The 57,671-nt window shown below is 55.0% G+C and carries 51 protein-coding genes (1 of these 51 running past the window's edge); 40 read left to right on the top strand and 11 right to left on the bottom strand.

Annotated elements, in window-relative coordinates; all coding sequences use genetic code 11:
* A protein-coding gene (locus AC3WQH_RS08995) for a polymorphic toxin-type HINT domain-containing protein (protein ID WP_197187252.1) crosses the window boundary here: on the top strand, positions 1 to 715 show its 3' end. 1,400 nt of this gene lie to the left of the window's left edge; 715 of the gene's 2,115 nt are visible here — the last part of the coding sequence; its start codon lies beyond the left edge, outside the window; it ends in the stop codon at positions 713 to 715.
* A 17-nt stretch (positions 716 to 732) separates the two neighbouring features.
* Positions 733 to 1,119 (top strand): Imm8 family immunity protein, encoded by a 387-nt coding sequence (locus AC3WQH_RS08990; protein WP_007782801.1) that lies wholly within the window; start codon positions 733 to 735, stop codon positions 1,117 to 1,119.
* A 530-nt stretch (positions 1,120 to 1,649) separates the two neighbouring features.
* Here the strand turns inward: AC3WQH_RS08990 and AC3WQH_RS08985 are convergent.
* A complete protein-coding gene (locus AC3WQH_RS08985; protein WP_005828095.1) occupies positions 1,650 to 2,246 on the bottom strand; it encodes a MerR family transcriptional regulator in 597 nt (198 codons plus the stop codon).
* A gap of 286 nt (positions 2,247 to 2,532) precedes the next feature.
* Here AC3WQH_RS08985 and AC3WQH_RS08980 point away from each other — a divergent pair, with 286 nt between their 5' ends.
* The 3 genes from AC3WQH_RS08980 (at position 2,533) to AC3WQH_RS08970 (ending at position 4,316) form a co-directional block, all read left to right on the top strand.
* On the top strand, positions 2,533 to 2,727 hold the full coding sequence (locus tag AC3WQH_RS08980) for a hypothetical protein (protein ID WP_005828092.1): 195 nt from the start codon (positions 2,533 to 2,535) through the stop codon (positions 2,725 to 2,727).
* 169 nt (positions 2,728 to 2,896) lie between these two features.
* Positions 2,897 to 3,592 carry a metal-dependent hydrolase gene (locus AC3WQH_RS08975; protein ID WP_005828090.1) on the top strand — a complete coding sequence of 232 codons (696 nt, stop codon included), beginning with the start codon at positions 2,897 to 2,899 and terminating at the stop codon, positions 3,590 to 3,592.
* A gap of 265 nt (positions 3,593 to 3,857) precedes the next feature.
* Positions 3,858 to 4,316, top strand: a complete 459-nt coding sequence (locus tag AC3WQH_RS08970; RefSeq protein ID WP_026557921.1) for a TspO/MBR family protein — start codon at positions 3,858 to 3,860, stop codon at positions 4,314 to 4,316.
* Positions 4,317 to 4,335: 19 nt separating this feature from the next.
* Here the strand turns inward: AC3WQH_RS08970 and AC3WQH_RS08965 are convergent, their stop codons facing one another.
* Positions 4,336 to 5,628: an amidohydrolase gene (locus AC3WQH_RS08965; RefSeq protein WP_238503933.1), complete on the bottom strand. Its 1,293-nt coding sequence runs from the start codon at positions 5,626 to 5,628 to the stop codon at positions 4,336 to 4,338.
* Positions 5,629 to 5,837: 209 nt separating this feature from the next.
* Between AC3WQH_RS08965 and AC3WQH_RS08960 the strand changes: the two genes are divergently transcribed.
* The 10 genes from AC3WQH_RS08960 (at position 5,838) to AC3WQH_RS08915 (ending at position 16,071) form a co-directional block, all read left to right on the top strand.
* On the top strand, positions 5,838 to 6,695 hold the full coding sequence (locus tag AC3WQH_RS08960) for a MurR/RpiR family transcriptional regulator (RefSeq protein WP_035423134.1): 858 nt from the start codon (positions 5,838 to 5,840) through the stop codon (positions 6,693 to 6,695).
* A gap of 21 nt (positions 6,696 to 6,716) precedes the next feature.
* Complete coding sequence (locus tag AC3WQH_RS08955; RefSeq protein WP_007782783.1) at positions 6,717 to 7,754, top strand: serine hydrolase domain-containing protein; 1,038 nt, start codon at positions 6,717 to 6,719, stop codon at positions 7,752 to 7,754.
* 57 nt (positions 7,755 to 7,811) lie between these two features.
* Entirely contained in the window at positions 7,812 to 9,110 is a 1,299-nt protein-coding gene (locus AC3WQH_RS08950; RefSeq protein ID WP_007782780.1) for an ABC transporter substrate-binding protein, read from the top strand.
* A gap of 26 nt (positions 9,111 to 9,136) precedes the next feature.
* Positions 9,137 to 10,126: a carbohydrate ABC transporter permease gene (locus AC3WQH_RS08945; RefSeq protein WP_492331991.1), complete on the top strand. Its 990-nt coding sequence runs from the start codon at positions 9,137 to 9,139 to the stop codon at positions 10,124 to 10,126.
* Positions 10,127 to 10,186: 60 nt separating this feature from the next.
* Complete coding sequence (locus AC3WQH_RS08940; RefSeq protein WP_025846788.1) at positions 10,187 to 11,011, top strand: carbohydrate ABC transporter permease; 825 nt, start codon at positions 10,187 to 10,189, stop codon at positions 11,009 to 11,011.
* Positions 10,998 to 11,972 carry an N-acetylglucosamine kinase gene (locus tag AC3WQH_RS08935; RefSeq protein WP_005828072.1) on the top strand — a complete coding sequence of 325 codons (975 nt, stop codon included), beginning with the start codon at positions 10,998 to 11,000 and terminating at the stop codon, positions 11,970 to 11,972. The genes AC3WQH_RS08940 and AC3WQH_RS08935 overlap by 14 nt, the downstream gene beginning before the upstream one ends.
* 8 nt (positions 11,973 to 11,980) lie before the next feature.
* Entirely contained in the window at positions 11,981 to 12,883 is a 903-nt protein-coding gene (gene murQ, locus AC3WQH_RS08930) for an N-acetylmuramic acid 6-phosphate etherase (protein ID WP_005828070.1), read from the top strand.
* A gap of 173 nt (positions 12,884 to 13,056) precedes the next feature.
* Positions 13,057 to 14,469 carry a PAS domain-containing sensor histidine kinase gene (locus AC3WQH_RS08925; protein ID WP_122952882.1) on the top strand — a complete coding sequence of 471 codons (1,413 nt, stop codon included), beginning with the start codon at positions 13,057 to 13,059 and terminating at the stop codon, positions 14,467 to 14,469.
* Between the two features lie 33 nt (positions 14,470 to 14,502).
* Positions 14,503 to 14,829: a DUF3870 domain-containing protein gene (locus tag AC3WQH_RS08920; protein WP_005831450.1), complete on the top strand. Its 327-nt coding sequence runs from the start codon at positions 14,503 to 14,505 to the stop codon at positions 14,827 to 14,829.
* Between the two features lie 27 nt (positions 14,830 to 14,856).
* Positions 14,857 to 16,071, top strand: a complete 1,215-nt coding sequence (locus AC3WQH_RS08915; protein ID WP_327991055.1) for a sensor domain-containing diguanylate cyclase — start codon at positions 14,857 to 14,859, stop codon at positions 16,069 to 16,071.
* On the opposite strand, the gene nhaC is transcribed toward AC3WQH_RS08915, so the two are convergent.
* On the bottom strand, positions 16,068 to 17,438 hold the full coding sequence (nhaC, locus tag AC3WQH_RS08910) for a Na+/H+ antiporter NhaC (protein ID WP_492331990.1): 1,371 nt from the start codon (positions 17,436 to 17,438) through the stop codon (positions 16,068 to 16,070). The two genes, AC3WQH_RS08915 and nhaC, sit on opposite strands and share 4 nt — an antisense overlap.
* A gap of 365 nt (positions 17,439 to 17,803) precedes the next feature.
* Here nhaC and AC3WQH_RS08905 point away from each other — a divergent pair, with 365 nt between their 5' ends.
* From AC3WQH_RS08905 to AC3WQH_RS08840, 14 genes are all read left to right on the top strand, one after another.
* Positions 17,804 to 18,727 (top strand): NAD(P)/FAD-dependent oxidoreductase, encoded by a 924-nt coding sequence (locus AC3WQH_RS08905; protein WP_005831444.1) that lies wholly within the window; start codon positions 17,804 to 17,806, stop codon positions 18,725 to 18,727.
* 30 nt (positions 18,728 to 18,757) lie between these two features.
* Complete coding sequence (locus tag AC3WQH_RS08900) at positions 18,758 to 19,006, top strand: glutaredoxin family protein (protein WP_005831442.1); 249 nt, start codon at positions 18,758 to 18,760, stop codon at positions 19,004 to 19,006.
* Positions 19,007 to 19,076: 70 nt separating this feature from the next.
* Complete coding sequence (locus AC3WQH_RS08895) at positions 19,077 to 19,634, top strand: peroxiredoxin (protein WP_005831441.1); 558 nt, start codon at positions 19,077 to 19,079, stop codon at positions 19,632 to 19,634.
* A gap of 754 nt (positions 19,635 to 20,388) precedes the next feature.
* On the top strand, positions 20,389 to 22,629 hold the full coding sequence (locus tag AC3WQH_RS08890) for a hypothetical protein (RefSeq protein WP_492331989.1): 2,241 nt from the start codon (positions 20,389 to 20,391) through the stop codon (positions 22,627 to 22,629).
* 25 nt (positions 22,630 to 22,654) lie between these two features.
* The gene (locus AC3WQH_RS08885) at positions 22,655 to 23,842 is read left to right on the top strand and encodes a HEAT repeat domain-containing protein (protein WP_005831439.1); all 1,188 of its coding nucleotides are present in this window, start codon (positions 22,655 to 22,657) and stop codon (positions 23,840 to 23,842) included.
* 16 nt (positions 23,843 to 23,858) lie between these two features.
* Positions 23,859 to 25,295: a glycosyltransferase family 2 protein gene (locus tag AC3WQH_RS08880; RefSeq protein ID WP_026557914.1), complete on the top strand. Its 1,437-nt coding sequence runs from the start codon at positions 23,859 to 23,861 to the stop codon at positions 25,293 to 25,295.
* A 2-nt stretch (positions 25,296 to 25,297) separates the two neighbouring features.
* Positions 25,298 to 26,089: a response regulator transcription factor gene (locus AC3WQH_RS08875; RefSeq protein WP_007782738.1), complete on the top strand. Its 792-nt coding sequence runs from the start codon at positions 25,298 to 25,300 to the stop codon at positions 26,087 to 26,089.
* Positions 26,090 to 26,121: 32 nt separating this feature from the next.
* On the top strand, positions 26,122 to 27,483 hold the full coding sequence (locus AC3WQH_RS08870; RefSeq protein ID WP_005831430.1) for a nucleotide sugar dehydrogenase: 1,362 nt from the start codon (positions 26,122 to 26,124) through the stop codon (positions 27,481 to 27,483).
* 54 nt (positions 27,484 to 27,537) lie between these two features.
* Positions 27,538 to 29,370, top strand: a complete 1,833-nt coding sequence (gene glmS, locus AC3WQH_RS08865) for a glutamine--fructose-6-phosphate transaminase (isomerizing) (protein ID WP_005831428.1) — start codon at positions 27,538 to 27,540, stop codon at positions 29,368 to 29,370.
* Positions 29,371 to 29,426: 56 nt separating this feature from the next.
* A complete protein-coding gene (locus AC3WQH_RS08860; RefSeq protein ID WP_005831426.1) occupies positions 29,427 to 29,633 on the top strand; it encodes a hypothetical protein in 207 nt (68 codons plus the stop codon).
* Positions 29,630 to 30,652 carry a bifunctional UDP-N-acetylglucosamine diphosphorylase/glucosamine-1-phosphate N-acetyltransferase GlmU gene (gene glmU / locus AC3WQH_RS08855; RefSeq protein WP_327991052.1) on the top strand — a complete coding sequence of 341 codons (1,023 nt, stop codon included), beginning with the start codon at positions 29,630 to 29,632 and terminating at the stop codon, positions 30,650 to 30,652. The genes AC3WQH_RS08860 and glmU overlap by 4 nt, the downstream gene beginning before the upstream one ends.
* Entirely contained in the window at positions 30,652 to 31,572 is a 921-nt protein-coding gene (locus AC3WQH_RS08850; RefSeq protein WP_122952877.1) for a hypothetical protein, read from the top strand. The genes glmU and AC3WQH_RS08850 overlap by 1 nt, the downstream gene beginning before the upstream one ends.
* A gap of 5 nt (positions 31,573 to 31,577) precedes the next feature.
* A complete protein-coding gene (locus AC3WQH_RS08845; protein WP_492331988.1) occupies positions 31,578 to 33,257 on the top strand; it encodes a hypothetical protein in 1,680 nt (559 codons plus the stop codon).
* 93 nt (positions 33,258 to 33,350) lie between these two features.
* Positions 33,351 to 33,893, top strand: a complete 543-nt coding sequence (locus AC3WQH_RS08840) for a hypothetical protein (protein WP_026557909.1) — start codon at positions 33,351 to 33,353, stop codon at positions 33,891 to 33,893.
* Positions 33,894 to 33,971: 78 nt separating this feature from the next.
* Here AC3WQH_RS08840 and AC3WQH_RS08835 read toward each other — a convergent pair whose 3' ends face one another.
* The 6 genes from AC3WQH_RS08835 to AC3WQH_RS08810 all read right to left on the bottom strand — a co-directional run bounded on the left by AC3WQH_RS08835 (position 33,972) and on the right by AC3WQH_RS08810 (position 40,727).
* Positions 33,972 to 34,850 (bottom strand): hypothetical protein, encoded by an 879-nt coding sequence (locus AC3WQH_RS08835; protein WP_025846807.1) that lies wholly within the window; start codon positions 34,848 to 34,850, stop codon positions 33,972 to 33,974.
* Between the two features lie 125 nt (positions 34,851 to 34,975).
* Positions 34,976 to 35,458, bottom strand: a complete 483-nt coding sequence (locus tag AC3WQH_RS08830; RefSeq protein ID WP_005831415.1) for a GNAT family N-acetyltransferase — start codon at positions 35,456 to 35,458, stop codon at positions 34,976 to 34,978.
* A gap of 5 nt (positions 35,459 to 35,463) precedes the next feature.
* Entirely contained in the window at positions 35,464 to 36,774 is a 1,311-nt protein-coding gene (locus AC3WQH_RS08825) for a YheC/YheD family endospore coat-associated protein (RefSeq protein ID WP_429779099.1), read from the bottom strand.
* A 43-nt stretch (positions 36,775 to 36,817) separates the two neighbouring features.
* Entirely contained in the window at positions 36,818 to 38,194 is a 1,377-nt protein-coding gene (locus tag AC3WQH_RS08820) for a YheC/YheD family endospore coat-associated protein (protein WP_005831411.1), read from the bottom strand.
* Positions 38,195 to 38,196: 2 nt separating this feature from the next.
* Positions 38,197 to 39,288, bottom strand: coding sequence for a YheC/YheD family endospore coat-associated protein (locus AC3WQH_RS08815; RefSeq protein WP_007782712.1), 1,092 nt, complete (start codon positions 39,286 to 39,288; stop codon positions 38,197 to 38,199).
* A gap of 5 nt (positions 39,289 to 39,293) precedes the next feature.
* Positions 39,294 to 40,727 (bottom strand): YheC/YheD family endospore coat-associated protein, encoded by a 1,434-nt coding sequence (locus AC3WQH_RS08810; protein ID WP_005831408.1) that lies wholly within the window; start codon positions 40,725 to 40,727, stop codon positions 39,294 to 39,296.
* A 93-nt stretch (positions 40,728 to 40,820) separates the two neighbouring features.
* Here AC3WQH_RS08810 and AC3WQH_RS08805 point away from each other — a divergent pair, with 93 nt between their 5' ends.
* The 3 genes from AC3WQH_RS08805 (at position 40,821) to AC3WQH_RS08795 (ending at position 44,931) form a co-directional block, all read left to right on the top strand.
* Positions 40,821 to 41,978, top strand: coding sequence for a DUF445 domain-containing protein (locus tag AC3WQH_RS08805; protein WP_122952875.1), 1,158 nt, complete (start codon positions 40,821 to 40,823; stop codon positions 41,976 to 41,978).
* Positions 41,979 to 42,190: 212 nt separating this feature from the next.
* Positions 42,191 to 43,501 carry a DRTGG domain-containing protein gene (locus AC3WQH_RS08800; protein ID WP_005831405.1) on the top strand — a complete coding sequence of 437 codons (1,311 nt, stop codon included), beginning with the start codon at positions 42,191 to 42,193 and terminating at the stop codon, positions 43,499 to 43,501.
* Between the two features lie 797 nt (positions 43,502 to 44,298).
* Positions 44,299 to 44,931 (top strand): DUF2087 domain-containing protein, encoded by a 633-nt coding sequence (locus tag AC3WQH_RS08795; RefSeq protein ID WP_221843110.1) that lies wholly within the window; start codon positions 44,299 to 44,301, stop codon positions 44,929 to 44,931.
* Between the two features lie 191 nt (positions 44,932 to 45,122).
* Here the strand turns inward: AC3WQH_RS08795 and AC3WQH_RS08790 are convergent, their stop codons facing one another.
* Positions 45,123 to 45,341, bottom strand: a complete 219-nt coding sequence (locus tag AC3WQH_RS08790; RefSeq protein WP_025846811.1) for a hypothetical protein — start codon at positions 45,339 to 45,341, stop codon at positions 45,123 to 45,125.
* A 66-nt stretch (positions 45,342 to 45,407) separates the two neighbouring features.
* On the bottom strand, positions 45,408 to 45,719 hold the full coding sequence (locus AC3WQH_RS08785; RefSeq protein WP_005831401.1) for a YtpI family protein: 312 nt from the start codon (positions 45,717 to 45,719) through the stop codon (positions 45,408 to 45,410).
* Positions 45,720 to 45,896: 177 nt separating this feature from the next.
* On the opposite strand from AC3WQH_RS08785, the gene AC3WQH_RS08780 reads away from it, so the two are divergent.
* From AC3WQH_RS08780 to pyk, 8 genes are all read left to right on the top strand, one after another.
* Positions 45,897 to 49,325 (top strand): DNA polymerase III subunit alpha, encoded by a 3,429-nt coding sequence (locus AC3WQH_RS08780; protein WP_492331987.1) that lies wholly within the window; start codon positions 45,897 to 45,899, stop codon positions 49,323 to 49,325.
* Positions 49,326 to 49,493: 168 nt separating this feature from the next.
* The gene (gene ystJ / locus AC3WQH_RS08775) at positions 49,494 to 50,738 is read left to right on the top strand and encodes an NADP-dependent malic enzyme (RefSeq protein WP_122952873.1); all 1,245 of its coding nucleotides are present in this window, start codon (positions 49,494 to 49,496) and stop codon (positions 50,736 to 50,738) included.
* Positions 50,739 to 50,836: 98 nt separating this feature from the next.
* A complete protein-coding gene (locus AC3WQH_RS08770) occupies positions 50,837 to 51,508 on the top strand; it encodes a FadR/GntR family transcriptional regulator (protein WP_005831396.1) in 672 nt (223 codons plus the stop codon).
* Between the two features lie 82 nt (positions 51,509 to 51,590).
* The gene (locus AC3WQH_RS08765) at positions 51,591 to 51,773 is read left to right on the top strand and encodes a hypothetical protein (RefSeq protein ID WP_005831394.1); all 183 of its coding nucleotides are present in this window, start codon (positions 51,591 to 51,593) and stop codon (positions 51,771 to 51,773) included.
* 21 nt (positions 51,774 to 51,794) lie between these two features.
* The gene (accD, locus tag AC3WQH_RS08760) at positions 51,795 to 52,739 is read left to right on the top strand and encodes an acetyl-CoA carboxylase, carboxyltransferase subunit beta (RefSeq protein WP_005831392.1); all 945 of its coding nucleotides are present in this window, start codon (positions 51,795 to 51,797) and stop codon (positions 52,737 to 52,739) included.
* Positions 52,706 to 53,662 (top strand): acetyl-CoA carboxylase carboxyl transferase subunit alpha, encoded by a 957-nt coding sequence (gene accA, locus AC3WQH_RS08755; RefSeq protein WP_005831390.1) that lies wholly within the window; start codon positions 52,706 to 52,708, stop codon positions 53,660 to 53,662. Before accD ends, accA begins: the two co-directional genes overlap by 34 nt.
* Positions 53,663 to 53,885: 223 nt before the next feature.
* Positions 53,886 to 54,845 (top strand): 6-phosphofructokinase, encoded by a 960-nt coding sequence (gene pfkA / locus AC3WQH_RS08750; RefSeq protein ID WP_005831388.1) that lies wholly within the window; start codon positions 53,886 to 53,888, stop codon positions 54,843 to 54,845.
* A 48-nt stretch (positions 54,846 to 54,893) separates the two neighbouring features.
* Entirely contained in the window at positions 54,894 to 56,648 is a 1,755-nt protein-coding gene (gene pyk / locus AC3WQH_RS08745) for a pyruvate kinase (protein WP_005831386.1), read from the top strand.
* Positions 56,649 to 57,671 lie beyond the last annotated feature (1,023 nt).

Raw genomic sequence — 57,671 nt, 5'->3', positions numbered from 1 at the left:
CATTGATGATTTATTTGAATGTAATTGCTTTACAGCAGGGACAAAGGTTTTAACGGATGAAGGTGAGAAACCTATCGAGGAAATCGAGGTCAGGGACAAGGTTCTGGCCAAAGACGAAGAGACAGGCAAGTTGGCATACAAGGAAGTGGAATGGCTCTATCAACGAGATGTTCAAGAGACGTATAATCTTACAGTTTACGGTGAAGTGATTACAACAACAGATGAGCATCCGTTTTGGATTGTTGGCAAGGGGTGGGTGGAAGCTAAAAAACTTGTGCCAGGGGATGTTCTAACCACTTCGAATGGCAAAGAGGTAGCCATTGAAAAGGTGGAGAAGAAGCAGGGGCACACAACCGTTTACAACTTCAAGGTGAAGGATTTCCATACGTATTTTGTCTCCAATCTGTGGATTTGGACGCATAATAGTTGTGAGATCACCCCAGAACAGTTAGCCGAGCTGGCCAGAAACTCGAAACCGATAGATGGATTGGAAGGTACAGTATCCGCCTACGTTGTGCATCAAGCAGCGCGTATTTTTGTCGGAGAGGGTGCGGCTATACAAAAAATTGATGGTGGGATGTTGTATACTAGTAAAGACAAGCTTAGAAGGGTTAGAACTGGACAAAAACTGGGGAAAGGTGTCTATGAAGCCAATTTTGAGACTTTTGATGCTAAAAATACCAAACTTACGAATTACCATGTTGAAATCAAATAAACAGGATGTGATCCTATATGGTAGTGCCAGTTTTAAAAAGAATTGTGTTAGTTGGTGACGAACCAGATGTAACAGATGATGATTTTGGAGTTGCAGCAAATGCAGATATTGGAACGGATGATGCGGAAGGGGTAGATTATTTTTATTTTAGAGTAGTAAGCCCTAAAAGACTGCTTTCTTTTCTGAAAGAGGATAAGATTGTAAATGGTCGAGCTACTTTTATTATGGAAAGGTTCGATTTAAGTTTAGTAGAGGAAGAGATTAACAAAATCTTAGGAGATTGCATTCGCCCTACATGGGCTGAGGTAGCAAAGGCAATTAACCGCCATTTGAATTGGGAGTACGATAACATTCAATACGAAACAGTTGAAGAAGCAATGGCAAGACTAAAGAAGAACAAATGATATATGAGACCTTGAAGGATAGTTTCCTTCAAGGTCTATTTTCTATCACCCATGGACTTGAAATGCATTATTTAAAAGCGCGTAGCGTAGGAACATTAAAAGAAAGTTGGAGATACAAAACCAAGCTCTAGCTGTGCAGTTTGCTCCGTTGCTGCTTTGTAAATGGGTGTAAGGTGCTGTTACTTTCTTGACATCATTGTACGGTGACATTGGAAATGAGCGTAGGTGAAGTCTCAATACCATACAAGTCTTGCAGGTGATCTTGAATATCGGGAATGTAAATTTTTTTGTGTAAATGGGTTTTTAACAGGCGGATGGTTACGTGGGCGGCTTTACATGGAGGGGCGGGCATGATAGGCTCGTTTGCCATGCGATGCATGGTTGACTGGCATCGCCCCATCGCAAGAAATCATGCCCGCAGAGGCTCCATGAGGCGAGTCAGAGTGTTTTTGCATCGGCCTCACGAACGAACATACGAAACCGCAGAAACCGCCTCTGCCAGCTTGCCAAACCGCTTCCTGCCATTACACTTAGCTCAGCCGAAACAGCTTATGCCAAATAGACGTTTTCCGCTCGGCGTCCTTGAGCTTGGCCAACTGGACTTTGGCGTCCATGATGTCGCTCATCGCTTTGGTCAGGCGGCGGTCGCGCTCCTTGAGGCTGCTGCGGATATACGCCTCCTGCTTTTCCAGGCGCGCGAGCAGCGCCTGCTGGTTCTCATCCTGCTGCTTCACGTGCAGCGCCAGGGCGTGCAGCTTTTCGTCGATGGCGTCCAATGCTTCGAGAGTGTCTTCTGTTGCGACGGGATGAGCAACAGGGGCGAGAGCAACAGCCGTCTCTCTGTGAGCCGCTCCCGCTCCCGTGTAGTTTTGGCTGACGATCATTAGCGCGGCTTCTTCCTGGGGAATGAGCTGGTCCTTGGTCAGCTCGTAAAAGCGGGTCAGGCAGGACACATCCATCTGGCGGTATTCGCGCCGGTTTTGATTGTCCCGCAGGAACCAATAGCCGTGCTGCTCGAGCAGCATGCTCCACTTGCGCAATGTGCTCGCCCCGATCCCGAGCATTTCGGCGACTTCCCTGCCGCTGTAGGTCCGTTCCCTGGCGACAAGCTCAATGACGTCTCCCATGCTTATCCCTCCTGCCGTACGTGCTTTTTATCCGTTTTTTACCCATTCTGTGCGGCAAAAGAATTTCCTTTTGCAATCGTGCGACAATTTCCTGCACCGTTCGAATTTTGCGCCGGTGATTGTCCGCGCTCTGTCATCTGCCGACAAAACTCGCCGTTGTGGCGCTGCACGCCGCAAACTAGACGAATGACGGACGGGTACAAGTACATTTTCTGTTTGTCTGTGCATTTGCTCAGTAGGGCTATGCCAAACGTACATAGGATGCTTACAGAAGGAGGGATTGACCATGGCATTCAGAGACCAGGTGAGACGATTCGAAGGGAAAAACGTAAAGGTTGAGACTGTGAATTGCAACTTTTTCGGCAAGCTGATCGAGGTAAAATCCAGCACTATCATCCTGCGCGAACACGACAACCATCGCCGCACCATCATTCGTGATTCTAAAATTATTGCCGTTACGGAACACGACCACGACTGCTAAGCTGCCATACCGTCTTGTTAACAGAAATGAGTTGTTCCTCAGGCTGTCGAGCGATCGGCAGCCTCTTCCTTTCTTTTTGCCGGAGTGTGCAGATGGATTTTATTCCCGCCCCTGCGCATGGTAACATGGTAGAGGAACAAACCAATGATGAGAGAGGGCAGGGGATACCATGTTGGAAATCCGGTTTCACGGACATTCTTCCGTGCAGTTGACCAGTGAAGGGCATTCGATCATGATTGACCCGTTTATTTCGGGAAATCCGCTGGCAAAAACGACGCTTGCGGACATCCAAGTCCAGTACATCCTGCTGACGCACGGACACCAGGACCATATTCTCGACGCAGTCGAGCTGGCAAAGGCAAATGACGCGACCATCGTCGCGACGCATGAGCTGGCTACATACCTTGACTGGCAAGGCGTCAAAACCGTTTCGATGAACCTGGGCGGCTCTGTGACACTGCCTTTTGGAAAAGTGAAAATGACACAGGCGTTCCACAGCTCCGGCGTCGTGCTGGATGACAAGCAGCAGATCGTCTACATGGGGATGCCAGGCGGCTTTGTGATCGAGCTGGGCGGCAAAACGATCTACCACGCGGGAGATACAGGGCTGTTCGGCGACATGAAGCTGATTGGAGATCGCCATGATATCGACTTGGCGTTTTTGCCGATTGGGGATGTATTCACGATGGGGCCGGAGGATGCGGTGATCGCCGCCGAGTGGATCGCCGCCGACTACGTCGTGCCGATTCACTACGATACGTTCCCGCCGATCAAACAGGACGGAGACGCGTTTGTCGCGACTTTGGCCGAAAAAGATATCAGAGGCAAGGCACTGAAACCAGGCGAGGTTTTGCGCCTGCCGTAGTCTGCAAGACTGCGAGCCTGTAAGACTGCAAGCTACCAGACTGCAAGCTACAAGCCCGCAAGTCTACCAGCCCGCAGCCGAGAGCAAACCGCCTTTTGCCAAAAAACCGCTTGTCCGAAAAAACGGGACAGGCGGTTTTTCTTTTCCTGTCTTCTATAAAAAGAGACAGGCCAATCTCTGAAAAAGCGGCATGAAAATGGTAGCGACGCTCATAGATATAGAAACATAGGGAAGAGAGCCTGGCAAAAAGGAGAGGAAAGTCTCGATGAGCACTTTGCACCATACGCTGCTGTTTTTCTCGGTGATCGTCCTTTATTCATTGGCGAGCCTCGCCTTTCCGGGGGGCGGGGCCTGGTACGAGTCGCTGACCAAGCCTGAAGGCACGCCGCCCGACCATGTGCTCAAGATCGTCTGGTTTATTTTGCATGTGCTCATTGCTGTATCTGTCGTCATTGCTGTTCGCCGCAAGCAAATGAATCGGGAGCTTTTGCTTCTGTACGGAATAAACTGGTTTTTTCATCAGTTGTTTACGCTGTTGTTTTACAGGCTGCAATTGCCGTTTTTGGCCGCCGTCGACACGATTCTCATCCTGTACTCGACCTGGGTGCTGATCCGGGCGATTCGGCCGCTGGACAAGATCGCCTCCTCCTTGTTGATCCCGTATTTGCAATGGAGCCTGTTCGCCATCTATCTTGCGGTTTCGTTCTGTGTGCTGAACCTGTGAGCGTTGGGAGCGTGCCGGACTACAGCCCTGCGACGAGCCGCTTTGCCCGCTCTGTGGCTTGGCGATACACGTCCTCCCAGGAGATGGTTTGCAGCTTGCGGTCGCGCATCAAAACTTCGCCGTTGACGATCGTGGTATCGACATCCGCGCCGGTCGCGCTGTAGGCGACGAGCGAATGCAGGTCGTGCAGCGGGGCGAGGTGCGGCTTTTTCAGATCGAGCAGGATGAGATCGGCGCGTTTGCCTGTCGCAAGTGTGCCCACCTCGTGGTCGATCCCGAGCAGTCTGGCGCTCTCGATCGTCGCCATGCGCAAAACTTGCTCGGCTGGCAGCACGGTCGGATCGCCATAGTGCAGCTTTTGCATCCAGGACGCCGCCTTGATTTCCGCAAACATGTCGAGCGTCGTGGCGCTGCCTGCTCCGTCGGTGCCCAGGCCGACCGTGACGCCTTGGGCGAGCAGCTCCGCGACAGGAGCGATTCCGCAGCCGAGCTTCAGATTGCTCACAGGGTTGTGCGCGACGCCGCCTCGCATGCCGCGCAAACGGCCGATGTCCTCTAGGCTCAAGTGGACAGCGTGGGCGAGCAGGACGTGATTTTCGTGAAAAGTCCCCAGCTCCTGCAAATACTCGGTCGGCGTCTGGTCGTATTTCTCGCGGATTTTTTCCACTTCCTCGCGGGTTTCGGCCAGGTGGATGTGCAGCGGAATCCGGCGGCTTCTGGCGAGATCGACGACCTCTTTCAGCGGCTGCGGCGGGCACGTATAAGGCGCGTGCGGCCCGAGCATGGTGGTGATTCTGCCGTCTGCCGCACCGGACCATCTGTCGATCAGATCGAGCGCTTCGGTCATGCGCCGTCCGCCGTCATCCTGTAAAAAGATCAGGCCGCGCGTCAGCGAAGCTCTGATTCCGCTGTCCCGCACGGCTTCGGCTACAGCGTCCATGTGCACGTACATGTCGGCAAAAGCCGTCGTGCCAGAGGCGATCATTTCCGCAATCCCGAGCATCGTTCCCCAGTAAACGTCCTCTGGCGTCATCCGTGCTTCCGCTGGCAGCATCTTTTTGTCCAGCCAATCCATCAGCTTCAGGTCGTCGGAAAAAGCTCGCAACAGCGACATGCTCGCATGATTGTGGGCGTTGACAAGGCCAGGCATGGCGACCATGTCTTTGGCCGGAAGCACGGTGCTGGCAGACGCTTCAATCACGGGTGCGAGCTTCGCAATCCGCCCGTCCGCAATCAAAATGTCCCCGACCCACGGCCGTTCTTTTTCCACCATCGTCAAGATATGGCACCCTTTAATCAGTAACGTGTTCATGCAACCATCCTCCTTGGATTTCTGTTCGGTTGCAAGCGTAAAGCTTCACGCGGCGGCAGAGTCAAGAGGGAAATTTGTCTCGAAAAAGAGAAGCAAAGCAGTGCTGATTCGCCGGATTCTGTAATATTGTTTATTAGATAACAATTGACTCAAGAAATAATACTACATAAAATGGTGATAAGATACGAAGGAAGAGAGCGGTGGCGCATATGTTAAACGGAGGACTTGTCAGCCTGCAGGCGATTTTGGACGAATTGAAGCCATCCGAACGCAAGGTGGCCGAGTATATACTGGCTCACCCGGAAGATGTGGTGAAGCTGTCGGTGCAAAAGCTGTCCGAGCTGAGCGGAGTATCGGAGGCGACGATTATTCGCCTGGCTCGTTCGCTGAATATGAAGGGCTATCAGGAGCTGAAGCTGCGGATTGCGGGCGACTTGAACAAACAGACGGCGCCCACGAGCTATCAGGAAATCATGATGGAGGGCACGACCGAGTCGATCATGCAGGCGGTGAGCTGGAACAACATTCAGTCGATTCAGGACACACTCTCGGTCCTGTCCAGCGAAGAAGTGAACAGAGCCGTCGATGCGCTGTCCACAGCGAGAAAAATAGATGTGTACGGAGTAGGAGCCTCCGCGGTCATTGCCGACGACATCAGGCAAAAGTTTTCCCGCATCAACCTGTGGTGCGAGGCTTACTCCGATTTTCACGCGCAACTGACCTCGGCTGTCAACCTGTCGGAAAAAGACGTCGTCATCGGCATTTCCTATTCGGGGCAAACCGAGGATATCATCCAGTCGCTGACAGAGGCGAGACAGCAGGGCGCCACGGTCATTTCGCTGACCAAATTCGGGCCTTCGCCTGTCGCGGATTTGGCTCATATCCGGCTGTTTACCAGCTCCGTGGAAAAAAGCATCCGCAGCGGGGCGATGGCTTCCCGGATTGCGCAGCTCAATGTGATTGATATTTTGTTCATCACGATGGTCAGCAGAAAGCAGGATGATGTGATTCCGTTGCTGGAAAAAACGCGGCTGGCTGTCAGCCGGACAAAACGCTCATCCAATTGACGAAAAGGCGGAGGGGGAAACATGGAGTCGCTCGAAAAACTGTTGCAAGGCTGGATCGGCGAGCGACTGCTGCCGGGAGCTGCCCTGCGCGTCGTCCGCGAGGGGCGTGTCTGCTACTCGCTCGATGCGGGAGCTACGAGTATCGCCGACGGCCAGCCGATCACGAAAGACACTTTGTTTGACTTGGCCTCGCTGACAAAGGTGACAGCGACATTGCCCGCGCTCCTGCTCTTGATGCAGGAGGGGCTGCTCGCCCCCGATGACCGGATCGGCGCATTTTTTCCGGATTGTCCGCCCGATAAAGCCGCGATCACGATCGGGCAGTTGCTCGCGCACACGTCCGGACTGCCGGCAGATTTAGAGACGCGCAGGCGGGATAGCGAGATCGTGCTGCCTGAGCTGTTGTATCGGCAGCAGTTGCTGCAAAAGCCGGGCGAGCGAGTCGTCTACAGCGATCTGGGCATGATCTGGCTCGGCCTGCTTATCGAGCGAGTGGCAGGACAGCCGCTGGATGCGTTTGTCGCACAGCGGGTTTTTGCCCCATTGGGGATGGCGCACACTTGCTACTGTCCTGACGGGAGGTGTTTTCTGAATATTGCAAAAACAGAATATTGCTCGCTCACAAGCGCGTACATCTGTGGGGAAGTCCATGACGAAAAAGCGTTTGCCATGGGCGGAGTCGCGGGGCACGCCGGGCTGTTTGCGACTGCGGACGACTTGTGCCTGTACGCGCAAAGCTGGCTGTACAACGAACCGCCCTTGCTTGCGGAGCATTGGCGCGAGCTGGCGGTGCGCAACCACGCCGGGCAAGCGGGCGAAAGCCGCGGTTTCGGCTGGGAGCTGAACCAGGCAGGAACTACGCTCAGTTGCGGCGATCATTTTCATCCCGCGAGCTACGGACATACGGGGTTCACCGGGACCAGCATCTGGATCGACCCGGTCCGGGAGCTTGCCGTCATTTTTCTCACCAATGCCGTTCACCTCGGGCGCAATCATCAGCTTCGGCAATTGCGGCCCATCCTGCACAACGCTGTCACGACCGCGCTGCAAACGGTCTGACTGATAAAGCGAGAGCACGTGTATGATCGCTTCGAAGAAAAAGGGGGAGGGTTCTGGATGAAGCATTTCCGTTTTCGAAGGGCGGCGTCTGTCTTTTTGGTAACAGCCATGGCACTGGTCGGCTGCAGTTCAGGTGGAGGGGAGCAAACCGCGCCGGGCACCCAGCCTGGTGGCAATGAGGGTGGCGGACAGCAGGTGACGCTGTCCATGCACAGTTGGCGGGTCGAGGACACAGAGGGCTACAAGGCGATTATCAAAGCGTTTGAGGCCGAGAACCCGAACATCAAGATCGAGTTCAAGCCGTTCAAGGCAACCGAGTACAACACCATCCTCAACACCGCGCTGCAAAGCGACAGCGGACCGGACATCCTGCAACTGCGTCCGTATGCTCCGGGTATTTCCCTGGCGGAAGCAGGCTATCTGGAGTCGCTGGACAATGTGCCAGGCATCTCCTCCTTCCCCAAAGACGTCCTCGCAGCGGCGACAGGCAAAGACGGCAAAGTCTACGGCGTTCCGCTCTCCTTAAATTCCACGCAGTTTTACTACAACAAGAAAATTTTCGAGCAAAACGGCCTGACAGAGCCAAAGAGCTGGGACGAATTGATAGCGACAGCCAAGGCGTTGAAGGAAAAAGGCATCACGCCGATTTCGTTTGGCGCGAAGGAAGGCTGGCTGCTTTCGTTGAGCCACGGCGTGATCGCTCCGGCGAGCTACAGCGGCGGCGACTATCTCGACAAGCTGCTCAAAGGCGAAAGCAATCTGCAAAGTTCCGAGTTTCTCCAATCGGTTACACGCATGCAGGAACTGATTCCTTATTTCCCGGAAAATTATGTGGGGCTCGAATTGAACGACATGCGCACCTTGTTCGCGACGGAAAAGGCGGCGATGTTCATCAACGGCAGCTTTGAGCTGGAAGGGCTGAAAAAGCTGAACCCCGATTTGCAGCTAGATTTTTTCCCGATGCCGACCAACAACGGGCAGTCTGTCCTGACGACATGGGTGGATGGTTCGTATGCCGTCAACGCCAAGTCGAAGCATAAGCAGGAAGCGTTGAAATTCATGGAGTTTATGGCGACCAAAAAGTTCGGCGAGCTGTTCGCCAACCAGTTCAAGCGTATCAGCGCAGTGCCGGGAGTGTCGACAGACGATCCGCTCGTAAACAAAATGGCGGAGCTGTCGCAAACAAGCTCGACGCCTTACCTGATGGTCGTGCACTTCGCCGAAGGACAGCCGACAACGAAGCAAACGCTGGAAAACGCCCTGCAAGGCATGTACTTGGGCAAGCTCACGCCCGAACAGGTCGCGGGGGAAGTACAGAAGTCCGCCGCCACCTGGTTCCCTCCGTTTAAAAAGTAGGCAGTGATGATCGTTGGCGGGAGCGGATGAACCGTAGCCCTCCCGTCCGCGAAAGCCAAACGGGGGTGGAGATCATCGGCACGAGGAACAGGCATACGATTCGACCGAAGGGGCGGGCGCGCTGGCTGATCCACCTGTTTCCCTTGCCCGCCTTGATTGTGTACACGCTGTTTGTCCTGTATCCGATTCTTAGCGCTTTTTTGTACAGCTTGTACGACTGGCAGGGCATCAAGCGGGGAGTGTTTGTCGGGCTGAAAAATTTTGTCACGCTGTTTACGGTGGAGCCGTTCAACGAGATGTTCTGGAACGCCTTCGGGCACAACGTCTCCTACTTTGTCATCGAAATGATCGTGCAAAACGGGATTGCGTTCGGCCTCGCCTTTCTCATCTACCGCAAAATTCGCGGCTCGGCCTTTTTGAAAATCGCTTACTTCATGCCGCGGCTGCTGTCTGTGATTGTGATTGGTTTTTTGTGGAAATTAGTCCTCAATCCGAATTACGGAGCGCTGAACACGCTGTTGGCCGAGGTAGGACTGCAGGAGTGGGCCAGACCGTGGCTGGGCGATCCGGATACGGCGCTGATTGCGATTATTTTGATTAACTGCTGGTTTGGCATCGGCTTTGCCATGCTGATCTTTTTGGCCGGATTGCAGGCGATTCCGGAAGAGCTGATCGAGGCAGCCAGGCTGGACGGGGCGCGGGGCTTGCGGTTGTTGTGGAAAATCATCCTGCCGCTGTGCATGCCGGCGATTACGATCATGACGATCTTCACCTTTATCCAGGCGTTCGAAGCGTTTGAGCTGGTGTACGCGATGCAAGGCTCGATGGGCGAGCCGTTTCGCTCGACGGATACGCTCGCGGTCTACTTTTATCGCATGGCGTTTTCCAGTGCGGGCGGCGCGGGAGACTTGGCTGTCGGGCTCGGCTCCGCATTGGCTGTCGTGCTGTTTTTCATCGTCGCATCCGTGTCGGCTGTCTCGCTGTACTTGATGCGCAAGCGCGAAGTCCAGCATTGAGCGATGAAGCGGACCCGCGAGCAGGCTGGGGCTGAACCGGAACGGGAAGGGGGGATGCAGGTGAAAACGAGCGTAGCGGGCAGGGCGGTTTCGTATGTGGCCGCGTATATGTTTGCATTGGTGTCGCTCTATCCAATCGTGTTAATGATTCTTTCCTCGTTTAAAACGAACAGGGAGATTTTCGCCAGTCCGTTGTCGCTGCCGCAGTCGTTTGGCTTTGCGACGTACCGGAAGCTGTGGGAAGCGGTGCCGTTTGCCGACTTTTTGCTGAACAGCGTATTGGTCAGCGGGATGTCGGTGTTGATGATTACGGTCTTTTCCGCGATGGCTGCCTTTTACTTGTCGCGCTTTTCGTATCGCTGGACAGGGGCGCTGTACTTCTTTTTCATCATCGGGCTGATGATTCCGATCAAGCTGGGGATTGTGCCTTTGTTTTTGCTGATGAAAAATTTCGGGCTGCTCAATTCGCTCTGGTCGCTGATCCTGATCTACACGGCGAGCGGGATTCCGATCTCGGTGTTTATTTTGACGGGGTTTTTCCGCACGCTTCCTGTAGAGCTGGAGGAGGCGGCGCGGATTGATGGCTGCAGCCACTTTCAGGTGTTTTGGCGCGTGCTCTTGCCGCTGATCCGGCCCGCGCTCGCGACGGTTGTCATCATCAACTTCATTCACGCCTGGAACGACTTCTTTTTCCCGCTGATCTTCATTCAGGAAGACGCGCTGAAGACGATTCCGGTGGGGATGATGGTGTTGTTCGGGGAGTACGAAACAGATTGGAGCCTGCTTTTTGCCGGGCTGACGTTGTCTGCGCTGCCAATGATCGTCGTGTTTTTGCTGGCGTCCAGACAGTTCATGGAGGGGTTGACCGCAGGTGCAGTTAAATGACGGGAAAAAATGGTTTATCGGGATAGATGGAGGGGGGACGAAGACAAAAGCCGCCATCTGCGACGAGCAAGGGCAAGTGTGGGCGATCGTGGCAGGGGAGTCATCCAATCCGCTGTCGCGGCCGTGGGCACAGGTGGAGGCGACGCTGCAACAGCTCGTTGCGACTGCGTGCGAGCAGGCGGGAGCGAGAGCGGAAGAGGTGGCGGGGCTGTTCATCGGTCTGGGCGGCGCTGATCGCCCGGCGATTCGGGAAAAGCTGCACGCTTCGTTTGCAGAGGTGTGGCAGGAGCGGCTGCGCGTGGACAACGATGCGGTTCCTGCGCTCTACTCCGGGACGTGGGGGCAGCCGGGGATTGTGCTCATCTCCGGTACAGGCTCGATTGCGTGTGCGCTGACAAGCGGAGGGGCGAGGCACCGCGTAGGCGGTTGGGGCTATTTGCTTGGCGATGAAGGCAGCGGCTACGATCTCGGAAAAAAGGCGGCCATGGCGGTTTTGCGCGCATATGACGGTCGCGGCGAGCCGACTGCCTTGACCGGGCTGTTTCTTGCCCATTACCAGGTGGCAAGCCCGGAAGAGCTGATCGGCGTGATCTACGGGGCCAGCAATCCGCGCATGCGCCTGGCCGGGGCGAGTGAGCTGGTGGAGCAGGCGGCACGGCAGCAAGACAGCCTCGCGTGCAGACTGATTGCAGAAGCGGCGGACGATCTGCTCGAGTTGGCGCAGGCATGCCTGGAAAAGACGCAGGAAGCACTGCCTGTCGTGCTCGCGGGAGGGCTGTTTGCCACCGACACGCTGGTCAGACAGCGAGTGATGGATAAAGCTTCGTTTTCGACGGTCATCCCGGACGTGCCGCCTGTGATCGGTTCTCTGGCAGCGGCGATCACGGGCACAGGCCACCGCCTGGACGAAAAAGCGGCAGAGAAGTTGCGAAAAAGCGGTACAGCCTTGGAAAAGAGGTGAAGCCCAGCATGGACGAAAACCTGCACCAGCTTCAGACGGAAATGCGCAATCCGGCCAGCGAGCGGCTGGATCAGATGACGGCGCTGGAAATCGTCACGCTGATGAACGAGGAAGATCACAAGGTAGCGGTCGCCATCAAGCGGGTGCTGCCGCAAGTCGCCGAAGCTGTCGAGCAGATCGTGCAGGCGCTGTCGGGCGGCGGACGGCTGTTTTACTTCGGAGCCGGTACGAGCGGGCGGCTTGGGGTGCTGGACGCCGCTGAATGCCCGCCGACTTTTGGCACGGATGCTTCCGTCGTGCGCGGAATCATTGCCGGCGGAGCGCAAGCGATGACAGAAGCCATCGAAGGGGCCGAAGACTCGCACGAGCTGGGGCGGCAGGATGTGCGCGAGGCGGGAGTCGGGCAGGGCGATGTCGTCGTGGGGATCGCGGCCAGCGGGCGGACGCCTTATGTGCTGGGAGCGCTGGAAGAGGCGAGGGCGCGGCAGGCTGCAACGATAGCGCTTTCCTGCAATCCCGACCCGGACAGCAGCAAAAGCGCCGACATCGCGATCAACATCGAAGTCGGTCCGGAGGTCGTCACCGGCTCTACCCGGCTCAAGGCAGGCAGCGCGACGAAGATGGTGCTGAACATGCTGACGACTGCGAGCATGGTGCAGCTTGGCAAAGTGTACGGGAATTTGATGGTGAACGTGCAGGCGACGAACCAGAAGTTGCGGGAGCGCGCGAAGCATATTGTCATGCAAGTGACGGGAGCGTCGTACGAGGAAGCGGACCGATTGCTCGGGGAAGCGGCAGGCGATGTGCGAGTGGCGATCGTCATGCAAAAGACAGGCTTGGCGGCAAAGGAGGCGGCAGAGCGGCTGGCGCGTGCAGGCAATAAGGTCAGGGCCGCGATTGAGCACGGGTAAGAATGCTCCCCTCTATCCTATAAAAGAAGATTTATATACATTTCACAAACCCAGGGGATGGAAACGGCAAAAAGAATAGGGTAAAATTGGGTATGAATAGCATTTGAGAACGGTTAAGGCTATTTCCGCTAGGCGGATTAGCCGTTTTCTCGTCCCAGGAGGGGAAGGGCACAATGAAAGGCCTGTTGGATAATGAGTGCAGGAGCAGTCTTCTCTATCGCTCCTTCTTCGAGCAAATGGTGCAAGCGGCTTTTTGGCTGGATCAATCAGGAGGCGTTTGCAGAGGCAATCCCGCCTGCGAAGCGCTGACAGGCTACGCAGCAGAAGAGTGGGAGGGCTACCCGTTTTGGAAGCTTGCCATCGCGGAGGAGCAGGAGACAGTGCGCCGTCAGACGCAATGCGCAGTAAACGGGGAGCCGATGCCATTTTGCACGGTTTTCGCTCACAAGGCTGGTCCGCCGGTACCTGTCCATATTACGTATGGCGCATTTTTGGCAGAAGGTGCCACGATTGGCTATTACGCGATGGTGCAAAAGCTGTCGCAAGCCGTGGCCGACAGCAGGGAGGCCCAATCGTGCAAGGTGCTGGATCTCTCGCTGGAGGCGGCCTTTATCTACGAAAAAGGAGAGCTGAAGTACGTCAACCAATCCGGAATCAGGCTCATGGGAGCACGAGGGTACGAGGAGCTTTTGCCCTATCCGTTCACTTCCTTTTTCCACCCGCGCGACATGCCTTTGATTCACGAGCTGCAAAAGCGGCTGGAGCGGGGAGAGACGACCTCGCCGATTGAGGTGGAGCTGATTCGCCTGGACGGCACGCGAACGGATGTGGAGGTTTGCGGCACATCTGTGGTCATTCAGGACAAGCTACGCCATTACATATTGATACGCGATATGACAGAGCGCAAAAGGGTGCATGAATTTTTGCAAAACTCGGAAAAACTGGCGCTGGTGGGACAGTTGGCGGCGGGGATTGCCCATGAGATACGCAATCCGCTGACTTCGTTGAAAGGCTTTATCCAACTGATGCAAAAGGACGGCATGCGCAAGCCGGAGTACTTTTCCATCATGAGCTCGGAGCTGGCGCGGATCGAGATGATCGTCAGCGAGCTGTTGGTGCTGGCGAAGCCGCACGCGTCTGCCTTTGAGGTGCACGACTTGACCAATCTCATCACCCATGTGGTAACGTTATTGGAAACAGAGGCGATTTTGCAAAAAGTGACGATCCAGGTCGCGTTTGAATCGCCGTTGCCTATGGTTCACTGCGATGAAAACCAGTTGAAGCAAGCGTTCATCAACTTTTTGAAAAACGGTATCGAGGCTACATCAGGCAGTGGGGAAATCGTCATCCGGCTATGGTGCGAGGGCGACAAGGTGGTCATCCGCTTTGAGGACAATGGGGTAGGCATCCCGGCGGAGCAGCTTGCCCGGCTGGGAGAGGCTTTCTTCACCACGAAGGAGACGGGAACCGGCCTCGGCCTGATGGTCAGCCGCAGAATCATCGAAAACCATCGAGGAACATTACGGCTGATGAGCACTCCAGGAATCGGAACGACAGTGGAGGTATGTTTGCCCGTCATCAGCTAGAGCGGGGCGAATGGCGAAGGGGAGGACATGCAGATGGCTGAGTGGAAAAACAAAAACACAGTGCTGACAGCGGGATTTGCCCAAATCCCCAAAGGGACGACGCTGTACGAGGTGTCGACGATGGTGGGCTGTGTGCTCATCATTGATGCCGATGACGGCGTCATATGCGATGCCAGTTTTACCTTTGTGATGGACAAGACGAGCGAGTTTCTGGTCAGTCTGCTCGTGGGCAAGTCAGTGGCAGGGGGGATGCAGGAGATTGCGCAGACGATCCAGGAGCGTTTTCTCGCCCCCGGACAGGGAGCTGTTTTGCAGGCCATTCGTGCGGCTGTCGATCGTTATCACGAGAAAAAAGCGTAAGCCTACCCAATAGCCGGAGGGTTGTACATGCATGAAAACAACGCCGTAAGAGAAGCGTACGCAAGACATCTGCTGGAGCGTTATAGCGGCTGGCTCAGCCGTGTTGACGCCGTGGATCAGGAAGAGATCGAGGCGGTAGCCCGCGAGATTGACGAGGTGTTGGCAACAGAAGACGGGATGCGGCACAAGGAGCTGCTGAAAAAAATCAGCGAGTTGCGGGACAAGGTATCCGAAATGATGTGGATGTCGGAGCACATGAAAATTTTGCACGACTTGAGCCATATTTTTGCGAAGACGTTTGAGGAAGACAAGATTTTGTGGAAGGCTTTTGAGCTGGCCTCCCGCGTGATGCGCGCCGACGCCTTTTTCATCGCGTTTTTTGACGAGGGCGACAGCGAGATCAGAATCCCGATCAGCATCGACAACGGCATCAACTACGGGCCGATTACGGTTCCGTACGGCCAGGCGATGATCTCCAAGGTGATTGAGACCCGGCAAACGATCCACATTCGGACGATGAAGGACGAGCCGAGCGAGCCGGAAATGATTCGCTGGGGCAGCCCGGAGATCGACACGAACACCTGTATTTTTGTGCCGCTGATGCTGGGGAATCAGATCAAAGGCGTCATTTCGGCACAGTCCTATCGCGAGTTTGCCTACAAAAAGGAGCACGAGGAGCTTTTGAAGATCATCGGCTTCCAGGTGGCGAGCGCGATCGAGACGGCGCGTCTGTACGAGCGGATGTACCAGATGTCTTTTCAGGATGAACTGACGGGACTTGCCAACTACCGGGCGTTCCACCGCGATCTGGAAAAGCTGCTGGGAGAAGAAAGCTCCCCGGTGGCGTTGATTATGCTCGATTCGGACAGTTTGAAACTGGTGAACGACCATTTCGGACATCACGCGGGAGATGAGCTGATTAGAAGAATCGCCGAGGCGATGAAAGCCGTGGCAGGGCGAGAAAATACGGCCTACCGCTATGCGGGGGACGAGTTCATGCTGCTCTGCCCGAAGGCGACGATGAAGGAAGCGGAGGAAAAGGTGCGGGCGATCCGCGACTTTTTGCGCATGCACCCATTATTGCAGGACAATTGCTGCATCCCGATCGCGGTCAGCGTCGGCATCGCGCGTTTTCCCGACGACAGCGACACGGCAGACGGCTTGAAGCGGGCAGCAGACGAGGCGCTGTACCGCTCCAAGCGCAGAGGGAAAAATTGTACGACCGTGTATGCGACAGGCTAGTGTCTAGTTTCGACTGTGACTTTTGGCTGCCGCAGAGCAAACAGGAAAGTCAACAGCGGCGAAATCCACAGGTAGATTACATACGGCAAGTAGTCGATTGTCGCCACGTGCAACGTTGAGGTGAAAAAGGCCCCGCTGACGCCCCAAGGAATGAGCGGGTTGACGAGCGTCCCGCAGTCTTCGAGCGTACGGGAAAGCCGTCTGCCTTCGATCCCTTGTTTGACAAAGGCGTCGTGGAACATTTGCCCCGGAAGCAGGATCGACAAGTACTGTTCGCCTGTCAAAAGGTTGACGAGGATGGACGACGAGCCGGCCAGTCCGACCATGCCTGCCGCTTTTTGGATGCGCTGGATCAAGCCTGCAAACAAGGCTTCGAACACACCGCTGTACTGCAAAATACCACCGAGAGACAGGGCGATGAGAATGAGGGCAAGTGACCAGGTCATGGACAACAGCCCGCCCCTGTTCACGATAGAAGCAACGGCTTCGTTGGCGATTTCGCTGGCGAAGCCGTTTTGCATGACGTTCATCCATTCGACCGGGGAGTGAACTCCTTGCACGAGAGCAGCAGTCGCGACTCCGCTCAAGATCCCGAAGACGAGGGTCGGCAAAATCGGCTTGCGCAAGGCAGAACAGACGAGCACGACGGCAGCAGGCAAAAGCGTCGTGATTCCCAGGGAAAAATGCTGCGCAAGCACCGTCTGGATTTCCTGGATCGCCTCCAGGCTTACGTCAGCGGACTGTCCCTGAACGGCGAAGAAAATCGCCGTAATCAGCAGGCCGGGAATCGCGGTGTGCGACATGAATTTGATGTGATTCATCAAAGAGACGTTGGCAATCGCAGCCGCAAAGTTGGTCGTGTCTGACAGCGGGGACATTTTATCCCCGAAGCAGGCGCCGCAAATAATCGCCCCGGCTGTCATCAGCGGGTCGAGCCCGAGTGCGGTCGAGACGCCCATCATCGCTACGCCGATCGTGCTGATCGTCGTAAACGTGCTGCCGGTGACGCTCGAGACGATCACGGTCAAAAAGAGGGCGCTGATCGTAAAGTACTCCGGCGAGATCAGCGAGATGCCAAGGTGCAAGATCATCGGAACCGTTCCGCTCATCATCCAGACCCCGATCAACACCCCGATCAGACAGAGGATCAGCATCGGGGCGATGGCGGTCTGGATGCCTTTGACCAGCCCTTTTTCCATCCGCTTCCACGGCACCCCGAACAGCCGCAGGAGCGTGGCCGCCGCAATCGTGGCGGCAAAAAGCGGCATGTGTGGCTCTACTTTGCCCCAGAACAAGGCAGGAAACAGGATGCCGAAGATCGCCAAAAGCACCCAAATACTTTGCGAAAATGAAATAGATTTGTTCATGATGGCAACTCCTTGCAAAATCAGGCTAACGCGAGCGAGCAGCAAGCAAAGAGACGTGGGCTTTCATGCTTTCGCGCTTTTTGGCTTTGTTGCTTTTTTGCTTTTGTGCGTTCCAGTGATAGGCGTACTTTATCCTGAATGGTTTGATTCGTCAACGTGTTCGCTTGTATTCGGAATCGCAAAATAATACGGAGTAGTAGCACGTTTTCGTCCGCTATACGTTTGACTGGCATATCAGCCGATAAAAATCACTTATTTAAAATTATTATAAAAAGATATTGACTTTTACTTGATATCTAGTAAAATGAGAACTGTTCCTAGTTAATAATAATTATAAATTGAGAGAAAGAAAGGGGGAGCCATTCATGTACGATGTAATCATAATCGGCGGCGGCCCGGCTGGTACATCCGCTGCGATATATACAGCCAGGGGGAATCTGAAAACGCTGGTGATCGATAAGGCGCCAGGCACAGGTGCGCTTGCCCTGACACATAAAATCGCCAACTACCCTGGCGTGGAAGGCGAACTGACGGGAAAAGAACTGCTCGACAAAATGCGCAGGCAGGCGGAGAGCTTCGGTGCCGAGTTTATCCAGACGACGATTTCAGCCGTCGATGTCGAGGACGAAGTCAAAAGCATTTTTACCGCGCACGGCACGTTTGAAGCAAAAGCGGTCATCGTGGCGACTGGCTCAAAAGGGCGCAACCGCATGCTGCCAGGAGAGGAAGCTCTGCTCGGACGCGGCGTCAGCACATGTGCGACGTGCGACGGAGCGTTTTATGAAGGCAAGCATGTCGCCGTGATTGGCGATACGGAGGAAGCGCTGGAGGAAGCCCATGCGCTGACCAAGTTTGCGGGCAAAATTACGTTTTTGGTGCCGCGCGCCGATCTGCAAGGCGTGGAGGAGGTGCCGGAGCTGCCGAAAACAGACATCCTGTACCGCACCCGCCCACTGGAGATCGTCGGCACGAATACAGTAGAAGGTTTGCGCATCCGCAATGCGGCAGGCGACGAGGAAGTGCTTTCCGTAGACGGCGTGTTCGTCTTCCTGTCCGGCAGCAAGCCGGGGACGGATTTTCTCGACGGCCAGGTTCCGCTCGATGACGAGGGCTTCATGATCCTCGACGAATACATGCAGTCTTCTGTTCCAGGCGTGTTCGGAGCCGGAGAGGTGCGCAAAACCCCGGTCAAGCAAGCCGTCGTGGCAGCGGCAGACGGTGCGATTGCGGCGATGGCCGTGGACAAGTACATTCACAAACGTTCCAAAGTGGTTCCCCAATACAAATAATTCCCCCAACATAAAAGGAGAGATGGATACATGGTACAAGCAATCGTTTATTCCAGCACAAACTGCGGCTTCTGCAAGCAACTGAAAACGTATTTGACGGAACAAAACATTTCTTTTGAAGAGCGCAACATCGACGAAAAGGAAGAATTTGCGCAAGAGCTGAGCCGCCTCGGCGTGATGTCGGTACCGTTGACCGTCATCGGCGAAAAGAAAATTTTGGGCTTCAACCCGAACCGCATCAAAAAAGTACTGGCTTCCCTGGAAGAAACGGCACAGTAACCTGTCGCCTCGGCAGCAGCCCGTTTTGTCACTGACCAAATCCAAGACACCGCAAAAGGAGCGATTACGTATGACCACCCAACAACAAACTGTACAGCTTCAAGTAGGAAAACCGGCACCGGACTTCAACATGCTCACAACCAAAAACATGGAGACGTTGAACGAGCGCGTGACGCTCGCTGACTACAAAGGCAAATGGCTGATCCTGTTCTTCTGGCCGTTCGACTTCACCTTCGTGTGCCCGACGGAAGTGACTTCCTTCAGCGACAACATGGACGAATTTGAAGATCTCGATTGCGAAGTGCTGGGCGTGTCCACCGACAGCGTGCACACACACCGCGCCTGGATCAAAACGCCGCGCGACCAGAACGGCATTGGCGAAGTCAACTTCCCGCTGGCAAGCGACTTCACAAAAGAAACCGCCCGCGCTTACGGCGTCCTCGACGAAGTAACCGGCGCAGCCCATCGCGGCCTGTTCATCATCGACCCGGACGGCATCCTGCGCTACCAGGTCGTAACAGACATGAACGTGGGCCGCAGCGTAGACGAAACACTCCGCGTCCTGCAAGCTCTCCAGGCAGGCGGCCTGTGCCCTGCAAACTGGAAGCCAGGAATGAAAACTTTGTAATCTCATTGAACACAATTTCATCAACGAGCAAGAGGGGAAAAGGCAATCCCGCCGTCTCATGGAGGCGGGGGATTGTCTTTTTTGTTTATGGTAAAAAAATCGGAGCCCCGCGCCTTGAGTCCGACCGAGGCGCTTTTCCTTTTAAAAAACCCGGACACTCGTGATAGAGCCACAGTCCCGCTTCACGCAGCATCCGGGCCATTCTCCGTCCCGAAACCGCTTTTCCATCCAATTTCCTGTATTTTTTGTGTAAAGAAAAAACGATATTGGCAAATTTGTGCGATTTCCAAATAGTAGCAACCTACCATTTTTCAGGGCATTCGCAAAATGAAAGCTTCAAGCACATGTACCTAATTGTCAAAAAATGATGGGCCGGATGGAGGGGCGGGTTGCAGGACTTCGCACCAAAATATGTAGGACGATGGGGGCGAATCTGCCTCTCCATTACAGTTTCATGACAAAACCATAAAACAGACATTAGTGAATTTCGTCTATGGGAACGGTTTGCCCCCTATGTTTACAATGACAGTGACGTTTGGGCGAGAGAAAGCCGGTAACCGCCCGCTGACGTAGAAGCCGCGCGTCGGCATCGTTTTTCTGAATCTGTGAGAAACGTCTCGACGTGCGAAAACACCTCGGCGCTTTTCATAAAAGGAGCATAAAAGGAGATGTGACCGCCTGCGGTCGACAAAACGGCCTTGGCCGTTTCCGTTGAAAAGAAAGCTCGCGGTAACATATCGGAGGTTGACGGGAATTGGAACCAAAAAAGAATAGACGCTGGCGTTGGGCGAGCCTCACTGCCTTGATGCTGGCAGGGGCAAGCGCCATCTGGTGGTTTTGGGACGCGGACCGGGTCGAGAGCATGGAGACGACGGCTGGCGTTCAGATGAAATTTCGGACGTCAGGCGAGCAGATCGAAGTGTTCCGCGATGAGAAATGGCAGCCGTTCTTTGTCAAAGGCGTCAATCTGGGCGCGTCGCTGCCGGGTCATTTTCCTGGCGAGCTGCCTATTACCAAAGACGATTACTTGCGCTGGTTCGCCATGATCGACGAGATGGGAGCGAACGTCATCCGCGTATATACCATTCATCCTCCTGTCTTTTACGAGGCGCTTGTGGAATACAACCGCCATAAAGAAGGAGATCCGCTCTACTTGATGCAAGGCATCTGGAGCCCGGAGGAACTTTTGATCGAAAAGAAAGATGCGTACTTGCCCGAGATTCGCGAACAGTTTCGGGCAGAGATCAAAGACGCAGTCGGCGCTGTGTACGGGGAAGTCACTTTGCCTGAAAAATCAGGAAAAGCGAGCGGTACATACCGCGCCAATGCGGGCAAGTACTTGATCGGCTGGCATACAGGCACCGAGTGGGACCCTGTGATGGTGCAAAACACCAACCGCCTGCACCAAAAGCTGCCGCCGTATCAGGGCAAGCATTTCCAGGCGACGGCAGAGGCGACCGCCTTTGAGACGTGGCTCGCGGAAATGGTCGACACCGTCGCAACGGAAGAGAGCAAGTACGGCTGGCAGCACCCGATGACGTTTACCAATTGGGTGACTACCGATCCGCTGTCCCATCCGGGCGAACCGCTGTATCACGAGGATCTCGTCAGTGTCGATCCGACCCATATCCAGCCGAAAAACTGGGAGGCAGGCTACTTCGCTTCCTATCACGTGTATCCGTACTACCCGGATTTGTTCCGCTACGATCCGGCCTTGCAGCAGGTGAAAAATGACGACGGGCAGGTCGATTCGTACAAAGCGTACTTGCGGCTTTTGAAGGAGCATCACAAAAACATGCCGATCATGGTGACGGAGTTTGGCGTTCCGGCATCCATCGGAGTCGCCCACTTCGGCAATCTCGGACGCAATCAGGGCGGGCATTCCGAGCGGCAGCAGGGAGAGATCGACGCAGCGCTGTTGCGCGAGATTCACCAGGAGGGCTACGCGGGCGGCATCCTGTTCGTCTGGCAGGACGAATGGTTCAAAAAAACGTGGAACACGATGCGCTTCGAGCTTCCCGAAGACCGCCGCTCCTTCTGGATCAACGTGCTGACGAACGAGTCGCTGTTTGGCGTACTGGGGATGTACCCGAACAAAGAAGGCGTGCTCGCGATCGACGGCGACCGCGCCGACTGGGATCAGCTCAAGCCGGAGGAAAAACAGCGCCTCGACATCCGCGTCCCCGGCATCGACGAAATCTGGATGACGCACGACGAAGGTTACGTGTACGTGCTCGCCAAGCTTGCGCATGCGTTTGACCCGGAAAAAGAAAAGCTCTACCTGGGCGTGGACACGACTCCGGGCGGCAACAAACACGCGGCACAGTTGCCCGGCCTTACGCTCGACGAAGGGCTGGAGACGCTGATCGAGCTGGGAAAACCGGAGGAAAGCCAAATCCAGATTGCGGCCAACTACGATTTTCACACGCGCCTCTACGGCAAACGGTACGGGATGCTTGAAGTGAAAGCAGAGGAGCAGCAGGACGACTCCGGCATTTTCAAGCCGTGGAAGCTTGCGGTTGGATTGGAAATGGAGCCGCCGGACAGCAAAAAATACTACCCGCTGGAAGAGGTCGTGGTTGGCAGGCTGCCAAGAGGAACGACGGATGCTGCAGACCCGCAGTACGACTCGCGCACAGCCTGGCAGGCAAAAGGCGATGTGGTCGAGCTGAGAGTGCCGTGGATGCTGCTTGGCTTTACCGACCCGAGCTCGCTTACGGTGATGAGCTACCAGGATGAAGGCAAGAACTTTGCGACGAACACGACAAAAGGGATTCGCCTGCTGCCGGTTCTCGCAGACCGCGCGACGAAAAGCATCGTCGGCAAAACTGAATGGCCTTCTCCTTATCCGGTGACACAGCTTCCGCTCTATTCGTGGCCAGCCTGGGAGCAGGTCGGCTATCACGAGCGGAAGAAACAGAGCTATGCCATCATCCAGCAAGCATTCAAAGAGATAGTTGCCCCTGTGGCAGACAAAGACAAAGCGCAACCGTAAAAGGTTGGATAGGAGAGTGGCAAACGTGCAAACACCATTGGCGATGGCAATTGTCTTCGTGTACGCACTATGCGGGTTGACCGTACTGGGCTTGCTTGCGTTGTTCGCACTGAAGCTGCGGAACATATCGGCAGAAAAACAGGCGCGGCGCTGCCAGGAAAAATACCGCGACTACTTCGTCTACTTGCAGGCCTATAGCGAAGAGGAAGAACGCCTGAAAGTGCCTTATGGCGACCCGACGCAAAAAGAAAAGCAACTGATCCAGAAAAAGCTGTTTGAGCTGTTGGAGCGCTTTACTGGCGTCCACCGGGAAAAGCTGATCCGGCTGTGCGAGGATATGGGGCTGGTCGCCCTCGATCTCGAACGGCTGAAAAGCGGCTGGAAATGGACGCGAGTCGACGCCGCCTACAACCTGGGAGTCATGCGCTCCCGGCAGGCCGCACCGGATTTGCTCGCTCTTTTGCAAAAGAGTAGCGCCAATGATCCGAGCCTGTTCATCGTTGCCCGGGCGATTGCCAAATGCGCCCGAGACAACGGCGATCTGCGGCAGATGGCAGAGTTCGTCGTCCGGGCGAAGAAAAACGTCCACCAGCTCATCGTCGACATGATTAGCGACTCCCAACTGGATACCGATTCGCTGTTTACCGAGTTTATCCGCGACAAAGACCCGGAGCTGGTCAAAATCGGACTGATCGGCTTCTCAGTGCACGCGCAGACTGGCCTGGAGCCGGCTTTGCCCAAGCTGGTCATGTCGCCGGACAAAGAAGTGCGCATCAAGGCCGTGAAGCTCATGTGCCGCGACGTCAGGTATTTAAGCGAACAGACGGTCAAAGATTTCCTGAACCACAAAGACTGGGAAATACGCGCACTGATCGCCAAAGCAATCGGGGCCTTGCAACTGGCCGCCTACATTCCCGCGCTGAAAAAAGCGGTCGGGGACAGCAACTGGTGGGTGCGCCATCACAGTGCGCGCAGTCTGGCACAGATGCACACAGAAGGCTTTGCGGCGCTGTGCGAGATTTTGCGGGAAGAGCGCTTCGGCCACAAAGTCGACATGGCGCACCAAATTATTTTGGAGGAGCTGGAAAAAGAAAAGCTTCGTCTGGAGCAAGAAAGCAGCACAGAACAGCAACTGGCGTACAACGAAAAGCTGCATCTGTACCGCAAGTCGTACAAAAAAACGATCTCTACGGTTCAGGTGATGGAAGGCTAGAAGAAAGGAGGCCAGCATGAGAGAGTTTCTGCTCTATTACGGAATGTTTGCGATGTACTACGTCATCGCGATCAATTCCTTGTACTTCATCATCATGATGTTTTCGTTCAAGAGCATCATGGGGATTCTGAAAAACTCCATTTACTCGCGGTTCCAGGCATTGTCCGGCTCGGAGCATGTACCGCCGATCTCGATTCTGGTCCCGGCGTACAACGAAGAGCTGACGATCATCGAAAACGTCCGGTCGTTGCTCGCCTTAAACTACCCGCGCTACGAAGTGATCGTCGTCAATGACGGATCGAAGGACGATACGTTGCAGGTGCTCATCGAGGAGTTTTCGCTGAAAATCTCCCAGCACATGCCTGTCCAGCCGCTGCTGCAAACCTCGCGTGTACGGGGAATCTATCACAATCCGGCGTTCCCCAATCTGTATTTGATCGACAAAGAAAACGGAGGAAAAGCCGATTCGCTGAACGCGGGCATCAACCTGTCGCACTACCCGCTGATCGCTTCCATTGACGCCGATTCCTTGCTGGAAAAAGACGCACTCATCCGCATCGCCAAGGTGTACATGGAAAATCCCGAGGAAACCGTGGCGATCGGGGGCGACATCCGGATCGCCAACGGCTGCAAGATCGAAAACGGCGTCGTCAAAGACATTCGTTTGCCAGACAAGTTTTTGCCGATGATGCAATCGGTCGAATACTTGAAGGCGTTTCTCGGAGGGCGGATCGGCTGGAGCGCGATCAACGGCTTGATTATCGTCTCGGGTGCGTTCGGCGTGTTCCGCAAAGACTACGTCGTCAAGGTCGGCGGCTATCGCGAGGGGTATCCCGGCGAGGACATGAACATCATTATCAAACTGCACAAATACATGCTGGAAAACAACTTGCCGTACCGGGTGGCGTTTTGCCCGGATGCCGTTTGCTGGACGCAAGCGCCGGACTCGCTGAAGATTCTCGGCAGCCAGCGCCGCAGATGGGGACGCGGCAACCTGAAAAACATGATCGAATACGGCAAGCACATGGTCTTTCGCCCGAAATACAAGCTGTTCGGGATGCTGACTTTGCCCTTCAACATTTTGTTTGAAACGTTGAATCCGTATTTCCGCATCACGGGTCTGCTCGCGCTCATCGGTTATACGATGCTGGACATGACGAACAGCCACGTTCTTTTGATCTACGGTCTGCTCAACGTGCTGTATGGCGTACTGTTGGGGATCGGCTCGATCTTGCTGGAGGAAATCGCGTTTCGGCGATACCCGCGCTTCCGGGACATCGTCAAAATGCTTTTCTATACAATCCTGATGTTTTTTGGCTATCGGCAAATCGGCGTCATCTGGAGATTCCTCGGACATATTGAATATTTGCGCAACAACAACTCGTGGGGAACGATGACCCGGACGAGCTGGCAGTCCAAAAACAACAAAAATATTTCCAGTTTGGAGGCTTGATGATGAGTAATCTCGTACCTGCTTTCTATGAATTGTTAAGCAAGATGGAAGAGAACCGCATGGCGTGCGGGGTTATCCTGGCATCTTGCAAAAACTTTTCCGCAGAGTCGCTGGAATTGGTCAAAAGGGATATGGAAGCGCAACTGGCAGACACCATGACCATGCATTTTGCGCATGACAAAAGCAAAAATATACTCGGCATTTTGCTGGAACAAAAAAAGCTCGCAGACACCCATTTTTACGCGCTGCAAGTCAAAGACTATTTGCTCGGCCGCAAGCTTTTGACAGGCGGGTTGTTGATCGCCAGCTTTCCGGAAAGCTCTCGTTCCTCGGCGCAAATGCTGATGCGAATGATTCAGGAGATGAAGGACGCAAGCGAGCTGGGAAGCATCACGGTTTACGAACAGCACGCGGCGAACCGCGAGCAGGAGCCGGCAAGCATTTTGCTCGTCAATCAGGATGAGACGGTCAACGAGTTTTTGCGCATCTATCTACAGCGCAAAGGCTACCAGGTAACCGTCGCTCACGATGGGATGGACGGTATGGAAAAATTCCGCGAAGCCGCCTACGACCTGGTGATTACAGACCTGAACCTGCCTGTCGTCAGCGGCTATCAACTGATGGAGAAAATCAGGCATCTCGGCCAGGAAGCGATGAGCAAAATCATGGTGCTGACAGACAAACGCCTGGAGGAAGATGTGCAAAAATCGTTTGCCCTGGGCGCCTCCGATTACATCACGAAGCCATTTTCGCCAGTCGAGCTGGAAGCCAGAGTCAAACGCTTGATTTCATAGAAATTCATAAAGAGAAAGGGAGAGAAACGAGGATGACAAGATACGAGGAACTCCAGCAACTGCTTGGGCAAAAGACAGCGAAAATCGGGGTGATTGGGCTTGGGTATGTCGGGCTGCCGCTCGCGGTAGAGACGGTGAAGAGCGGGTACACCGTCGTCGGGATCGACCTGCACGCCGGAAAGATTGAGAGCTTGAAAAAAGGAGAGTCGTACGTGCAGGACGTCTCCAACGAAACCTTGCAGGAATGCCTGGCGACGGGGCGCTTTTTCCCGACGACGGACTATCGCGCGATCGAGGAACTGGATGCGATCAGCATTTGCGTTCCGACACCGCTCAGCCCGAACCAGGACCCGGACACGTCCTACATCACGAATGTGGTAGAGCAAATCAAGCAATACATGCGCAAAGGACTGCTCATCACACTGGAGAGCACGACCTATCCGGGAACGACCGAAGAGCTGATCGGGCGCGAGCTGGAAAAGCTCGGCTACGTCACAGGCGTCGACTTTTTCCTCTGCTACTCGCCTGAGCGGGTCGATCCGGGCAACCGCAAGTTCAACACGTACAATACGCCGAAAATCATCGGCGGCACGACGGAGCGTTGCATCGAGCTTGGGACACTTCTCTATGGCAACCTGGTCAAAACAGTCGTTCCGGTTTCCTCGCCAAAAGTGGCGGAGATGTCCAAGCTTTTGGAAAATACGTTCCGCAGCGTCAACATCGCGTTCATGAACGAAATGGCGATGATGTGCGACAGAATGGGCATCAACGTTTGGGAGGTAATCAAGGCCGCATCGACCAAGCCGTTCGGGTTCATGCCGTTTTATCCGGGACCCGGGATCGGTGGGCATTGCATACCGCTCGATCCGATGTATTTGTCGTGGAAAGCGAAAGGCTACCGTTTCCATAGCCAGTTCATCGAGATTGCCCAATCTATCAATGACAACATGCCAGATTACGTGCTGAACAAGACAGCACAGGTGCTCAATATTTACGCGAAAGCGATCAACAGCTCGCGCATTCTCATTTTGGGCATGGCCTACAAGCCGGACGTCGACGACTTGCGCGAATCTCCCGGACTGGAAATTTACGAGCTGTTCAAAAAGAGCGGGGCGCAGGTCGACTACTACGACCCGTATGCGCAAAGCTTCGTGAATAAAAAGGGACAGGTCGTGTCCTCGATTGAAAACGACTACGAGTTGTTCAAGACGTACGATTGCATGGTGCTCATCACCAACCACAAGTGCTTCCACTACCAGGAGCTGGCTGACTTGGGCGTCGCGATTATTGATACGCGCAACGCTTTCGACGGCATCACCAACCCGAACGTCTACCGCATCGGCACATCCGTTGCGATCCAGGAAGAAAAGGAAGTCGTGAGCTTGCTCGCCTAACAGGCGGGCGAGCGCCACACACAAACAAGCACGACCGAAGGAGGAAGGACAAACATGTGCGGAATTATGGGATACATCGGGTACAGACAAGCACAACCCATTTTGATTAACGGACTTCGCAAGCTGGAATACAGAGGCTACGACTCGGCTGGCATCGCGGTCTGCGACGGCAAGTCGATCGCCGTACGCAAGGCAAAAGGCAGAATCGACGTCCTCGTGGAGAAGACGGAAAAGTCCGGGCTTTCCGGCTCCATCGGCATCGGCCACACGCGCTGGGCGACGCACGGGCGGCCATCGGATGAGAACTCTCACCCTCACGTTGACCAGACGCAAAAATTTTCCATCGTGCACAACGGCATTATCGAAAACTACCTGGAAATCAAGCAGGAGCTGATCGAGCAAGGCGTCGCGTTCAGCTCGGAGACCGATACGGAGGTGATCGTCCACCTTTTGTCCCGCGAATACGACGGCGACCTGCTCGCTGCGGTGCGCAAGGTGGCAGGCAAAATCCGCGGGGCGTTTGCCCTTGGCGTCATGTCGGAGTATGAGCCGGACAAGCTGATCGCAGTCCGTATGGCAAGTCCGCTGATTATCGGGGTAGGCGAAAACGAGAACTTCATCGGCTCCGATATTCCCGCCATCCTGGAGCATACGCGCGACGTGTACGTTTTGGAAGACGGCGATCTGGCCGTCTTGACCAGAGATTCGGTGCAGGTCATGAGCCTGGCGACAGACGAGCCGATAGAGCGCGATCTCGTCCGGATTGACTGGAACAAGGAGCAAGCGGAAAAAGACGGCTACGCGCATTATATGGAAAAAGAAATCCACGAGCAGCCGCGCGCCTTGCGCAACACGATGACAGGCCGTATCGACGAAGCCGGACAGAAGGTTGTTTTCCCTGATCTGCAACTGCCAGCCGAAACGATTCGCAGCATCGAGAAAATTTACATTGTCGCATGCGGCACAGCTTACCATGCAGGTCTGATCGGCAAGCATGTGATCGAGAGTCTTGCGCGCATCCCGGTCGAGGTCGACGTGGCCTCCGAGTTTCGTTACCGCCGCCCGCTGTTCGGGCCAAACACGTTGACGATTGCTGTCAGCCAGTCCGGTGAGACAGCAGATACGCTGGCGGCGATGCGGGAAGCGAAGCGCAACGGCTCTGTCGTGCTCGCTATTACCAACGTAGTCGGCAGCTCGATTGCCCGCGAGGCAGATGAAGTCATCACGACCAATGCCGGACCGGAGATCGCCGTCGCTTCTACGAAAGCGTACACCTCCCAGCTCATCGCCTTCTATTTGTGGGGAATGTACTTGGCGCAGGAAAAAGCGGCGCTTGCACCAGCCGAGATCGCTTCGCTGATTCAGAGCTTGCAACAATTGCCTGGACAGGTAGAGGACATTCTCGCGCATGCCCAGCAGCTTCGCCAGTTTGCTGAAGCGATCAAGGACGAGCGCCATCTGTTTTTCATCGGCCGGGGGATTGACCATGCCGTATCCATGGAAGGCTCGCTCAAGCTCAAGGAAATCTCCTATATCCATTCGGAGGCGTATGCCGCAGGGGAGCTGAAGCACGGCACCTTGGCGCTGATCGAGGAAGGCACGCGGGTCGTTGCCCTGTCCACGCAGGACGCTTTGCACGAGAAAATGATCAGCAATATTACCGAAGTGAAGGCGCGCGGTGCCAACGTACTCGGCATCACGCACGAGGATCATGTCGATCTGCATCGCTCGGTGGATGACGTCTGCCTGATTCCGAAGACAGATGCGCTGTTTACCCCGGTGCTCGCCGTCATTCCGCTGCAGCTCATCGCCTACTACACTTCTGTCGTGCTGGGCAACGACGTAGATCGTCCACGCAATTTGGCAAAAAGTGTAACAGTTGAGTAAGCGAATCCGTCTATCGTTATGAACCACCATATGGACTTGCGAGGAGGAACGGGTAAATGAGCACCTCGAAGCGGGAGTTGAACCAGGAGATTTTGCTGGAGATCATGCTCCAGGCCTATCAGCTAGGCGTGCAGAGGAAAGACGTAGATTTGAACATGATGATCCACACGTTGACTGATGAATTGAAGCCGTACTTCGAACAGCAAATCCAGCAAGGCCAGCATGCATCTAACCGGCTGGCCAGAGTGGAGGCGACAGGATGAACATACACGCAGTAGTGCTCGCAGCAGGAAAAGGAACCAGAATGAACTCTGCCTTGTACAAAGTCATGCATCCGCTGTGCGGAAAGCCGATGATCGAGCATGTCGTCGGGGCACTGGAGCCTTTGTCACTACATACCTTGGTTGTCGTTGTCGGTCACGGGGCCGAAGCCGTGAAAAAGCAGCTCGGAAGCAGCGTGCAATACGCGCAGCAGAAGGAGCAGCTCGGCACGGCGCACGCCGTATGGATGAGCAAAGACATCCTCGCCGAGCAAAACGGCGTGACGATCGTGCTCAATGGCGATACGCCGCTCGTGCAAAGCGAAACGCTGCGGCGTCTGCTCGACTACCATCAGTCGAAGCAGGCGGCAGCGACGGTTTTGACTTCCATCGTGGAAGACCCGACCGGCTACGGAAGAATCATTCGCGACGAGAACGGCGATGTCCGCAAAATCGTCGAGGAAAAGGACGCGACCCTCGGGCAAAAAAAGGTGAACGAAATCAGCACGGGCATCTTTTGCTTCGATAATCGAAAGCTTTTTGCGACCCTCCCGAACGTCTCCAATCAGAACGCGCAGGGCGAGTATTACTTGCCAGACGTCCTGGCGCTTTTGCAGGAGCAGGGAGAACTGGTGGCCGCACACGTTACCGAAGATCCGGAGGAAGGCTCAGGCGTAAACGACCGCGTGCAGCTCGCCCACCTGGAGCGGCTCATGCGCAAGCGGATCAACGAGCGCCACATGAAGAGCGGCGTGACCATGATCGACCCGGCCGCTACGTACATCGACTCGGCCGTGACGATCGGGCGCGATACGGTGCTGTACCCCGGAACGTTTTTGCTTGGCACAACGCAGATCGGGGAAGGCTGCCAGGTTGGGCCGCACGCCCACGTCAAGGATATGGTCGTCGAGGATTACACGCGGGTTCCGCCGTTTTCCTCATTTGACGGGAGCGCGTACACAGACAGGGCGGCAGTTGAGGTGGCAGCGACGACAAACGGGCAGGATCACGGCCTGAATTGATGCGGGCGCTGCGAAAATACGGGCCGCTATGGGCCGGGATGGCGATTTTTGCGGCCGCTTCCATCCTCATGCTCGTGCTCTCCAACCACTCTCGCGCTGCCCTGACGACAGCCACCTGGATTTGGGACGCCAAACAAATCGAGACGCAGACGGACGAAATGATCGCGTTTGCCGAGGAAAACGACATCAACCTGATCTATCTCCATGTAGAGCCGACCGCCGTTTCGCCTGAGGCATACCGGACGTTCATCCGCAAAGCGGGGCAGGCCAGCATTCAGGTGGAGGCGCTGGGCGGCGATCCCAACTGGGCGCTGACCAAAAACCGCCAAAGCATCGACGAACTGATCTCCTGGGTGAAAGCGTACAACAGGAGCGCCAGGGCGGACGAGCGCTTTAGTGGCATCCACGTCGATATCGAGCCGTACTTGCTGCCCGCCTGGAAGGAGTCGCAGCAGGATGTCGTGCGCCAATGGCTGAAAAATGTCGCGTACCTCGTGGCCGAGACGAAGAAGGACACCGATCTGGCGGTGGGCGCAGACCTGCCGTTCTGGATCGACTCCGTTTCCGTCCCGGGAAGCTCGGAAAAAGTCAGCAACTGGATGGTGCAGCGCCTCGACAGCATCACGCTGATGGCGTACCGCAACCGCGCCCAGGGAGACAACGGCATTGTCGAGATTGTGAAAAAGATCGTAGCCGACGCCAACTCGCGGAAAAAAGGCTCGGTGATCGTCGGGGTCAACATTATGGAATCGGCGGAAGGCTCGCATGTGAGCTTCTACGACGACGGTCCGGCGGAGATGAAAAGCCAACTGGCGATTTTGCAGCAGGAGCTGTCCGGCAACCCGGCGTTCGCAGGCAGCGCCATTCACGACTACGAAAGCTGGAAACGAAGCATAGAAGCCAATGAGAGGAGTAGCTAGCACAGATGAAAGCCGCGCCTATCTACCTTAGTGTTCTCTGCCTGACGCTCGGCTTTCTGTTCGGCTTTTCCCCGGCGGAAAAAAAGAGTAAAGCCACGTGGATTTGGCAATCCGAAATCATCGGAGACGAAAAACAGGAAATTCTGGAATTTTGCAAAAGCAACGAGATCAACCTGATTTACTTGCGGATCGAAATGAACAAGCCGTTTGACTACTACCGCGCCTTTATCCGCGAAGCGAATGCGATGGGCGTGGAGGTGCACGCCGTGGCCGGACACCCTGCCTGGGCGCTTAAAAGCAACGAAAAGCGGATGATGAATATCGTCAAATGGGTGAAAAACTACAACCTCGAAGCGGCGGAAGACGAGCGCATCCGCGGCATTCAACTGGACATCGAGCCGTACTTGCTGCCGTTCTGGGAGACGGATCGCGAGCGGATCATCCGGGAGTGGCAAGCCAATGTGCAGGCGTTTACGAGCGAAGTGAAAAAACAGCCCGAGCTTGTGGCAAGCGTGGCGCTCGCCTTTTGGCTCGACGATATTCCCGTTCCGGGCGAGCAGTCTGTATCGGTGTCGCAATGGATGATCGAGCAGTTTGACACGGTGTGCATCATGGCCTACCGCGATACGCTGTCCGGGAAAAACGGCATTCTGGCACTGGTGGAGGATGAACTGAAAGAAGCGGACAAGCTGGGCACGCGGGTGATGATTGCCGTCAACATGAAAAAGCTCGGCGACGACCACGCTTCTTTTGCCGAGGAAGGCGTAGAGGAGATGAATCGACAGCTCGCGCTTTTGCCCGAAAAATTGGGCGACCATCCGTCCTACTCCGGTATCGCGATCCACGACTACCGCTATTGGAAGGAGGCTCTCCCGGTGGCTCCGGTCACAAAAGAGCGCTACAAAGGCACCTATATTTGGCGCGCTGAGCTGATCGGCACTGAAAAAGAGGAAATCCTCGCCTTTGCCGAACAAAACGGCGTCAATCTGCTCTACGTTCGCCTGGATTTGGAGCAACCCCACTCCTACTACCGCGATTTCGTGCGGGAGGCCCGATCGGCGGGCATCGAGGTGCACGCCATGGGCGGCCATCCGGTCTGGGCACTGGCAGAGAGCAGAGGGAAAATCATGAAGCTCGTCAACTGGGTGAAAGCGTACAACCAGTCGGTACAGTCAGGCGAGCAATTTCAAGGCATCCATCTCGATATCGAGCCGTATGTGATGCCTGTCTGGCGAGAGGATAAAGACAACGTATTGCGCCAGTGGATGGCAAACATTCAGGCGTTTGTCGCGGAGACGAAGCAGGACGGCCAACTGGAAGCGAGCGTCGATCTTGCCGCCTGGCTGGACAATACGTCTGTGCCGGGACAGCCGGACACGCCGTTTTCCCATTGGATGATCGAGCAGTTGGACCATACGACTTTAATGGCTTTTCGCGATCGGGCGGATCGCATCGTCGGCTTGGTAGAAAATCAGGTGAAATACGCGCAGAGCATCGGAAAAAAGATCGTCGTCGCAGTCGAGACAAAGGAGAGTCACGAAGGGAACGGCATTTCGTTCTACGAGGAAGGAATGAGCGAGATGCATCGGCAGTTGGAACAGGTGACAAAAGCGCTGGATCCGTACTCTTCGTTCATGGGGCATGCCATTCACGCCTACGATTACTGGAAAAACGGCAAGGAATAAGGGACGGCAGCCTGAAAGCAAGGAAGCACACCGCCGGAACGCGAATGTTGTACAATAGGAAGACGAAGGTCGTTTGAAAAGAGGGAACGATACATGCGTGATGTGCCCAACAGACACAGAGGTCTTCCGTCTCGGACACCCGAGATGCTGTACAATGTGGTCCGCAAGTTTTACCGCGGTGCTGTCAGTCACTACGACTTAATCCAGGAAAAAAAGCGGGAGGCGCACGCCTGCTGGGAGCAGATGCAGACGAGCGGGGATGACCGTCCGCTGCGAGCGGCGCTGACTACGTTGTTTTTGGAGTTTCATTTTTACGTGACGTGCTGGCTGCAGATCGAGCTGGCTCTCTATCGGCTGGCCCGGCAGGATGAGCGGCTGGCGCTCGTGATGGACACGTTTCGGGCCGCGCTGGAACGGCATGTAGCCGTGCGCGAACAGTTAGAGCAGACCGAGGCGTGTGTAGCTGCCCAGTTCACCGCTCTTGGCTCCGGCTGGTCTTGCCCGGGGATCGAACAGGATGCCTACCTATTCGACGGTTTCACGTTTACCGTGGACGAGTCGAGCTTGGTCGAGTTGCATGCCTTGTACGCCGCGATAGAGGAACAGCGCAGGCTGTCCCCAAATGAAAAAGCGTGACCGTCCGCAGATGGTCACGCTTTTTTTGGTGCTGAAGCCAAGCCAGAAGGCATGGCAAAGCCTTTGCCCGGCGACTTTTTAGAAGCTGCCTGGGAAGATGGAGCCAGTGTGTGGAGCTGCCTGGCCTGGCGTGTTCAGTTGGCGTACTTCCTGAACGTTAGTGCCAGCAAAGCCGGGAGAAAAGATCGAGTGCGCTCCCGAGCCGAGCGGTTGCTGGTATTGCTGAGCTTGCTGTTGTTGCTGCTGGCCGTACTGAGCTTGCATGCCGAAGCCGCCTTGCGGAAGCGAAGCAGCATAGCCGCCGCCATGGTTTTGCTGGCGCACTTCCTGGACGTTTGTATGGGCAAAGCCAGGGGAGAAGATGCTGCCAGTCAGCGCTGGAGGATAAGCGACTTGAGCGGTGTACGGCTGCTGTTGGCCTGCAAACCCTTGATAGCCTGTGTAGCCTTGTTGGTTTTGCTGACGCACTTCCTGAGCGTTCGTGCCAGCGAAGCCAGGCGAGAAGATCGAGCCTGCTCCGGATCCGTAGCCTTGGTTGTAGGAAGGCTGCGTCTGCGCGTAGTTGCCGGATTGATGCATGATGGCGTTGAATGCCTGGTTTGGCACATACGCTTGCTGTTGTTGCTGTTGGCCATACGCTTGTTGCTGGCCATAGCCTTGCTGCTGCGGAGCCTGGTAGCTGTGGTTTTGCTGACGTACTTCCTGAGCGTTCGTACCCGCAAATCCTGGCGAGAAGATCGATTGAGCACCGCTCGCTCCGCCACCAGAAGCCATGCCGTATGTAGGAGTCCCGATAGATTGGGCATGTCCGCCATGGTTCCAGTGTTGAACTTCCTGGACGTTTGTTCCGGCGAAGCCTGGCTGGAACATAGCTCCGGATGGGCTCATCGCTCCGAGGAACTGTTGTTGCTGTTGAGATTGCATTTGGTTGTTATTGTTGTTGTTTGTGTAGGTCATGGGAAAGACCACCTCCTGCAGAGTATTTTTACCAAGGAAGGTTTCCTCATGCACGAACGGATGAAGCAAAAGAATTCGCATTAGTGAAGAAATCGACGAGCGCATGGCAAAAAACATGCCGGACATCATCCGGCATGTTCCTGCAAATCGGTGGGATTCCAGTGGCCAAAAGCGAACCAGAGCGTAGGCTTTCCCGTTGGCCCGATGCTCGCTTTGACAGGCTCGAAGCCCATGGTGCGAAAAAGGGTAAGACTTGCCTCATTATCGAGAGCTACGCGCACGTACAGTTTGGGCAAGCGCTGACAGATGAGCGTCGTCAGCGCTTTGCCGATTCCCCGATTGCGGTAGCGCTTATCTACAACCAGGAAGGATTGACCCAGTCCACAGCGGGAAACGGCGAACAAGCCAACGACGCGTTTCCCGTTCATGGCAAGAGCGACACTGGAATCCTTTTTGGAAAGCAGCTTGGGGGTCAGGCGCGAGAGCCAGTCGATTGCGTGCTTGGTGATGCGCCGATCCCCTTCCTGACGGGCAAATCTCACCAGAGTCGCCTGAGATTCAGCCAGTGCTTGCGGAGGTAAGATCACGTATTTCAACGATTTTTTCATGGCGATTACCCTGCTGCGGCTTCACGCCCGCTTTGCAGTCTGGATACGTACTGGGCGTAGTGGATGAGATTGGACAGCGACAAGCGCCTGATCGAAGGCTCATCGAACTTCTCCGGCTTGGCGTTCGCTTCAAAAAACCAGAGGCTGCCGTCTTCTGTCAGGCCGAGGTCCATCGACATTTCAGCCAGGTCTTTGATCTCCTCGTTCAGCGTGCTTGCGATCGTAAGCGCTGTCTGGTGAATCTTTTTTTCCATCTTTTCCGGATCAGCCTTGAACAAAGTCTGGAGGACGGAAGACAAGGAGTGGATGGAGCCGCCGCGCGGGACGTGCGTAGTGATGCTTTGCGAGCCGGAGCGTCTGATTCCGACGCCGGTTACGCCCCATTCGCCATGGCCGTTTTTTTGCACGAGTACCCGCACGTCAAAAGGCTTGCCGTTGAAGCGTGCCCTGCGGATGCCTTGCTGCATGATGTACCGCTGCTGCCGGACGTGGCTATTTACGTGCTTCCACAAATCTTCCAGATTGGAAAAGCGGCGCGTGACGGCCCGTTGTTCCTTGAGCCGCTGAAGCCGCCAGCCGTCGTTTTTGTATTCGACCCGCATGATCCCTTCCCCGGCCTTGCCGCGCACCGGCTTGAGGTAGACGAAGCGATGCTCGGTGCAAAAGCCTTTGAAGCGGGCGAGCGTATCGAGCTTTTTCGTCTCCGGGAGAAACGCATGCACCTCGGGGTACTTTTTTAGCATGGAGAAAAGCTCTTGCTTGTCGAAAAAACAGCGATTGAACAAGGTGACGTTCGGCATCTCGTGGATGCGGGCCAAAGCTTTTTTGACTTCGGGACGCTGCTCTGCCTTTCGGGTAGGGATGCGGTTGTAGACGACGTGCGGGAAGGGGAGAACGACTTCCTGCCACAGATTTTGCTTGTGATTGTACAAATAGCCGCGTACCTTCTTTTTCTCCCAGTTGATGCCTTGCGGAGTGAAGACGTACACGAGCGCCCCCCAACGCTTGCCAGATTGCGAGATGTCCTTGAAGTTTTCGCGATTACCCAAAAACGCTGCGCCCTCGCCAACAGTCAGAATGCCAATCAGAGGGCCAAGCTTTAGCGAGTCGTTCATCATTTTCCAGTTGATCCGCGTTCGAAACCGCCCTGGCTGCATCGCGGGCAAGCCCGTGTACACCCTTTTGTTGTGCGAAAACGGACCGAGGCTTGCGAACAGTTTCTTTTGCGACCGCTTGCCTAGAGCTTGCCGTGGTAGCTGGATGAACCATTTGCCGCTGGGGAGGATGGTCAGCCACCCGGAGCGCTGCTGAAGCATGGGTGTTCCTCCTTCCTGAAAAACGGTGCTGTTTGTCTATCGCCTAGAAATTGGCCAAATAACAACTGTAGTCGACGAGCAGCTTGCGGGACTCCTGATCGGCTTGCTTGAGCCGGGCGTGCTTGAAGATGGAGCGGCCGGGCTTGGAGTTTGCCTCGAACATCCAGACATGGCCGTGGATGTCGATGCCCATATCCAGTCCCAATTCGCCAAGGTCGATGCCTTTTGCCTGCTCGATCGCCGTGGCAAGGCGGATGGAAGCCTCGCTGATTCGCTCGGACATCAGCGCTTTTTGCTTTCCGTACAGATGGTGGAGCAGTTCGTCTCCGGGAATGACGGTACCGCCCGTGCGCACGTGCGTCGTCACGCTGCCGGAGCCGGCTACCTTGGCAGCCGTGCAGGAAACTACCCATTCGTTTTGCTGGTTTTTGTGCAGATGAACGCGGAAGTCAAACGGGCGTCCGTGGAAGGTTTTGAGCGGGATGCCTTGCTGCGCCAGGTAGCTGCCGACTCTCCGGCTGCGGAACACGTGCTGGTACAGGCTGGACAGCTTGGAAAACTGCCGCTTTACATTGCCGCTGCCGTTGTGATACGAGGCTGTGTAGCCGCCGCCCGACTGTCTGACGACTTTCACGATGCCGTAGCCGAGGCTGCCGTTTTTCGGCTTCAAATACACGATCGTGTATTTTTTCAGCAAATTCCGCACAGTCGCAAGCGAGGGGGACGTGTACGTTTCCGGGATGTGCTCGTTGACTTCCGGATTCGGGTAGAGAATCTGGTGGACTCCCCACTTGTTGAAAAAGCCTTGGTTGAACATCGGCATGTTCGGATAGCTGGCGAGCTTGTATTTGAACTCCCGCACAGCTTCGTGCTTTTCCGCCGAGCGGGAAGGAATCCGGTCGTAGACGACGTCCGGCATGGCGGTGACGATTTTTTTCCAGTAGTACCCGCCGGTCTTGCCCTTGCGCAAAAACCAGGCGTTGACCGTATTGGTACTCCAGTCCACGTCGTGCGGGGAGAAAATATAGTAAAAGACGCCTTTGCCTTCCTGGGCCTGCAGCAGCTTGTAGAAAAAAGAAGTGCGCTGGCCAATCGGCTGCCGCGGGTCCCTGCGAATGCCTGTCGTGACGATGCCGATCGCCGGACCGATTCGAAGCGTCGAATCCTCCAGCTTGAGCTGGATCAAACCGCCGTGCGGGATGCCCAGCTCGGACTGGAGCAGCGTGGTCACTTTGATGACATTGGAATCAGGATTTCGCTTGTCTTGCAGTACGGTTGCGACGACTTCCTTTTTGCCCAGCATGACCGTAATTTTTTGGCGATGGCGTAGCTGTAGCTTGGAGAAGAGATTAGTCGGCAGGATGATCCCGCTGACACGGGGATTGGAAAGGAAGCGAAGCCGCATTCTGAACGTTTCCATGCTTAGTAACCTCCTACGCGCTCTTTCATGAGATAGTGGGCGTATCGAACGGGCTGGGTAATGGAGTGGCGTTTGGCGACCGGGTCGTCAATCAAGCGAAACACAGTCCGTCCTGGCCTGCTGTTGACCTCGATGACCCAGACATTTCCGGCCGTGTCGATGCCGACATCAATCCCCAACTCGACAAGCCTGCCGTGGCAATCCTCCAAAAAGCGCGGCAATTCCTGTGCGAGCTGGTTGATCGTCTGATCGATCCGCGAGTGGACGGCAGGCTTGAAATGCCGGGCTAGAAACGCGGAGAGCGGCTCTGCCTTGCCTCCTCCATGCAGGTTGGAGGTAATGCTTCGCTTGTCGCCAAGGCGAACAGCTTTTCCTGTCGTCTCCCATTCACCCTGCCCGTTTTTTTGTACGAGCACCCTGACGTCAAAAGGGGTGCCATCCGGGGTATGCAGCTTGAGATAGGGCTGTACAAGGAATTTGCGCCCGGAGGTAAACGAGGCGACAAAAGTCTTCAGCCCGGCGGTGTCCCGGATCTGCCTGCGAAACGGCCGATTTTCCCGGTTCCGTCCGGTCGCCTCGTAGCCGCTCTTTGTCTCCTTGATGCGAACGACCCCGATTCCATGCGTTCCCGCCATGGGCTTGATGACGACAGCTCCGTGCTTTTGCAGCATGTCTTGCACGGTAGCAAACGACAAAATTTCGGTCGGCGGCAAATAAGAAGACAGCAGCGGCGACTTGGACAGCATTTGGTGAACCTGCCACTTCCCGGACAGACCACGCCCCAAAAATGTAATGTTGCGATCGTTTTGCAACTTTTCCACAAATGGTTTATAGTGGCGGTAAGCTGGGCCTACGAAACACCGATCGTAGATCAAGGCCGGGAGCGGGAAAACATTTGCTTGCCACGATCCGTTGCGGTATTCGAAGCCTTTTACCGTTCGCGAGGAAAAGTTAACCTGACGCGGCGAGAACACAAAGACGCGAATGCCGTGCTTGCGTCCGTACAGCGTCAGCTTTTTGTAATACCCTTTGTCTACAAAGTGGGAGCCTTGGCAGCGGGTCATGATGCCAAGACTTCTCGCGTCTGCTCTCATGTGGGTCACCTTCGCCTGTTTTTCTTGCCTTTGGATTTGCCTGTTGTCGCCCTTGGTTTCGGTTTGGCTGTCCGGGGAAAACCACTGATGTAGGATGAGTATTCCAGCATGCGTACGACGGAAGGACGGGCGCGTCGGGGCGGCTCCTCCACGCCTTCAGGCAAAGGAATGGTATTGGCGGTTTTGGAAGGCTTGCTGTTCACCTCCAAAAGCCACACCTGTCCACGGACATCCACGCCGAGATCGACGCCGAATTCTGCGTAATGGCCGGGCAGTGCTTCTTCAAGCAGGACGGACAGCTTGAGGGCCACTTCTTTTAGCGTGGCTGGAGACGGGCGAACGGAGCTGGCCCATGGTCCACATACACGCAGTGCCTGAAGGGGCGTCATCATCTGGCCGCCTCTGGATATATTGGAAACGATGCGATTCAATCCCAAACGGGCAACCATAGATGTGACGGCCCATTCGCCTGCGCGATTTTTTTGCACCAGCACGCGAAAATCAGTCGGCCGACCGTGCATGCCGATCAACGGTAAACCTTGCTGCAGCAAATAAGGTTTGCCTTTTGTCTGTTTGTGCAAGTACTGGTGCAAGCCGGTTATGCTGGAGAACGTTTTGCCAAACCCGCCTGGGCGGGCGAGCTGATACCCCTCCTGCGTTCGGCGCAGCCGGATAATCCCTCGTCCCATGCTTCCATTTGCCGGTTTTGCATAAACAGTGCGATACGTAGACAGCATCATCCGCAAATCTCCCAGGCTCTGAAAGCGAACCATGGCAGGAAGATGCTCGGCGGCGCTTTCCTGATTTTGCAGAGCGGAGTGCACGTGCCACTTGTTCAAGAAACGCTCGTTGAAGAAGGGGATGTTGGCTTCCTTGCAGCGCTGCAGCCAATTCGCCATCTGCTCGCTGCGCTCCCTTTGGCGGGAGACGAGGCGGTTATAGATACATTGGGGCAGCGGCAGCACTTTTTGGCGCCATACTCCTCCTCTCCGAACAAGGCCGCGCACGATGCCGGCATCCCAATTGACATCCTGAAGTCGGAATGCGCAGATGATTCCTCCACGCTTGCGGCAAATATCGGCTAGCTCGTTGAAAAAAGTTGACAACGGTCCAAACGGGGATTGCGTAAATTGGGCATTGTAAGAGGATACGAGAATCCCTACATACGGCCCGAAAACAAGCGTTTGTTGGTCCGCGTCGTAGCGCAGCAGCAGAGGAACGCCTGTAGGGAGGCGAAGCGACCCAGCCACGGCGGGCCGGATGAGTGTTTGGCCGCTGCGATCTATGCCGCTGATGCGGGCGCGAACCGTTTTGCTTCCGAATTGGACAGTAGCGGTGGGCGAAGAAAGATTCCATTTGCGCATTTGCGCCTGGGGCAGGTAAAGGTCTACTTCCGTCTTTGGCTCGTATCCGACGACGATGGTTGGAACGTAAGACATGGCTATCCCCTTCCCATCAGGCATAAAGTTAGTCTATGGTATGAGTAGCCAAATCGTTTGGTGCCATGCAGAGAAGAAAGGTTGTTAGGATTTATGAACTTATGGATAGTATTAGTGAATATTGGCGTCGGTTCTGTCATTGGCGGCGTCACGAACGAACTGGCCATCCGCATGCTTTTCCGGCCGCTCAAGCCTTGGTATATCGGCAATTGGAAGGTGCCGTTTACCCCGGGACTGATCCCGAGAAGGCGGGATGACATCGCAATACAAATGGGCAGGTTGGTGGAAGAGCATTTGCTCACGACAGAAGGCGTCAGGCGGGCGCTTGCCCAGGGCGGTCTGGAAAACACGCTGGCAAGCTGGATGAACAATCTGGCGATGCACTGGATGGCGGACGAGCGTACGTTGCGTCAGGCTTTGCTTGCCGCTGTTCCCGATTTGTTCACAGAGGATGGAGGCTGGAAGGAAGGCGTGCGCGCTCCTGTGCAGGAGAAGTGGGACGCTTTTGTCCAACATCTGCTCAGTCAATATGAAGAAACAAAGCTGCGCGAGCTGATCCCGCACGCGGGGCAAGAGCGCCTGGACGCCACGTTCGCGACGGTCAGCCAACTGCTGATGGACCGTTTGCGCGGCTATCTGCACTCACCGGAAGGACAGCAAACGTTGCAGAGCATGGTCAAAAGCATGCTCGGTGGCGGCGGAGGGATGTTTGGCGGGCTGGTCGGCATGTTTCTTACCGACGACAAAATCATCGGCAAAATTCTCCCGGCTCTCGACGACCTTTTGCAAAGCCCGGAGCTGGCCGGACGCCTGCAGCAGTTTTTGCGCAAGGAAGCGGACAAGCTGCTGGACAAAAATGTCGGCGAGCTGGTGGAGTGGCTTGGTCGCGAGCAGATCGACGACTGGTCGCGGGCGCTTTTCGCCAAAATCGAGGAACAGAGCCTGCGGCTGGTCGATGAGCCGCTGTCGCGCCTGACCGCGCCCATTCAGGAGACAGTCCAGACGAACCTCGTCCCGCGGCTGGCAAAATGGATGGTAGAGTCGCTGCAGCAAAACGTGGAACGCATTTTTTCGCGGCTGGCGATTCGCGATATTGTGACAAGGCAGGTAGAGGGCTTCCCGACTGAAAGAATCGAAGAGATGGTCGTCGGCATCTCGGGAAAAGAGTTTCGCATGATTACGGTGCTCGGCTTTATTCTCGGCGGGATCATTGGTCTGGTCCAGGGGCTTTTGGCAAGCTGGTTAGGGTAGGAAAACTGAAAAGAAACTGTAACCGCCTTGTAATAATCCTGTAATATTCCTTGGGTAAGATAAAAGCACGATGAAAACCCCCTTAATGATATACTTTCTGATCGGTAGCTTGAAAAAGCTACCCTTTTTTTTTGCCGCGCCTTCGGGTATATTGTTCGAAGGAGCGCGCGTACATTGGAACGGGTGGGAGACCAGGAAGGGGGAGTAGCAATATGGCAACGAAGCATGAACAAATCTTGCAGCATATTGATCGCCTTCCGATCGGTTCGAAGATTTCCGTGCGGCAGATCGCCAAAGACCTGGATGTGAGTGAGGGTACGGCCTACCGCGCTATCAAGGAAGCGGAAACACAAGGATACGTAAGCACCATTGAACGTGTCGGCACAGTGAGAATCGAGAAGAAGCAAAAGGAAAACATAGAGCGATTGACTTTTGCCGAGGTGGTCAATATCGTCGACGGCCATGTGCTGGGCGGACGGGAAGGGCTGCATAAGACATTGAACAAATTCGTGATCGGCGCGATGCAGTTGGAAGCGATGATGCGCTACATCGACGCGGGCAGCCTGCTGATTGTCGGGAACCGCTATCAGGCGCACAAGATCGCTTTGCAGCAAGGCGCAGCCGTACTGATAACAGGCGGCTTCGATACGAGCGAGGAAATCAAGCAACTGGCGGATCGGCTGGCTCTGCCGATCATTTCGTCCAGCTATGATTCGTTTACGGTCGCGTCGATGATTAACCGGGCGATTTACGACCGTTTGATTAAAAAGGAAATCGTGATGGTGGAGGACGTGCTGAAGCCGCTTGCGGAGACGCCGGTACTGCTGCCGAGCGATACGGTCGCCAAATGGCATCAGTATACGGAGTTGTATCAGGATACGCGCTTTCCGGTTGTCGACGAGCAGATGCGTCTGATCGGGATCGTGACTTCGAAGGATATTATCGGCCACGAAGAGACGGCGACGATCGACAAGGTGATGACGAAAAATCCGATCACGACTTCGCCGCGCGTGTCTGTGGCGTCTTCGGCGCACATGATGGTGTGGGAAGGGATCGAGCTGTTGCCGGTCGTGGACAATTATCGCAAGCTGGTGGGCGTGCTGAGCCGCAACGATGTGTTGAAAGCGCTCCAGTTCACGGCGAAGCAGCCACAGATGAGCGAAACGTTTCCGAACCTGATTATGTCTCATTTCCGCGAGGAGCGTCAGGCTGACGAGCTGGTCTATCTGGGCGACGTCACTCCGCAGATGACGAATCATCTGGGGACGATTGCGAGCGGAATCATGACGACGGTGATGGTGGAAGCGGCTTGTAATCTCTTGCGTCAGCATCGCCGGGGCGACATGGTGCCGGAAAACATCACGGTGTACTTTTTGAAGCCGGTACAGATGGAGAGCCACATCCAGGTGCAGCCGCGGCTTTTGGATATCAGTCGGCGCTTCGGGAAGGTGGAGGTTTCGGTCTACCACGGCGAGCAGCTCGTCGGGCAGGCGATGATTACGGCGCAGATTATTGATCGGTGAGGTGTGTAGTGTTTTTGGGCAGTCTCTTTTTAGAGGGGCTGTCCTTTTTTGATGTTTTTTAAGCGGGGCTGTTGCGGAGAGAAGAATATTTCCGGACTAAGCTCCGGTCTTCACCCACTGAACACAAGTTATCGCTCGCGTTCAGCGGGGCCCGGTCTACGTCCTGCAGGGAAGCGGGGACTGTCCGCTCCGCAGGGATTCGCGAGTCGCGGCGTCCGGAAATATTCTTCTCTGCGTGGCTGGGGTTAAAAGATAAAAGGATTGGAGAGGTTTCACTGATGTTTCCTCGTGAGAAATGGCAGGGATGCTTACTGAGTGAAGACCAACCAGCTATTCATTACAGCTATCGTTCGCGTTTAGCAAGTCCCAGACTTCATCTGAAACAGAGCCTCTAACGTGATTAGCAATCTCGTAAGGATACGTTACAAGTAAAATTTAGACTTTCCAGCAGATACATTTAGTTTTAGATACTACTTTACATTTTCCATCAGCCATACGGCCAGGTAGAGAGCTTTTGGCCGTTAAAAGCCCTGTCCCAGCCAACAGCTTCTTTTTTCCTCCGCCACTGTAGCCCGATAGAGCGCTTTTCCCCTTAAAAAAGCTCCGCCCAATCAAACAGCCCCTGGGAGGAAAACGAAGAAAAAGCGAAGCTCTTTGAAACCCCAACCGACCCTGAGGATAACCCAAAGAAACCACCACACATTGACAAAAACCACCAAGTTACACTACCATCTAATTAGAATTTCATCTAATCTCATGCACAACACACACCGCCCCAAAAAGAAAGGAGCATCCCTGTGCAACTGGATAAACTCGTCACCTTTTACAAAGCCTTGGGCGATCCGACGCGGGTGCGTATCCTCGCGATTTTGGCAAACGGCCCCTTGCACGGGCAGGCGCTGGCTGGGAAGCTCGGCGTGACGCCGCCGACGATTACGCACCATATGGCGAAGCTGCGGGAGGCGGGGATCGTCTACGAGCGGCGAGATAAAAATACGATCTACTTTTACTTGCACGAAGCCAACATGAAGCGGCAGACCCAAGCTATATTGAACGTGCTCGAACGGGCGAAGGACTTTAGCGAAGAAGGGCTGTTTGCGCAAGCGGAGGAAAACCACGATCAGAGGAGGGCCCAGATGGCAGCGGAACACATGCACGTAATCAAAAGCTTCCTGACTCCAGACGGCAAGCTGAAGCAAATCCCGTCCCAGCGCAAGAAAAAGCTGATCGTGTTCGAACACATGGTCCGGGGGCTGGAGCACGGCCGGAAATACAAGGAGCAGGAGATCAACGACTACATCCGCCAGTTCCACCAAGATTACGCGACGATTCGCCGGGAATTTGTCATGAACCACTACATGTATCGGGAAGACGGCATCTACGAGCTGAACCCCGAGGAAATGTGGGCCAAAGCAGAGGATTTGCGTTAACTGGAAACAATCGCCATGCAAAAAGGGCATAAAAAAGGACAACCGTCGGCACTTCGCTCAGGTTGTCTGAAACAATAGAATGTCACACAAACTGATTATAGCGAGAACAGATTGTGCTTAGCCATGGCAAACCATTGGCAATTCAGGAAAACTATTTCCAGCAGGCTAAAAGAGAAGCATCGCAATAACCGCTACGCCTCTCTTTTAGCCTGTTTTTTCTTTTCCCGCAAAAGAAAAAACTCCCGGGCAAAAGCCCCGAGCGCCATCGACAACGCGACGACGACTACGAGATGCAGGGCGCGGACAAACGTGTGTGGCGTGAGCAGCAGCACGACGATGCTGGAAATAAGCATCAGCCCGAGCAATGTAGAGCAGATGGCGAGCTGCTTGCCCGTTGTCCATGTCTTCACAAATCCACCTCCTGTCAAAGAAAAAAGCATGCCGAACAATCTGTTTGTTCCCATGCTTTTTAGCTCTCAGATGCCTTTTTTCAATTCTGCCCGCCAGGCGCTGCGATAGTGCAAAAAGTTGCGGGTTCCCAAATACAGGTTCATCACGCCGACGAGCAGCATGACGATCGCGACCACGATGCGGATCGTATCGAGCGTATCAAACGTAAACTGGTTGAGGCCGAACAAAGAGACGAGAATGCCAAGTGCAATATTCATTTTGCCAAGCGTCATCCGGGACTCCAGCGGATGGATGCCGCGTCTGCGCGCGTGGATGCTGAAATAGACGCTGGCTACGAGCGAAGCGAGAACGCCGGTCAAATAAAAGGCCGACCACATAGATGGCTTCATCCTTTCGAACAAATCTGGTATTATCCTACCAAATCAAAGCAAGAAAGGTCAAATTCAAACAGGAACATTCGTTCTTATTCCCCCACATTCCTCTTACTTTCGGTATAATGATAGAGAAAGCTACGAAAACGAATCGACTCGTAAAACAGGAGAGGAAGGAAGCAGATGACCTCCTTTGTCCATTTGCACGTTCATACAGAGTACAGCTTGCTAGACGGAGCGGCGAGGATCGAGGCGCTGGTAGCGCGTGCGCAGGAGTTGGGCATGAGCGCGCTGGCGATTACCGACCACGCCAACCTGTACGGGGCTGTCCCTTTTTATAAAGCTTGCCGGGCAGCGCAGATCAAGCCGATCATCGGGATGGAGCTGTACGTGATCGAAGGAAACTTGCAGGATCGCGTGCGCAATGCGCCTGCCCCGCACCATTTGGTCGTACTGGCGGAAAACGAAACGGGCTACCGCAACCTGCTCAAGCTGGCGACAGTCGCCAATACGGAAGGAAACTACATCATCCCGCGCGTGAACAAGGAAGCGCTCGTCCGGCATGCCGAAGGGCTGATTGCGCTCAGCGGCTGCCAGCACGGCGAAGTCGCGCAGCTTTTGCTCGCAGGCGAAGCGCAGGCGGCGCTGGAAGCGGCCTTGTGGCATCGGCGCGTGTTCGGCGAAGCGAATTACTTTTTGGAGCTGGCGGACCACGGCCTGGAGAGCGAGCGCAGGCTCAATGCTCGCCTGGTCAAGCTGAGCCAGGAGACGGGCATTCCGCTGGTCGCCACGAACAACGTGCACTACGTCATGCAAAACGAGCATCGCCAGCACGACATCCTGCTCGCGATCAAGGAAGGCAAAACGATCGATGAGGAAAACCGTTTTCGCTACGAAACCGACCAATACTATTTGAAAAGCGGCGAGGAGATGGCAGCGGCCTTTTCCTACGCGCCCGAGGCGCTGGCGAATACGGCCATGATCGCAGACAGATGCAGCGTAGAGCTGTCGTTTGGCGCGCACATTTTGCCGGAATTTCCCTTGCCTGCGGGACAAGATTCGGCACAATATTTGCGTTCGCTCTGCGAGCAAGGCTGCCGGGAACGCTACGGGGAAATGACGCCGCAAATCCGGGAGCGGCTCGATCACGAACTGTCGATCATTACCGGAACGGGCTTTACCGACTACTTCCTGATCGTGTGGGACTTCATGCGCTACGCCCACCAGCACGGCATTCCGACCGGGCCGGGCCGGGGCTCTGCCGCGGGCAGCCTTGTCGCCTATGCGCTGAAAATTACAAACGTCGATCCGCTCCGCTTCAACCTGCTCTTTGAACGTTTTCTCAATCCCGAGCGGGTGACGATGCCGGATATTGATATCGACTTTTCCGTGGAGCGGCGCGACGAAGTGATCCACTACGTGGCGAAAAAGTACGGTCACGACCGCGTCGCCCAGATCATTACGTTCGGGACGATGGCGGCTCGCGCTGCGGTGCGCGACGTCGGCCGGGCGCTCGGGCTGTCGCTTGGGCTTATCGACCGCGTGGCCAAAATGATTCCGCAATCGCCGGGGATGACGATTGACCGCGCGATAGAGCTCAACCCGGATATCGGCAAGCTGTGTGCCGAAAACAAGCAGGCCGCCTTGCTGATCGCGACAGCAAAAGGCGTGGAAGGGCTGCCGCGCCACGCTTCCACCCATGCGGCGGGCGTCGTCATTTCGCGCGAGCCGCTGACCAGCTACGTGCCGCTGCAAACAGGCAACGAAGGGCTGGCGCTCACCCAGTATCCGATGGAGATTTTGGAGGAAGTGGGCCTGTTGAAAATGGATTTTCTCGGGCTGCGCAACCTGACGATCATTCAGGAGACACTCCGCCACCTCGCCGAGCAAGGGATTGAGCTTGACCTGGAAAAAATTCCGACAGACGATCCGAAAACGTTCCGCATGCTGTCGCGCGGCGAGACGACAGGCGTGTTTCAGTTGGAGTCGGGCGGGATGCGCCATGTGCTTCGCGACCTGAAGCCGACCAGCTTGGGTGACATCATCGCTGTACTCGCCCTGTACCGTCCGGGACCGATGGAGATTATTCCCCAGTACATTGCCGCCAAGCACGGCCAGAGCAAAGTCCAGTACGCCCATCCGATTCTCGAGCCGATTTTGCGCGAAACGCACGGCTTTATGATCTACCAGGAGCAGATCATGCAGATTTCGTCTACGCTCGCTGGCTTCAGCTTGGGCGAGGCCGATATTTTGCGCCGGGCAGTCGGCAAGAAAAAACGCGAGCTGCTGGCCGAGCAGCGGGAAAAATTCGTGGAAGGCTGCGTCCGCCATGGCTACGGGGAAGAGTTGGGCAACCAGGTGTACGACCTGATTGTGCGCTTCGCCGATTACGGCTTCAACAAGGCCCACTCCGTCGCCTACGCGATCATCGCCTACCAGATGGCGTATTTGAAAGCGACTTATCCGCTCGCCTTCATGGCGGCGCTCCTGTCGCTGTCCATCGGCTCGCAGACGCGGATCGCCGAGTACACGGAAGAGGCGCGCCGTCTTGGCCTGCGCGTGCTTGGCCCGGACGTCAACAAGAGCGCCGCGTACTTTACGGTAGAGGAGGAGGCGATCCGCTTCGGGCTTGCTGCCGTAAAAAACGTCGGCTACGGCGCGATTGAGTCCATCGTGAAGGAGCGCGCTGGCCGGCCGTATCGGGACGTGTTCGATTTTTGCGCCAGAGTGGATGCGCGGCTCGTGAACAGGCGGGTGGTCGAGTCGTTGACACTGTGCGGCGCGCTCGATTCGCTGCCTGGTCACCGCAGCCAACTGCTGCTGTTGCTCGATGAAGCGGTAGGCAAGGCAAACGCCAAACGTGTGGAGCGGGACGCAAACCAGCTCGACCTGTTTGCCGGAGAGGAGCAGTCTGCTCCGCCGCGGGACCCTGCCGAATACCCGGACGTGCCGCCGCTTTCGCGCACGCAGCAGTTGAAAGAAGAAAGAGAGCTGATCGGCGTCTACCTCTCCGGCCATCCGCTCGACCAGTATGCCCATGTGGCTGCCCGCCCGGAAGTGACCGCCATCTCCGCTCTCAGTGAAGTCGCTCGCGACAAGACGGTCAAGGTGTTCGGGATGATTACGGAAGAAAAGCGCATCCAGACGAAAAAAGGCGACCCGATGGCGTTCCTTACGCTGGAAGACAAGACGATGCCCGTCGAGCTGGTCGTTTTTCCGCAAGTGTTTGCCAAGTACGGGCAGCTTCTGGGCAAGGAGCGCATCGTCGTGGCCGAAGCGCGGGTAGACCATCAGGATGATACGGTGAAGCTGCTCGCTTCGCGCTTCTGGGATGCCGAGGCGCTGCCTGCGCCGACGACGGAAACGGTTCTGTTTGTCAAAATATCGGCCCAGCAGGAGCACGATTCGACACTGCAACGTCTGCAACGGCTGTTTGTCGAAAAAAAAGGAACGATTCCTGTGATTTTGTTTTACGAAGGAAAAAGACAGACAATTCGCCTTCCCGACGATATTCGGGTAGAGGTGGACGAGTCATTTTTGGAGCAAGCGCGAGAAATTGTGGGACGTGACAGCGTAATTCCGAAAGAATTGCCCATAAATTGGGGAGGATGAGGAATGTCCTCCCTTTTTCGCCGTTTTCGGCAGGTTTACAGGATAATAGTTTTTGCTATATAGTGAACTCATAACTCAATAAGTGGTCAGACCACTTAGGGCTTTTAAGCATGAAAGAGGCTGTACAAGCAATCATAGAAAGATTATCGTGAAATGGAGTGGGTTAAGATGTCTAATCTGAGAGAGGAAGCACTGGAACTTCATCGAAAAAATAAAGGGAAGCTGGAGGCGGTGACAAAGGTTCCTGTTCGCAATGCGCACGACCTGAGCTTGGCTTATTCTCCTGGCGTAGCTGAACCTTGCAAAGACATTTTCGACGACAAGTCCAAAGTTTACGAATACACCATGAAAGGCAACCTCGTTGCTGTCGTGAGCGACGGTACAGCCGTTCTCGGCCTCGGCAACATCGGTCCGGAAGCAGCGATGCCCGTGATGGAAGGAAAAGCGGTACTGTTCAAATCCTTCGCAGGCGTGGATGCTTTCCCGATCTGCCTCAACACAACCGACGTGGACAAAATCGTCGAGACGGTGAAGCTGCTTGAGCCGACCTTTGGCGGCGTGAACCTCGAAGATATCGCAGCTCCTGCGTGCTTCGAAGTGGAAGAGCGCCTGAAGCGCGAGACGAACATCCCGATCTTCCACGACGACCAGCACGGTACGGCGATCGTGACGGCAGCCGGTCTGATTAACGCCCTGCGCGTAGTGGACAAAAAGCTGGAGGACATCCGCGTAGTGGCGAACGGTGCGGGCGCCGCTGGTATCGCGATCATGAAACTTTTGATTTCCATGGGCGTAAAAGAAGTCATCATGGTCGATACAAAAGGAATCGTGTACGAAGGCCGCGACTACGGAATGAACCCGGTAAAAGAAGAAATGGCGAAAATCACGAACCGCAGCAAGCTGCAAGGCGATCTGGCAGAAGCGATGAAAGGGGCAGACGTATTTATCGGCGTATCCGTAGCAGGTGCTGTCACTCCTGAAATGGTGCGCTCCATGAACCGCGATCCGATCATCTTCGCCATGGCGAACCCGACTCCGGAAATCATGCCGAACGAGGCAAAAGCAGCGGGCGCAGCGGTTGTCGGTACAGGCCGTTCCGACTTCCCGAACCAGGTGAACAACGTCCTCGCTTTCCCGGGCATTTTCCGCGGGGCGCTGGATACGCGCGCGACCGAGATCAACGAAGAGATGAAGCTGGCAGCCGTCTATGCCATTGCCGACCTGATCTCGCCAGAAGAGCTCTCTGCTGAAAAAGTAATTCCTGCTCCATTCGATCCGCGTGTTGCTCCAAACGTTGCAGCAGCCGTAGCCAAAGCGGCGATGGAAAGCGGCGTAGCCCGCATCACCGTCGATCCGGAAGCAGTAAAAGAGAAAACAGCCAGTCTGGCAGCCATTTCCTACCAGCAAGTGTAAGGGAAGTGCAGTCAAACACCCTCCACGAGCACCTGTATCGGACGTGAATATGTGGAGGGTGCTTCACTTCACCAGTAGTAGCAATAAGGAGGGTCATTGTGCTCGACTCCACTCAAGATCGAAAGGTTTACGAAGGCATTCTCCTGCAACTTCACGAAATCATTCAGGAGCAAAACTTAAGGCCTGGCGACAAGCTTCCGTCGGAGCGAGAGTTGTCTGAGCAGTTGGGAGCAGGGCGATCCTCTGTACGCGAAGCTCTCCGTGCCCTGGAACTGCTCGGGCTCATCGAGACTCGCCGCGGAGAAGGCACCTTCCTCAAGCATTATCGGCACAACCGTCTGATCGATATTCTTGGCTTTTTTATCCTACGGGATACGAAAACCAAGAAGGACTTGATCGAAATGCGCAAAATGCTGGAGATCGACGCTGTTCGTCTCGCCTGTAGGCGGGCGACCGCGAAGCATTTTGAAGAAATGGAACGGATTCTCGCCATTGCGCACGAACGGGTAGAGAGAGGCGAGGTTCCTACGGAAGAAGACTATCAGTTTCATCGCGTGATTTGCCGATCCAGCCGCAATTCCATTTTGCACCGCATCTGGACGCCGTTGGTAGAGTATAGCAACAGCGTGCGGACGGAATCGCTGTCGCGGGAAGGCAGGGCGCGCATGGCGCTGGAAGAGCATCGCGAGATCATGGAGGCAATCCGCGCAGGCGATGTCAATGTCGCGGTTGAGAGAATGAGGCACCATCTGGAGAACAGCAAGCTCTAGATTTTTCTCCTATTTGCGAGGGGCGCTGGCGCTGTGATATGATGATGCAGACCTGTATTGGACGATGAAGGAGGAAGCCAGCATGTGGACGGTCATCTACATCGCTCCTAGCGCTAAAATAGCTGAACGGATACAGCAACGTTTGACAGATGAAGGGTTTTTGGTCAAGGTTCGCGAGGCGAAGGTCTCGAAGCAATACGAGATTCTCGTGCCCGAGGGCGAACTGAATGAAGTCCGGGATGTACTCGGCTCGATCCTTCACTGATGAGAAAGGTGGGGTGTACCTGTGCTAAAAGATCTTTTCGGGAAAAAGCGCAAATTTGCCACTGTCCCTTCTGAGACACTGGCACGTGTCCCTGCTTCCACCGACGCTAGCAAGGAAGCGGGTACGAAGGAGAAGGAAGTCCCTGAGGGATTGATGAATAAATGCCCACATTGTGGGACGATCCACTACTCGAAGGATTTGGAAAAAAATTTGCGCGTATGCAAGGGCTGCCAGTACCATTACTCCATGTCCGCGCCGGAGCGGTTGCAATCCATTTTGGATGATGGGGTTCTGACAGAGGAGTTTGACGCGAATTTGATTACCGCCAATCCGCTCGGGTTTCCAGGCTATCTGGAAAAGCTGGAGCAGGACATGGCCAACACCAAACTGAACGAAGCGATCATCACCGGCGAGGGGCTGCTCGGTGGCAACCGCATCGTGATTGGCGTCATGGATTCCCGCTTCCGCATGGCCAGCATGGGCTCGGTTGTCGGGGAAAAAATTACGCGTGCGATTGAGCAAGCGATCGAACGGCGACTGCCTTTCATCCTGTTCTCCGCATCCGGCGGGGCGCGCATGCAGGAAGGCGTTCTCAGCCTGATGCAGATGGCGAAAACAAGCGCGGCTTTGTCCAGACTTGACCGCGAGCGCTTGCTGTTTATTTCGGTCATGACGAATCCTACATACGGCGGCGTGTCGGCGAGCTTTTCTTCGCTCGGTGACTACAACATCGCGGAACCCGGCGCCATGATCGGCTTTGCGGGACGTCGCGTCATCGAGCAAACCATTCGCCAGGAGCTGCCAAAAGACTTCCAGACAGCAGAATTTTTGCTGAAAAACGGTCAGCTCGACATGGTCGTGCACCGTAAAGACATGCGCCAAACGCTGTCCAATCTGGTAGAGATGCACACGTCACGGGAAGGAGTGGAAATATGGCAGGCGAACTCCCCTTTGAAAAGCCATTAGTAGAGTTGCAAGACAAAATCAAGGAATTGCGTCGCTTTACCGAAGAAAAAGGCATTGATTTTTCCGACGAAGTAAAGCGTCTGGAACAAAAGGCAAAAGAGCTTGCCGAACAAATTTACGGCAACCTGACGCCGTGGCAGCGCGTCCAACTGGCCCGTCACCCGGAAAGACCAACGACTTTGGACTACATTCAACTTCTTTTTACTGATTTTCTGGAAGTACATGGGGACAGGCTGTACGGGGACGACCATTCGATCGTGGGCGGGATTGCCAAGTTTGACGGGCGCCCGGTGACGGTTATCGGCCATCAAAAAGGCAAAGACACGAAAGATAACATCAAGCGCAACTTCGGGATGGCTCATCCGGAAGGCTACCGCAAAGCTTTGCGCATCATGCAGCAGGCCGACAAATTCGGACGGCCGATCATCTGCTTTATCAATACATCAGGAGCTTATCCAGGCAAAGCGGCAGAGGAACGCGGCCAAAGCGAAGCGATTGCCCGCAACTTGCGGGAGATGGCTACCTTTCGCGTGCCGATTATTTGCATTGTCATCGGCGAAGGCGGTAGTGGCGGCGCGCTGGCGATCAGCGTAGGCAACCGCATCTATATGCTGGAGAACTCCTATTACTCCGTGATTGCGCCGGAGAGTGCGGCTGCGATTCTATGGAGAGATTCCAGCCTGGGCATGCGCGCAGCGGAGACGATGAAAATTACCGCTCCCGATCTGCTCGCTCTCGGCGTGATTGACGGCATCATCGACGAGCCGTTTGGAGGAGCGCACCGCGACCTGATTGCACAGGCGACCTCGGTCAAGGCGGTCATCTCCGAGCAACTGGAACAGTTGGGCCGTTTAAGCCCGGATGAACTGGTACAGGACAGATACGAGAAGTTCAAACGAATCGGCGAGTACGCCTCCCTGTAAGCTGCAGGGGGCGTTTTTTGTCTTTTTTCTGCACGGAAAATCTGCTACAATCGAGTTCGAATAAGCGAGTTATCAGAGCTTTCAAAAAGTATGGCACATTTCTGTTGTGTGTATAACAGATATACGAAACGGAGTAATACAGCATGTTTCATACACGTTATGGTACATACTGTTTCTGTTTCATGACATGCTAAAGACGATATGGATTGGAGAGGTGGATTCCATGCAAAAGCTTGCGGTTCTGACCAGCGGCGGAGATTCGCCAGGCATGAATGCGGCGGTACGTGCGGCCGTTCGCCGTGCCGCTTACCACGGAGTGCAAATGTACGGGGTATATCACGGATACGAAGGTCTGATGAAAGGCGATATCCAGGAAATGACACTGGGCTCCGTTGGGGACATTATCCAGCGAGGAGGAACCATCCTCTATTCTGCCCGGAGCGAGGCTTTCAAGACTGACGCCGGACAGCAAAAAGCGGTCGAGCAGTTGCGCAAATTCGGGATCGAAGGGCTGATCGTCATTGGCGGGGACGGCTCTTTCCGCGGAGCGCAAAAGCTGACGGAAAAAGGCTTCCCGACGATTGGCGTTCCGGGCACGATCGACAACGACATCCCGTGCACCGACTTTACGATCGGGTTCGATACCGCGCTCAATACGATTGTAGAAGCGATCGATAAAATTCGCGATACGGCAACCTCCCATGAGCGCACCTACATCATTGAGGTAATGGGACGCGACGCAGGCGACCTGGCTTTGTGGGCAGGGCTTGCCGCAGGGGCCGAGTCGATTATCATTCCGGAAGAATCCCAGGACATGAATGATATTATCGAGCGTCTGCACGCCGGACAGCGCCGCGGCAAAAAGCATTCCATCATCATCGTGGCAGAAGGCGTGGGCAGCGCGGCTTCTTACGCCGAAGCGATCACCAAGGAAACAGGCTGGGAGACGCGCGTGACCGTGCTCGGACACATTCAGCGCGGAGGCTCGCCGACCGCGATGGACCGGATGCTGGCGAGCCGGATGGGTGCAGCCGCAGTCGACTTGCTGTTGGAAGGCAAAAAAGATCGGATGGTCGGCATTCAAAACAACCAGATCGTCGACGTTGATTTCAACGAAGCATTGTCACAGAAGCATCAATTGGATTTATCCGTATATCAACTGGCGCGAACACTGTCTATCTAGTCAAGCAAGCGCTTGAGAGCAGCAGTGTATAGAGGAGGCATAATTCCTATGTTAAGGAAAGCAAAAATCGTGTGTACAATCGGACCGGCGAGCGAGTCTGTCGAGACGCTGAAAAAGCTGATACACGCGGGAATGAACGTAGCTCGTCTGAATTTCTCCCACGGAAGCCACGAAGAGCACGCGGCGCGCATCGCAAACATTCGCCGCGCATCCGAGGAGACTGGCAAGCCGGTGGCGATCCTGCTGGATACGAAAGGGCCGGAAATCCGCACGGGCACGCTTGCCGTTGAGGCAGTCGAGCTGGAGGAAGGAAAAACACTGATCCTGACGACAGAGGAAATCGCTGGCACAGCCGAGCGCGTCTCCATTACGTACTCGGAGTTGCCGCAAGACGTCAAACCGGGCGATACGATTTTGATCGACGACGGCTTGATCGGGCTGACGGTTCAGGAGGTCCGGGGGAACGAGATCGTCTGCCTCATCAAAAACGGCGGTACGCTGAAAAGCAAAAAAGGCGTCAACGTACCGGGCGTCAAAATCAACCTGCCCGGGATTACGGAAAAGGATGCGCAGGACATCGAGTTCGGCATCCAGCAGCAGGTTGATTTCATCGCGGCTTCTTTCGTCCGCAAAGCCTCCGACATTTTGGAAATCCGCCAGATTTTGGAGCGCCACAACGTGCGCATCGACATCATCGCCAAAATCGAAAACCAGGAAGGCGTCGACAACGTCGATGAAATTCTCGTCGTAACAGACGGCCTGATGGTGGCGCGCGGCGACCTGGGTGTGGAAATTCCAGCCGAGGAAGTGCCGCTCGTCCAGAAAAAGCTGATTAAAAAATGTAACGAGCTGGCCAAGCCTGTCATTACGGCTACGCAAATGCTCGATTCGATGCAGCGCAATCCGCGTCCGACCCGCGCCGAGGCAAGCGACGTCGCCAACGCGATTTTTGACGGCACGGATGCGATCATGCTGTCCGGCGAGACGGCTGCGGGCAAATACCCGGTGGAATCTGTGGAAACGATGGACCGCATTGCCGTAAGAGCGGAGCAAGAGCTGAACTACCGCGAGATTTTGTACGCACAAGCCCAGCTTAAGCAAGTGACGATTACCGATGCGATCAGCCAGGCTGTCTCCAATGCAGCGCTGGATTTGGACGCGGCAGCGATCATTACCGCAACCGAGAGCGGACATACGGCGCGCATGGTGTCCAAATTCCGTCCTAAGGCGCCAATCGTCGCAGTCACTCCGCATGCGGCTGTCATTCGCCGTCTGGCGCTCGTAAACGGCGTCTATCCGGTGAAAGGCGAGCTGGCGAATACAACCGATGAAATGCTGGAGATGTCGGTGCAGGAAGCGCTCGACGCCGGCTTTGTGCGCCATGGCGATCTCGTGGTGATTACCGCGGGCGTGCCTGTGCGCGAAGTAGGGACAACCAACCTGATGAAAATCCACGTAATTGGCGATGTGGTGGCAAAAGGACAAGGCATCGGCCGCAAAGTCGTGACGAGCCGGGTCGTGATTGCCCGTTCCGCAGAGGAAGCGTTGCAAAAAGTCGAGGAAGGCGTCATTCTGGTGACGATCGGAACGGATTCCGACATGATCGAAGCCTTCAGCAAGGCTGGCGCCGTCATTTGCGAAGAGGGCGGGCTGACGTCTCACGCTGCCATCGTAGGCTTGAACCTGGGCGTGCCTGTGATCGTAGGCGTGCCGTTTGCTACAGACTTGTTGAAGGAAGGACAGGTCGTGACAGTCGACTCGGAGCGTGGGCATATTTATTCGGGTCATGCGCGCGTTTTGTAGGTAAAATAGTCTTGTTTTATATGGCTTTTCAGCCGAACCCCGTGATGAAAATCAACGGGGTTTTCTTTGTGTGCCACGCATGGCGACTAACTAAGCGGTGAAAGTCCGCTTGTGGGGGCTGGTAGTGGACAACCCCTAGCCAAGAGCAAGGGTGTTCATCGTGAGGTGGAATCTTAAGGAAGCTGGAGGCAAAATCCCGGCCCGAGGACAAACGAACATCATCAGGTAGAGGGGATGGGACGACCTTGCTGAACAAAGCAAAGCTACACGGACATCCCAGTGTAAATGATGCGGGGAGATGGGAGGAAAGGGAGTCGTCAGGAGCGAAGGGCAGCCAACTTCCAGCGGAAGGCTCACCGCAGAAGAACAGGGCGGAACACGAAGGAGATGGACGAATGAACTTCTACCCTCTCTCAAAGAAAGCGGGGAAACCATCAAGGAGCAAATCCGGGCAGGTAAATACCGCCCCAATCCCGTTCGTAGGGTAGAAATCCCAAAAGAGAACAGCGGCAGCCGGTTAATTAGGCGCTAGTTGCCGAAAACAGCGAGAAACGCCCGAAAATGAGGATTCGGGCGTTCCCCCCACTGGTTGGTAGTTTTGGTTTCGAGCTTCATCGGACGTTTTTCGATGTTTGTATAATTGCAAAGATATAGGCAGCTATTAAAACAAGAAGACTAAGCCACCAGAGTTGGTCTGTAATTGTATAAAGGAAAAATGCTAAAACGGCTCCATTCATGTCTCTTAATACGCTTACTTTTTTGAGCCTTTTGCAAAATTAGGTTTTCGTTTAAAAAATGAAGTTTAATGGTACGTAAAGTGGGAAATGCCACTTTTATAAGGTAAAGCCTAAAAGCAAGATGGGCATTCGGACAGAATTTTGCGATGCTGCTTTTTTCAAAAGAGTGCTTAGGCCGTTTTTTTGGATGGCTTGGCTTTCTTTCCTGTCAGAGCAGACACCAATAATACGATAGCATTCAAATACACATACGTTTTCACTTTTTGAATGCCACCGACATGTAGAT

Source organism: Brevibacillus sp. FW301-21C12A (assembly GCF_058788915.1).
This window is presented reverse-complemented; position numbering and strand designations above follow the sequence as displayed.

Bases quoted from the DNA above. Each gene is read 5' to 3' on its own strand.
- AC3WQH_RS08950 (WP_007782780.1), top strand. From the start codon at position 7,812: ATGAAGCATTTCCGTTTTCGAAGGGCGGCGTCTGTCTTTTTGGTAACA.
- AC3WQH_RS08785 (WP_005831401.1), bottom strand. From the start codon at position 45,719: ATGTGGTCGGCCTTTTATTTGACCGGCGTTCTCGCTTCGCTCGTAGCC.
- AC3WQH_RS08900 (WP_005831442.1), top strand. From the start codon at position 18,758: ATGGTACAAGCAATCGTTTATTCCAGCACAAACTGCGGCTTCTGCAAG.
- AC3WQH_RS08945 (WP_492331991.1), top strand. From the start codon at position 9,137: ATGAACCGTAGCCCTCCCGTCCGCGAAAGCCAAACGGGGGTGGAGATC.
- AC3WQH_RS08825 (WP_429779099.1), bottom strand. From the start codon at position 36,774: ATGCTTCAGCAGCGCTCCGGGTGGCTGACCATCCTCCCCAGCGGCAAA.
- AC3WQH_RS08765 (WP_005831394.1), top strand. From the start codon at position 51,591: ATGTGGACGGTCATCTACATCGCTCCTAGCGCTAAAATAGCTGAACGG.
- AC3WQH_RS08810 (WP_005831408.1), bottom strand. From the start codon at position 40,727: ATGTCTTACGTTCCAACCATCGTCGTCGGATACGAGCCAAAGACGGAA.
- AC3WQH_RS08965 (WP_238503933.1), bottom strand. From the start codon at position 5,628: ATGAACACGTTACTGATTAAAGGGTGCCATATCTTGACGATGGTGGAA.
- AC3WQH_RS08780 (WP_492331987.1), top strand. From the start codon at position 45,897: ATGACCTCCTTTGTCCATTTGCACGTTCATACAGAGTACAGCTTGCTA.
- AC3WQH_RS08985 (WP_005828095.1), bottom strand. From the start codon at position 2,246: ATGGGAGACGTCATTGAGCTTGTCGCCAGGGAACGGACCTACAGCGGC.
- AC3WQH_RS08830 (WP_005831415.1), bottom strand. From the start codon at position 35,458: ATGAAAAAATCGTTGAAATACGTGATCTTACCTCCGCAAGCACTGGCT.
- AC3WQH_RS08880 (WP_026557914.1), top strand. From the start codon at position 23,859: ATGAGAGAGTTTCTGCTCTATTACGGAATGTTTGCGATGTACTACGTC.
- AC3WQH_RS08905 (WP_005831444.1), top strand. From the start codon at position 17,804: ATGTACGATGTAATCATAATCGGCGGCGGCCCGGCTGGTACATCCGCT.
- AC3WQH_RS08975 (WP_005828090.1), top strand. From the start codon at position 2,897: ATGTTGGAAATCCGGTTTCACGGACATTCTTCCGTGCAGTTGACCAGT.
- AC3WQH_RS08815 (WP_007782712.1), bottom strand. From the start codon at position 39,288: ATGAGAGCAGACGCGAGAAGTCTTGGCATCATGACCCGCTGCCAAGGC.
- AC3WQH_RS08850 (WP_122952877.1), top strand. From the start codon at position 30,652: ATGCGGGCGCTGCGAAAATACGGGCCGCTATGGGCCGGGATGGCGATT.
- AC3WQH_RS08870 (WP_005831430.1), top strand. From the start codon at position 26,122: ATGACAAGATACGAGGAACTCCAGCAACTGCTTGGGCAAAAGACAGCG.
- AC3WQH_RS08915 (WP_327991055.1), top strand. From the start codon at position 14,857: ATGCATGAAAACAACGCCGTAAGAGAAGCGTACGCAAGACATCTGCTG.
- AC3WQH_RS08920 (WP_005831450.1), top strand. From the start codon at position 14,503: ATGGCTGAGTGGAAAAACAAAAACACAGTGCTGACAGCGGGATTTGCC.
- AC3WQH_RS08820 (WP_005831411.1), bottom strand. From the start codon at position 38,194: ATGGAAACGTTCAGAATGCGGCTTCGCTTCCTTTCCAATCCCCGTGTC.
- AC3WQH_RS08895 (WP_005831441.1), top strand. From the start codon at position 19,077: ATGACCACCCAACAACAAACTGTACAGCTTCAAGTAGGAAAACCGGCA.
- glmS (WP_005831428.1), top strand. From the start codon at position 27,538: ATGTGCGGAATTATGGGATACATCGGGTACAGACAAGCACAACCCATT.
- AC3WQH_RS08845 (WP_492331988.1), top strand. From the start codon at position 31,578: ATGAAAGCCGCGCCTATCTACCTTAGTGTTCTCTGCCTGACGCTCGGC.
- AC3WQH_RS08860 (WP_005831426.1), top strand. From the start codon at position 29,427: ATGAGCACCTCGAAGCGGGAGTTGAACCAGGAGATTTTGCTGGAGATC.
- nhaC (WP_492331990.1), bottom strand. From the start codon at position 17,438: ATGAACAAATCTATTTCATTTTCGCAAAGTATTTGGGTGCTTTTGGCG.
- glmU (WP_327991052.1), top strand. From the start codon at position 29,630: ATGAACATACACGCAGTAGTGCTCGCAGCAGGAAAAGGAACCAGAATG.
- AC3WQH_RS08835 (WP_025846807.1), bottom strand. From the start codon at position 34,850: ATGACCTACACAAACAACAACAATAACAACCAAATGCAATCTCAACAG.
- AC3WQH_RS08960 (WP_035423134.1), top strand. From the start codon at position 5,838: ATGTTAAACGGAGGACTTGTCAGCCTGCAGGCGATTTTGGACGAATTG.
- AC3WQH_RS08990 (WP_007782801.1), top strand. From the start codon at position 733: ATGGTAGTGCCAGTTTTAAAAAGAATTGTGTTAGTTGGTGACGAACCA.
- pfkA (WP_005831388.1), top strand. From the start codon at position 53,886: ATGCAAAAGCTTGCGGTTCTGACCAGCGGCGGAGATTCGCCAGGCATG.
- AC3WQH_RS08980 (WP_005828092.1), top strand. From the start codon at position 2,533: ATGGCATTCAGAGACCAGGTGAGACGATTCGAAGGGAAAAACGTAAAG.
- AC3WQH_RS08970 (WP_026557921.1), top strand. From the start codon at position 3,858: ATGAGCACTTTGCACCATACGCTGCTGTTTTTCTCGGTGATCGTCCTT.
- AC3WQH_RS08840 (WP_026557909.1), top strand. From the start codon at position 33,351: ATGCGTGATGTGCCCAACAGACACAGAGGTCTTCCGTCTCGGACACCC.
- pyk (WP_005831386.1), top strand. From the start codon at position 54,894: ATGTTAAGGAAAGCAAAAATCGTGTGTACAATCGGACCGGCGAGCGAG.
- accA (WP_005831390.1), top strand. From the start codon at position 52,706: ATGGCAGGCGAACTCCCCTTTGAAAAGCCATTAGTAGAGTTGCAAGAC.
- murQ (WP_005828070.1), top strand. From the start codon at position 11,981: ATGGACGAAAACCTGCACCAGCTTCAGACGGAAATGCGCAATCCGGCC.
- AC3WQH_RS08925 (WP_122952882.1), top strand. From the start codon at position 13,057: ATGAAAGGCCTGTTGGATAATGAGTGCAGGAGCAGTCTTCTCTATCGC.
- AC3WQH_RS08875 (WP_007782738.1), top strand. From the start codon at position 25,298: ATGAGTAATCTCGTACCTGCTTTCTATGAATTGTTAAGCAAGATGGAA.
- ystJ (WP_122952873.1), top strand. From the start codon at position 49,494: ATGTCTAATCTGAGAGAGGAAGCACTGGAACTTCATCGAAAAAATAAA.
- AC3WQH_RS08955 (WP_007782783.1), top strand. From the start codon at position 6,717: ATGGAGTCGCTCGAAAAACTGTTGCAAGGCTGGATCGGCGAGCGACTG.
- AC3WQH_RS08800 (WP_005831405.1), top strand. From the start codon at position 42,191: ATGGCAACGAAGCATGAACAAATCTTGCAGCATATTGATCGCCTTCCG.
- AC3WQH_RS08805 (WP_122952875.1), top strand. From the start codon at position 40,821: ATGAACTTATGGATAGTATTAGTGAATATTGGCGTCGGTTCTGTCATT.